The 57,671-nt window shown below is 41.5% G+C and carries 51 protein-coding genes, 3 tRNA genes, 2 rRNA genes and 2 pseudogenes (1 of these 58 only partly in view); 16 read left to right on the top strand and 42 right to left on the bottom strand.

Annotation, left to right across the window (positions count from 1 at the left end; all coding sequences use genetic code 11):
* Together FAI41_07800 and FAI41_07795 are read left to right on the top strand one after the other, a co-directional pair.
* Positions 1 to 851 carry the 3' portion of a hypothetical protein gene (locus FAI41_07800; protein ID QCE33483.1) on the top strand. 535 nt of this gene lie to the left of the window's left edge, so only the last 851 of its 1,386 coding nucleotides appear in the window; the start codon falls outside the window, past its left edge; it ends in the stop codon at positions 849 to 851.
* Between the two features lie 188 nt (positions 852 to 1,039).
* Positions 1,040 to 1,885 carry a hypothetical protein gene (locus tag FAI41_07795; GenBank protein ID QCE33482.1) on the top strand — a complete coding sequence of 282 codons (846 nt, stop codon included), beginning with the start codon at positions 1,040 to 1,042 and terminating at the stop codon, positions 1,883 to 1,885.
* A 287-nt stretch (positions 1,886 to 2,172) separates the two neighbouring features.
* Here the strand turns inward: FAI41_07795 and FAI41_07790 are convergent, their stop codons facing one another.
* Together FAI41_07790 and FAI41_07785 are read right to left on the bottom strand one after the other, a co-directional pair.
* Complete coding sequence (locus FAI41_07790; protein ID QCE33481.1) at positions 2,173 to 3,201, bottom strand: hypothetical protein; 1,029 nt, start codon at positions 3,199 to 3,201, stop codon at positions 2,173 to 2,175.
* Positions 3,202 to 3,317: 116 nt separating this feature from the next.
* Positions 3,318 to 3,995: a hypothetical protein gene (locus FAI41_07785; GenBank protein ID QCE33480.1), complete on the bottom strand. Its 678-nt coding sequence runs from the start codon at positions 3,993 to 3,995 to the stop codon at positions 3,318 to 3,320.
* 120 nt (positions 3,996 to 4,115) lie between these two features.
* Here FAI41_07785 and FAI41_07780 point away from each other — a divergent pair, with 120 nt between their 5' ends.
* The gene (locus tag FAI41_07780) at positions 4,116 to 7,817 is read left to right on the top strand and encodes a hypothetical protein (protein QCE33479.1); all 3,702 of its coding nucleotides are present in this window, start codon (positions 4,116 to 4,118) and stop codon (positions 7,815 to 7,817) included.
* Between the two features lie 49 nt (positions 7,818 to 7,866).
* Here the strand turns inward: FAI41_07780 and FAI41_07775 are convergent, their stop codons facing one another.
* The 3 genes and pseudogenes from FAI41_07775 to FAI41_07765 all read right to left on the bottom strand — a co-directional run bounded on the left by FAI41_07775 (position 7,867) and on the right by FAI41_07765 (position 10,433).
* A complete protein-coding gene (locus FAI41_07775) occupies positions 7,867 to 8,823 on the bottom strand; it encodes a hypothetical protein (protein ID QCE33478.1) in 957 nt (318 codons plus the stop codon).
* Between the two features lie 189 nt (positions 8,824 to 9,012).
* Positions 9,013 to 9,201: pseudogene (locus FAI41_07770) on the bottom strand (hypothetical protein).
* 806 nt (positions 9,202 to 10,007) lie between these two features.
* Positions 10,008 to 10,433 carry a hypothetical protein gene (locus FAI41_07765; protein QCE33477.1) on the bottom strand — a complete coding sequence of 142 codons (426 nt, stop codon included), beginning with the start codon at positions 10,431 to 10,433 and terminating at the stop codon, positions 10,008 to 10,010.
* Between the two features lie 153 nt (positions 10,434 to 10,586).
* Between FAI41_07765 and FAI41_07760 the strand changes: the two genes are divergently transcribed.
* Positions 10,587 to 10,982 (top strand): conjugal transfer protein TraJ, encoded by a 396-nt coding sequence (locus FAI41_07760; GenBank protein ID QCE33476.1) that lies wholly within the window; start codon positions 10,587 to 10,589, stop codon positions 10,980 to 10,982.
* Between the two features lies 1 nt (position 10,983).
* Positions 10,984 to 11,856, top strand: a complete 873-nt coding sequence (locus FAI41_07755) for a hypothetical protein (protein ID QCE33475.1) — start codon at positions 10,984 to 10,986, stop codon at positions 11,854 to 11,856.
* Positions 11,857 to 12,001: 145 nt separating this feature from the next.
* On the opposite strand, the gene FAI41_07750 is transcribed toward FAI41_07755, so the two are convergent.
* Positions 12,002 to 12,076: transfer RNA gene (locus FAI41_07750), tRNA-Val, on the bottom strand.
* A gap of 195 nt (positions 12,077 to 12,271) precedes the next feature.
* Here FAI41_07750 and FAI41_07745 point away from each other — a divergent pair.
* Together FAI41_07745 and cysE are read left to right on the top strand one after the other, a co-directional pair.
* Positions 12,272 to 12,928 carry a hypothetical protein gene (locus FAI41_07745; protein ID QCE33474.1) on the top strand — a complete coding sequence of 219 codons (657 nt, stop codon included), beginning with the start codon at positions 12,272 to 12,274 and terminating at the stop codon, positions 12,926 to 12,928.
* A gap of 151 nt (positions 12,929 to 13,079) precedes the next feature.
* Positions 13,080 to 13,844 (top strand): serine O-acetyltransferase, encoded by a 765-nt coding sequence (gene cysE / locus FAI41_07740; protein QCE33473.1) that lies wholly within the window; start codon positions 13,080 to 13,082, stop codon positions 13,842 to 13,844.
* A 12-nt stretch (positions 13,845 to 13,856) separates the two neighbouring features.
* Here the strand turns inward: cysE and cysK are convergent, their stop codons facing one another.
* The 10 genes from cysK to ispH form a co-directional block, all read right to left on the bottom strand.
* Positions 13,857 to 14,852, bottom strand: a complete 996-nt coding sequence (gene cysK / locus FAI41_07735; protein QCE33472.1) for a cysteine synthase A — start codon at positions 14,850 to 14,852, stop codon at positions 13,857 to 13,859.
* Positions 14,853 to 15,027: 175 nt separating this feature from the next.
* Positions 15,028 to 16,467 (bottom strand): amino acid permease, encoded by a 1,440-nt coding sequence (locus FAI41_07730; protein QCE33471.1) that lies wholly within the window; start codon positions 16,465 to 16,467, stop codon positions 15,028 to 15,030.
* 132 nt (positions 16,468 to 16,599) lie between these two features.
* Positions 16,600 to 17,292: a DUF805 domain-containing protein gene (locus tag FAI41_07725; GenBank protein QCE33470.1), complete on the bottom strand. Its 693-nt coding sequence runs from the start codon at positions 17,290 to 17,292 to the stop codon at positions 16,600 to 16,602.
* 3 nt (positions 17,293 to 17,295) lie between these two features.
* Positions 17,296 to 17,829 (bottom strand): hypothetical protein, encoded by a 534-nt coding sequence (locus FAI41_07720; GenBank protein QCE33469.1) that lies wholly within the window; start codon positions 17,827 to 17,829, stop codon positions 17,296 to 17,298.
* A 128-nt stretch (positions 17,830 to 17,957) separates the two neighbouring features.
* Complete coding sequence (locus FAI41_07715; protein ID QCE33468.1) at positions 17,958 to 18,368, bottom strand: hypothetical protein; 411 nt, start codon at positions 18,366 to 18,368, stop codon at positions 17,958 to 17,960.
* A gap of 24 nt (positions 18,369 to 18,392) precedes the next feature.
* Entirely contained in the window at positions 18,393 to 18,929 is a 537-nt protein-coding gene (locus FAI41_07710; protein ID QCE33467.1) for a DUF805 domain-containing protein, read from the bottom strand.
* Positions 18,930 to 19,232: 303 nt separating this feature from the next.
* Positions 19,233 to 19,763, bottom strand: coding sequence for a hypothetical protein (locus FAI41_07705; protein ID QCE33466.1), 531 nt, complete (start codon positions 19,761 to 19,763; stop codon positions 19,233 to 19,235).
* A gap of 486 nt (positions 19,764 to 20,249) precedes the next feature.
* Positions 20,250 to 20,325 (bottom strand) — tRNA-Asn (locus FAI41_07700).
* 98 nt (positions 20,326 to 20,423) lie between these two features.
* Positions 20,424 to 20,882, bottom strand: a complete 459-nt coding sequence (gene rnhA / locus FAI41_07695) for a ribonuclease HI (protein QCE33465.1) — start codon at positions 20,880 to 20,882, stop codon at positions 20,424 to 20,426.
* Positions 20,883 to 20,887: 5 nt separating this feature from the next.
* On the bottom strand, positions 20,888 to 21,922 hold the full coding sequence (gene ispH / locus FAI41_07690) for a 4-hydroxy-3-methylbut-2-enyl diphosphate reductase (protein QCE33464.1): 1,035 nt from the start codon (positions 21,920 to 21,922) through the stop codon (positions 20,888 to 20,890).
* A 170-nt stretch (positions 21,923 to 22,092) separates the two neighbouring features.
* Here ispH and FAI41_07685 point away from each other — a divergent pair, with 170 nt between their 5' ends.
* Positions 22,093 to 22,701, top strand: coding sequence for a hypothetical protein (locus FAI41_07685; protein ID QCE33463.1), 609 nt, complete (start codon positions 22,093 to 22,095; stop codon positions 22,699 to 22,701).
* Here FAI41_07685 and FAI41_07680 read toward each other — a convergent pair.
* Positions 22,666 to 23,892 (bottom strand): O-antigen ligase family protein, encoded by a 1,227-nt coding sequence (locus FAI41_07680; protein ID QCE33462.1) that lies wholly within the window; start codon positions 23,890 to 23,892, stop codon positions 22,666 to 22,668. The genes FAI41_07685 and FAI41_07680 overlap by 36 nt on opposite strands.
* A complete protein-coding gene (locus tag FAI41_07675) occupies positions 23,874 to 24,992 on the bottom strand; it encodes a glycosyltransferase family 1 protein (protein ID QCE33461.1) in 1,119 nt (372 codons plus the stop codon). Before FAI41_07675 ends, FAI41_07680 begins: the two co-directional genes overlap by 19 nt.
* A gap of 125 nt (positions 24,993 to 25,117) precedes the next feature.
* On the opposite strand from FAI41_07675, the gene FAI41_07670 reads away from it, so the two are divergent.
* A complete protein-coding gene (locus FAI41_07670; protein QCE33460.1) occupies positions 25,118 to 27,046 on the top strand; it encodes an oligopeptide transporter, OPT family in 1,929 nt (642 codons plus the stop codon).
* A 46-nt stretch (positions 27,047 to 27,092) separates the two neighbouring features.
* On the opposite strand, the gene FAI41_07665 is transcribed toward FAI41_07670, so the two are convergent.
* On the bottom strand, positions 27,093 to 27,728 hold the full coding sequence (locus FAI41_07665; GenBank protein ID QCE33459.1) for a hypothetical protein: 636 nt from the start codon (positions 27,726 to 27,728) through the stop codon (positions 27,093 to 27,095).
* 412 nt (positions 27,729 to 28,140) lie between these two features.
* Here FAI41_07665 and FAI41_07660 point away from each other — a divergent pair, with 412 nt between their 5' ends.
* Positions 28,141 to 28,566 carry a DUF423 domain-containing protein gene (locus FAI41_07660; GenBank protein ID QCE33458.1) on the top strand — a complete coding sequence of 142 codons (426 nt, stop codon included), beginning with the start codon at positions 28,141 to 28,143 and terminating at the stop codon, positions 28,564 to 28,566.
* A 34-nt stretch (positions 28,567 to 28,600) separates the two neighbouring features.
* Positions 28,601 to 29,356 carry a thioredoxin family protein gene (locus tag FAI41_07655; protein QCE33457.1) on the top strand — a complete coding sequence of 252 codons (756 nt, stop codon included), beginning with the start codon at positions 28,601 to 28,603 and terminating at the stop codon, positions 29,354 to 29,356.
* Between the two features lie 79 nt (positions 29,357 to 29,435).
* Here the strand turns inward: FAI41_07655 and FAI41_07650 are convergent, their stop codons facing one another.
* From FAI41_07650 to FAI41_07615, 8 genes are all read right to left on the bottom strand, one after another.
* Positions 29,436 to 30,635, bottom strand: a complete 1,200-nt coding sequence (locus FAI41_07650; protein ID QCE33456.1) for a pyridoxal phosphate-dependent aminotransferase — start codon at positions 30,633 to 30,635, stop codon at positions 29,436 to 29,438.
* Between the two features lie 20 nt (positions 30,636 to 30,655).
* Positions 30,656 to 31,090 carry a 50S ribosomal protein L19 gene (locus FAI41_07645; GenBank protein QCE33455.1) on the bottom strand — a complete coding sequence of 145 codons (435 nt, stop codon included), beginning with the start codon at positions 31,088 to 31,090 and terminating at the stop codon, positions 30,656 to 30,658.
* 94 nt (positions 31,091 to 31,184) lie between these two features.
* Positions 31,185 to 31,895, bottom strand: coding sequence for a tRNA (guanosine(37)-N1)-methyltransferase TrmD (trmD, locus tag FAI41_07640; GenBank protein QCE33454.1), 711 nt, complete (start codon positions 31,893 to 31,895; stop codon positions 31,185 to 31,187).
* The gene (gene rimM / locus FAI41_07635; GenBank protein ID QCE33453.1) at positions 31,892 to 32,434 is read right to left on the bottom strand and encodes a 16S rRNA processing protein RimM; all 543 of its coding nucleotides are present in this window, start codon (positions 32,432 to 32,434) and stop codon (positions 31,892 to 31,894) included. The genes trmD and rimM overlap by 4 nt, the downstream gene beginning before the upstream one ends.
* 41 nt (positions 32,435 to 32,475) lie before the next feature.
* Positions 32,476 to 32,901: a 30S ribosomal protein S16 gene (gene rpsP / locus FAI41_07630; protein ID QCE33452.1), complete on the bottom strand. Its 426-nt coding sequence runs from the start codon at positions 32,899 to 32,901 to the stop codon at positions 32,476 to 32,478.
* A 67-nt stretch (positions 32,902 to 32,968) separates the two neighbouring features.
* Positions 32,969 to 34,399: a signal recognition particle protein gene (locus tag FAI41_07625; protein ID QCE33451.1), complete on the bottom strand. Its 1,431-nt coding sequence runs from the start codon at positions 34,397 to 34,399 to the stop codon at positions 32,969 to 32,971.
* 155 nt (positions 34,400 to 34,554) lie between these two features.
* Positions 34,555 to 35,841: an ammonium transporter gene (locus FAI41_07620; GenBank protein QCE33450.1), complete on the bottom strand. Its 1,287-nt coding sequence runs from the start codon at positions 35,839 to 35,841 to the stop codon at positions 34,555 to 34,557.
* Between the two features lie 51 nt (positions 35,842 to 35,892).
* Positions 35,893 to 36,198, bottom strand: coding sequence for a P-II family nitrogen regulator (locus FAI41_07615; GenBank protein QCE33449.1), 306 nt, complete (start codon positions 36,196 to 36,198; stop codon positions 35,893 to 35,895).
* Between the two features lie 124 nt (positions 36,199 to 36,322).
* Here FAI41_07615 and FAI41_07610 point away from each other — a divergent pair.
* A tRNA-Ser gene (locus FAI41_07610) sits at positions 36,323 to 36,412 on the top strand.
* A 433-nt stretch (positions 36,413 to 36,845) separates the two neighbouring features.
* On the opposite strand, the gene FAI41_07605 is transcribed toward FAI41_07610, so the two are convergent.
* From FAI41_07605 to FAI41_07595, 3 genes are all read right to left on the bottom strand, one after another.
* Positions 36,846 to 37,334 (bottom strand): hypothetical protein, encoded by a 489-nt coding sequence (locus FAI41_07605; GenBank protein QCE33448.1) that lies wholly within the window; start codon positions 37,332 to 37,334, stop codon positions 36,846 to 36,848.
* A 1-nt stretch (position 37,335) separates the two neighbouring features.
* A complete protein-coding gene (locus tag FAI41_07600; GenBank protein ID QCE33447.1) occupies positions 37,336 to 37,674 on the bottom strand; it encodes a hypothetical protein in 339 nt (112 codons plus the stop codon).
* 131 nt (positions 37,675 to 37,805) lie between these two features.
* The gene (locus tag FAI41_07595; GenBank protein QCE33446.1) at positions 37,806 to 38,762 is read right to left on the bottom strand and encodes a hypothetical protein; all 957 of its coding nucleotides are present in this window, start codon (positions 38,760 to 38,762) and stop codon (positions 37,806 to 37,808) included.
* A gap of 56 nt (positions 38,763 to 38,818) precedes the next feature.
* On the opposite strand from FAI41_07595, the gene FAI41_07590 reads away from it, so the two are divergent.
* Entirely contained in the window at positions 38,819 to 39,409 is a 591-nt protein-coding gene (locus FAI41_07590) for a hypothetical protein (GenBank protein QCE33445.1), read from the top strand.
* Between the two features lie 77 nt (positions 39,410 to 39,486).
* Here the strand turns inward: FAI41_07590 and FAI41_07585 are convergent, their stop codons facing one another.
* The 4 genes from FAI41_07585 to FAI41_07570 form a co-directional block, all read right to left on the bottom strand.
* The gene (locus FAI41_07585) at positions 39,487 to 41,052 is read right to left on the bottom strand and encodes a hypothetical protein (GenBank protein ID QCE33444.1); all 1,566 of its coding nucleotides are present in this window, start codon (positions 41,050 to 41,052) and stop codon (positions 39,487 to 39,489) included.
* Between the two features lie 341 nt (positions 41,053 to 41,393).
* Positions 41,394 to 43,079 (bottom strand): D-lactate dehydrogenase, encoded by a 1,686-nt coding sequence (locus FAI41_07580; GenBank protein ID QCE33443.1) that lies wholly within the window; start codon positions 43,077 to 43,079, stop codon positions 41,394 to 41,396.
* Between the two features lie 13 nt (positions 43,080 to 43,092).
* Positions 43,093 to 43,692 carry an NAD(P)H:quinone oxidoreductase gene (gene wrbA, locus FAI41_07575; protein QCE33827.1) on the bottom strand — a complete coding sequence of 200 codons (600 nt, stop codon included), beginning with the start codon at positions 43,690 to 43,692 and terminating at the stop codon, positions 43,093 to 43,095.
* A gap of 149 nt (positions 43,693 to 43,841) precedes the next feature.
* Positions 43,842 to 44,969, bottom strand: a complete 1,128-nt coding sequence (locus FAI41_07570) for an S-(hydroxymethyl)glutathione dehydrogenase/class III alcohol dehydrogenase (protein QCE33826.1) — start codon at positions 44,967 to 44,969, stop codon at positions 43,842 to 43,844.
* A 269-nt stretch (positions 44,970 to 45,238) separates the two neighbouring features.
* On the opposite strand from FAI41_07570, the gene FAI41_07565 reads away from it, so the two are divergent.
* Together FAI41_07565 and fghA are read left to right on the top strand one after the other, a co-directional pair.
* Positions 45,239 to 45,898, top strand: coding sequence for a LysE family translocator (locus FAI41_07565; GenBank protein ID QCE33442.1), 660 nt, complete (start codon positions 45,239 to 45,241; stop codon positions 45,896 to 45,898).
* 89 nt (positions 45,899 to 45,987) lie between these two features.
* Positions 45,988 to 46,893 carry an S-formylglutathione hydrolase gene (fghA, locus tag FAI41_07560; GenBank protein ID QCE33441.1) on the top strand — a complete coding sequence of 302 codons (906 nt, stop codon included), beginning with the start codon at positions 45,988 to 45,990 and terminating at the stop codon, positions 46,891 to 46,893.
* A gap of 59 nt (positions 46,894 to 46,952) precedes the next feature.
* Here the strand turns inward: fghA and FAI41_07555 are convergent, their stop codons facing one another.
* Entirely contained in the window at positions 46,953 to 48,332 is a 1,380-nt protein-coding gene (locus tag FAI41_07555) for an FAD-dependent oxidoreductase (protein QCE33440.1), read from the bottom strand.
* A 40-nt stretch (positions 48,333 to 48,372) separates the two neighbouring features.
* Positions 48,373 to 48,825 carry a carboxymuconolactone decarboxylase family protein gene (locus FAI41_07550; GenBank protein ID QCE33439.1) on the bottom strand — a complete coding sequence of 151 codons (453 nt, stop codon included), beginning with the start codon at positions 48,823 to 48,825 and terminating at the stop codon, positions 48,373 to 48,375.
* 137 nt (positions 48,826 to 48,962) lie between these two features.
* Between FAI41_07550 and FAI41_07545 the strand changes: the two genes are divergently transcribed.
* Positions 48,963 to 50,003: a GMP reductase gene (locus FAI41_07545; GenBank protein QCE33438.1), complete on the top strand. Its 1,041-nt coding sequence runs from the start codon at positions 48,963 to 48,965 to the stop codon at positions 50,001 to 50,003.
* Positions 50,004 to 50,070: 67 nt separating this feature from the next.
* On the opposite strand, the gene FAI41_07540 is transcribed toward FAI41_07545, so the two are convergent.
* The 6 genes and pseudogenes from FAI41_07540 to FAI41_07515 form a co-directional block, all read right to left on the bottom strand.
* Positions 50,071 to 51,078, bottom strand: a complete 1,008-nt coding sequence (locus FAI41_07540) for a hypothetical protein (GenBank protein QCE33437.1) — start codon at positions 51,076 to 51,078, stop codon at positions 50,071 to 50,073.
* Positions 51,071 to 51,967 (bottom strand): AAA family ATPase, encoded by an 897-nt coding sequence (locus tag FAI41_07535; GenBank protein ID QCE33436.1) that lies wholly within the window; start codon positions 51,965 to 51,967, stop codon positions 51,071 to 51,073. Before FAI41_07535 ends, FAI41_07540 begins: the two co-directional genes overlap by 8 nt.
* Before the next feature lie 170 nt (positions 51,968 to 52,137).
* Positions 52,138 to 52,849, bottom strand: a pseudogene (locus FAI41_07530) (DUF1275 domain-containing protein).
* Between the two features lie 205 nt (positions 52,850 to 53,054).
* On the bottom strand, positions 53,055 to 54,368 hold the full coding sequence (locus tag FAI41_07525) for a Gfo/Idh/MocA family oxidoreductase (protein QCE33435.1): 1,314 nt from the start codon (positions 54,366 to 54,368) through the stop codon (positions 53,055 to 53,057).
* Positions 54,369 to 54,669: 301 nt separating this feature from the next.
* A 5S ribosomal RNA gene (gene rrf / locus FAI41_07520) occupies positions 54,670 to 54,784 on the bottom strand.
* A gap of 96 nt (positions 54,785 to 54,880) precedes the next feature.
* Positions 54,881 to 57,612, bottom strand: a 23S ribosomal RNA gene (locus FAI41_07515).
* Positions 57,613 to 57,671: the final 59 nt, after the last annotated feature.

Raw genomic sequence — 57,671 nt, 5'->3', positions numbered from 1 at the left:
CAGCTTGGCAATTACCTCCCTCTGAATATCTAAAAGAAATCGGCTCTCGTTTTATGATAGCGGCCGTTGCTAGAGCTTTAGTTACTCATGCCCCCTATAAATTCGACTGGATGCCTGTTTTTAGTGGTTTCCAAGGCATGGGGAAAAGCCGATTTGTTCGTATCCTCTTTGGCAAATGGGCAAAAGAAGATCTTTCCGCCAATATTCGGGATAAAGATGCCGCCCAAGAGCTTCAAGGTATCTGGGGGGTAGAAATATCTGAACTAGCCAGCCTCAGAAGAACCTCCCACGAAACGGCAAAAAGCTTTCTAAGCCGAGAAGTCGATAATTACCGCCCATCTTACGCAAGAGAAGCCGAGAACTTCCCAAGGCGTTGTGTTTTCATTGGCACAAGCAACGAAGAAAGATTTTTAACTGATCCAACAGGCAACAGAAGATTTATGCCTATTTTTGTTAATAAATCTTTAAATACCGAATGGCTTATAGACAATAGAGATCAGCTTTGGGCAGAAGCTTATGCACGCTACGAAAGAAATCCAGAACAACGAACTGACCCACCGGAGCATTTAAAAGAACAAATTGCGGCCATTCACGAAAGAGCCACAGAGAGCGACATTTTAGAAGAAAGAATTCAAGATATTCTTTCTAAAAATCTCATTGGCTATCGAGAGGGCACAAGATGGGAAGGCAGAAAAGACTTTCCACTTTCTCTCTTAGCTGAAGCTTTGGGAAACAAAATGCCTGACATGCGTCTAAATCGACGCCTCGGTTCCATCTTAAATAAGCTGGGCTATCAGAAAACAAGGAAAATGATTCAGGACAAACAATCTACTGTCTGGGAGAAAATTTAAAAAAAACAAATCTCTGAAATGAAACGGTGCAAACAATGCAAGAATATAGATAAAGGAGAAAAAAACCAGAAATCATGCATTTTTGAATTGCATCACTCCCTTTATACGGTACAAATTTTGCACCGTATTTACACCTTACAGCACAGAGAAAAAACCCACAGGAATTAACAGATCAAGGAATATTTAGAATGGAAAAATCTTCTCAACAGATCCAAGAACTCAGCGAGATTTTTAAGGAAATCATTCATGTTATTTCAGACAAAATAGAAGAAGAGAAAAACAATTTCAGTCATCTTCCGCTCCTATTAGAGGTATTCAACGATTATCAAAAAAATCTTTCTACCTATACCTATGAAGAGAAAGGGCAGCTCATAGGCAAATGGAGACCTCTTCTTGAGAAGAAAGATAAGCACCAAAGCCTTTGGCAAGCCCTCTCACAAATTAAAGGGGATTATGATGATTTTTCTTGGGAAACGGTCTCTTATGATGTTGCCAAAGGGATCTTACTTGATGTGAGAGCCTATATTTCCGTACATTTTTGTGAACTTGAAAAAGAACCAAAAGCGAACGCTGAAAAAATCAAATCTCTGCACGATAGTTCCTCTAAACTTACACAATTAGAAGATACGCTTCAGGTAGATAATCCTTATTTAAGCTATCGTGTAACGAAAGAATGGGGTGGCCTTTTCAAACTTAAAGATAATGACAAAACACTTTGGGAAAAATTAGAAAGCGGAAATATTTCTATTCCCTACCCCAAGGAACAAATCCTCGCAGAAACTGCAAATAACATTCTAAGTAATATTTCCAAAAAAATTAGACGGAAAGCCTATCTTCTCTCTCGTAAAAACAGAGGAAAAGAAGATGAAGTAAAATATCTACAAGAAGCTCATGTTTATATTGATGATCTCAGACATGGCATCCGCACTTACAATCCAGAATATAGCAAAGACATTCTCAATGAATGGGAGCCTCTTCTTGAAGAAGGGAAAGAAGAGGCCTTCTGGGAAAAGATTTATAAATTGATAGAATAAAAATTCTAAGGAAATAAGGGGAAACCTATGTAGAGCGCAAGCCTACACGCCTATTCATTTAAGATAAGTGGCTTCCCCCAAAAAAGTCTGACGATTGCTCTCTATTCAATCCTGTTTTTTAGCTAACTTTATTCGGCTCTCATTGCACGGGCAGCAATCTTGCTGGCATGTAATACTGCAGAGAAATCATCAGAACCGCCACCATTGAGAAGACTACTCTCAGGCAGGAAGACTTTAATCTCCTCCTCAGAGTTTAAAGGAACGAAACTATAAAAAAGACATTCCAATTATTGAAATTTTATCTCTTCTGCTAGTCCTTTGGAACGGTAATATAACCAATGACGGACTTTTAAGTTTTCAGAAAGAAAAATAGGAGCATAATCAAGGCTAATCCTTTCTTTTGCACGTTCTACTTGGACAGGATACTTCAACTGCTTTTTAAAGTCTTCAGATGTCGAGCTCTCTTCTTTCCAAAGTACATACTCCGTTTCTTTAGAAATTTTGGTATTGGCCTCTCCCTTAAAAGCCAACGAATGTCCAGTGATACAACGAGGACCTGTAAAAAATCTAGATAATAGAGAAAAATCATACGTATAGACACCACTATCTGGATAATACCACATCGGCATTGAATACAAGATAACTGGTATAATTTCCTTAATTTTCTCTCTATTTTCTTTAAGGAACGCAACAAGAGGATTACCAGATAAATTATTATATTTATCTGCTTTCTCAGAACCGATTATCTTTTCTACTTCTACCTTTAATCGATTAGCTTGCTGCACATGACCACGAGTTTTACTATTATTGCCACAGGGATTTGTATGTCTTACTTTTTCCCCCTTCATCCCCTCTAATGCATATAAACTAAATAGTTCTGCCTTACACTCAAAAATAAAGAGTATTTCATCCCATAAAACAAGAGCATCATACTCACATTGCTGCCTTGTCTCTGGAGATTTGAAGGTTCCTTTGATGACTTCAAAATGATCATGTTTACTCTCTTGCTCTTTCAAAACATTATAAACATTCTCTTCAAACATTTTTCCCTTATCAAAAAACTCTAAAGCGTGTATTCGCTCTTTTAAATTTTTAAAAGGCTTTTGATATTTTATATTTTTAGCAATCCTTGAAAAATTTGATCTAATTGCCTGAAAAATATCTGTGTATTTTACGGCAAAAAGAAAAATAAAATTGATTTCATCTGTTATCGAAAGAATGGGCGTATCGAATAAATCTTTAGAGGTCTTATCATACAAAACATTTTTGTAAAAAATATCCGCCTCTATTTGACTGAAATCCGAATATTCAGTCAAAAAATAGATAATATCTTCCTTCTTAACTTGACAAAAACCATCTTCCTTTTCGCTCTTTAAGAAGAAGCATTTAAGACAAATATATCCTTCTCCCCACTTATAGAATGAGAGACCTTCTATCTCTTTTCCAATAACTCTTTAAATTTTTTATTAGAAGGAAATCCATAAAATCTTTTGACGGATGAAAGAAATTGATGTCTTTCCCCTGTAATAAATAAGGAGATATCTTTATCAAGATTTTTGACCTGATCTCTGGTTATCCCTTCCGCAAAAGCTATTTTAGACTGTTCCTGCCAGTCTTGCATACGACAACAACGAATGAATGGTAATAATAATTCATTTTTTTGTTCTTCTGTTAAGTTATTTTCATCCTGATAAAAATCTCCATTCAAGGAAAAAGAAATCCCCTCACCCCCTACATAATCATACTTATTTCTTATGGACTTAAATTTATTTTTTACTAAACTTTTTCCTAATTTCTTTTCCCACAACTCTAATTCTTTTTTTTCTTTTTCCTTATCGCCGAATTTAATCTTAGAAGGATTTCCTTTAAAAAGAGCATCGAAATCCGCACCCAAAATGGTTGGAAGGTTCCTTGAAATAATTTCACATACAACTGACCAACGCTCCTCATTTTGACATGACTTATAAAGTTTATCCAACATATCCATCAATGCATATATAAATACACTAAATGAGGCTATTGATGCCTCTTTCTGTTTAAAAAAAGGATACGTAGAGAGTACCCTTTCTTCCATTTCATCTATCGAAAATTTTTTAATATCTTCTGTCATATTGTAACTTCAGAGCCCCTTTAATTATCCTATAATTTCAAAAAATTATGTTAAACTTATTGCTACGAGATAAGAAAAAATTAGCGTTATCTATATTAGCTCATTTTAGGAGAATATTTTATGCCTTTTGATAAAAAACTCATTACAAATGTGTTAAATCAATCTAATAATTTTCAAAAAGAATTTGCTCCGACCTCTCTCTCAAAGCGCTTAGAGAAATTTAGTAAAATAGAAGCCTTAAAGGCCGTTGGGGGACTTTTTACTCGTCCTGAGTTCCATGCAAACACACTTCGCTTAGAACATCTTGTCCATCTGATAATGATCTATTGCAACGGAACGGCAAAAGTTACCCATAAAAACGTGAAAGATTGGCTAGAATTTTTAGCCAACACTTCTCCATGCATCTCACAAGAAGACCCTATTGAAGATGTCTTTGTTTCTAATCTTGAATCCTATCATGGAAATCTCATGGTTTTTGAAGGCATCTGGACAAATAACAATTATTTTTTATCGGCTATTATTAACGCCTTATCCCAATGTACCAATGATAAAATTACAGAGGCTAGAGAGAACCTTTATTCAATATTTTCATTATTACGATTGGGAAATGAAGTCGCTAAGCGTGCTAAATTATATAGAAATATCGCTAATCTAAAATCATCTCCAAATACGACTAAACTTCCTTTACCTCCCGAAGAATTTAAAAAATGGGGGGATTATCTTATTTTTACTCAAGAAGATTTAAATAGTCTTCAAATACCTTTTACTAGCTTGTCAGCATTTTTTATTTCAGAAAATCAAATTAACAAGCTCAAAGAAGAGAAATCAGGCAACTCCTCTCTACTTTCTCATCCACTCATAAAAATTGAGGATGATACGTTTATCATCTCTCTTTTACCAGCTATTGGCGTTGCAGCTCGCCGCTTTGCCTTATCCTCAGCGCTACGTTCTGGATTTATAGATTCATTTCAAAAATATATTGATGAATATCATTTTCAAATTTTTCTAAATACCTCACACTTATTATCCTTAAAACCAATTAGCCAAGATATCCTAACGGAAAATCCTTATGAAAGGATCGCCTCCTTTGATGAAGGAAGCTATGCCCATATCATACTATCATCCGTAAATTTAAAGAACAATGAAGCAGGAATTATGGATGTTCCTTCTCCTCCGCCCGCACTTATTACTAACCGCATCATTGAAGTTTCTAAAAACTTAAGTGAACAATCTAATTTTAGAAAAGGTATCACTATTATTTTACATGGGGGACTTGGGAGTGGCTTATATACCTCTTTAAATGCAAATACTTTTGATAAAAATTGGCATATCATACCACTTACTTCAGGTGATTTAGAATTATTAGCTTATGATTCTGATTTTTTTCTTTTACGCCTCTACCGCCTTTTAGAACGTCAAAGAGACCCAAAAAATCCACTCATGCCAACAGAACCTCTAAACCTTTATGGTTTTTTTAAAGAGCGAAATTTTGACTTATACTTTGATAATGAACCTTCTGGGATGCCTGTTTTATTCTCTCCTTGCCAAGATCAGGGAGTGTTTCGTGTCAAAATGCGTCAGCTTTTAAATAAACACCTTTTAAGAGATCCATCATTACCTCAATGGCTCCCTGTTCAGCGAAAAAATCTTTTTCCTTACTTCTCAGATATGAAAGAAGGAAAATTTTATGTCTCATTGTTAGATATAAGCCAACAACGGCTACGAGGTTGTTATGAAAATAATGAATATAAATGGTGGGTTGAAATAAATAATACCTTGAATGACTTTCAGCCTTCTAGCCAAATACAACTGTCATGGCTTCTCTTTGAAGCTTTTGAGTTTTGGATTGGGCGCATTGCCGAAGCCATTAAAAGTGAATTTCACCTACCAAAATGGATTTTCTTTAATATTACCTATTCAAATACCGAAAAAAAAGAAATTATCCTCAACCCAAAAAGCCCCCAACAAATTAATATTGAATTTTCAAAACAATTTTTTGAAAAATGCCAACAGCCCAAAAATGAAGGCGAGCGTCTGCTAGTTGAGACCCTTATCAAGGGTTTGCTTATACCAAGTAATTCAAAAATAAATGAAGATCTTATTGGCAATCTGGTTAACCCTATTATACCAGAAGGACATGCAAGACATATACACATGTTTCAGGCACAGTCTCTAAGTGATTTTATTTTTAATAGCGCGCCATTAAAAAAGCCTCGTTTATGCACTGCTGAAATAACAAGTTTAATTGATAATGGTTTTGCATTTAATTTAGGCATTCCTAATATATCTGAAGGTCAACCAAGTAATGAAACTGCACTGAAACTATTGTATAAAGGGATGGATGTTTTATGGGAAACAATCCAAAAAAGACTCAATGAATTAGATCGTAAAAGTGTCATTATAAAAGCTCTTAAGAACCATGACGCTATTCTAAAAGAAAGAACTCAGTGGGAACGTACCGCCTCTTCTTTGCAGGCATGTCACACATCAGAGAAAGATGAAGTCCTCAATATCTCTGCCAATCAGGAAGCTTTACGAGCAACTTCTGCTGTATCCTCTAGAGTTATAGTCGAAATGGCCATTTGTGAATCTCGTACCCAAAATGGCAGAATCTGTGGGGATGATGATTTAGATTTTTTACTCACTTACATTGCAAAATTTATTGATTTGTCTGCACATTATAGCGAAATAAAAAGCGGTATATTAGGAACCAACTTATTTGTGTTGCCTAGTGGAAAAATGAACTTCAAAACAGATTTTCTAGAGAACGTTAAGACACCCTATATTCAACAGCTCTACAGCAGAAATTTCGATAGCCACGTTGAAGAATATCCAAGCTTATATACTGACAAAAACCTTAATAAGGAAAAGCAAAAAGTACAATCAACAAGAGAAGAGCATGCCAACTTTTTTAAAGCTATGGAAATTGAATATAGCGTCTCCTTCGAAACTCTCGGAGCATTGGCAGGTTTACTAAGTGAAGAAGTAATTAAACAGAAGAAAACAATCCTTGAAATCTCTGAAAAAGAATTGCTTAAAATATGTGTTTCATTGGGAATGACAGAGACACAATCCCATCAAACCCTTAAAAGGCTTTCTCTCGAACCAAGAGAACAATGGAAAAAGCCTCCTTCAGAGCATAAAGAAGGGGATATCCTCCCTTGGAGGAATCAACGTAAATACTCCCTTATCTCACGTCCTTTTATTCGTCTTGAGGACGCTAATCATCCAATTTACTTAATCTCAATACCTGGGTTCGAGCAATCTTTAAAATATTTGTGCCAAGCTATAGCTGGTACTCTAGCAGCAGATCTGTTTTACAGTGATGATATGAAAAAATGGATTGGATCTAAGATTGGTGAATTAGGTCTTGCATTTAACGCTGAAGTCTCAGAACGCCTAAAAGAATTGGATTTTCATACACAAGTAGAAGTTCCAATGACAAATTTAGGAGGAAAGAAAAAGAATGGCGATATTGATGTCCTAGCATCGAAAAAAGAGACGAATACTGTTTACCTCATTGAATGTAAACGCTTAATAACGTCTAAAAACACTGAAGAAATCGTACGACGTCTAACAGAATATGCCCCCGACCAAAATCCACAAGGGAAACGTAGCCCAACCCAAAAACATTTGGATAGAATAGCGGTTATTAAAAATAACTTAGATCAAATATCTCAAACGACAGGCATTCCTAAACATAAGCTTCAGATAAAATCTTGCTTAGTAACTAGTGGCGTTACACCTATACCTTTCCAAAAAACGATTAAAGATTGCTTTGATTTTATTCTGAATTTTGATTCGTTGGAAAAGCTAATGTAAGGGAACTTTTGCTCTACAAGTTAACGGTACTCAATATGAAAGATAGAAACTACTCTGCCTTCATTTTTTCCCATGCATGAGCATGGTAGCTACACATGTCTGAACAGTAGTCAAAATCATCGGGACTGAAACGATCTTCACATACTGAACAAATGGGCGGCGTGTCACCACAAAAAACGCACCCTTCCCCCATCACCCAACCTTCTTTAAAACATTCGGGACAAGTTATAACAAGAATTTCTGCCCCCTTAGTTCTATGGGCATGCATTCCAGCTATCTCTTCAAGAGCGACTTCAAATATGCTTTCATAATTGAGTTTTTCACCGCACTCAGAGCATTCTAAGTTTATATTTTCAAACAATGCATTCTTTGGATCAATCTGCTTAACGAGAGATGATCCACATGTTGGGCAACTTAACCACTCTATGGCCTCTCCTAATATATCAAACTTCCAATTTATTTCATCAAAAGATTCTAAGCAGTGCTTCTTATGCTGCTCAAAAACAGCTTTATTGTCTAAAAGAGCTTTCCAAATATTTGCCTGAAACAAATCCGCAGGTTTTTTAGCAAGATGCGTCACCAGTAATTCCTCAATGAGAGGCATCGCAGAGGCTAATGCTTCTTTAGTCGCAGCTGGTGTTGCTTGCATAAACAGATGCTCAATTTCATTACGAATTTTAGCTAATTTTTCGAGACTTTTCCAATTAAGAGGAAGCTTCAATGTTGTGAAACGCTCTTCAATCTCACGTCTATCTATTGTATTTACATGTATTTTTTGTGGAACCATAAGCACTTTGCCATCAATTTCTTTCGGCACAAGCTTTTTATAGATTAAAGAGCCATCCGTTTTAGGAGGTGACTTCTCAAAAAGCACTTGCTTACATAGCAAAAGTACACCTGCATATAGGTTGCGAAGTGAGGAGATAATACGACGGTCTTCATCTGTTTGATAATCCTCAACGCCAAGTTCTATAGATAAAATAGCATTGTCTAAAAGGTCTTTCATATCTTAACTTTCACCTATTTGTTGTTAATTAATATTAAAATTGAAGATTTCTACTTATTTTATAAGTTATTGTTTTTAAAAAGAGAAAACCCCCACCCCTTAATACCCTTGATCCAAACGGTACTGAACCATTCTTATTCTGGCTTTTGAACAATGACGATCCTTCTCTCGTTCATAGCTAACGCCTTCTTTTACGTATTCCTCTAGATTAATTTCTCCACTGATAAAGCGCTCATCCAAAGCTTTATCTCTTTCCATCATCTTAAAGCCTTCCAGCGCCATTGAAGCCGTTGCGTCTTCAACAACCTCTTTACGCCTTTGTCGCTCCTCCTCGTCTATATCGCCCTTATCGTTATGTTTAAGTTCACCAAAGCTTATTTCCCCTCGCGCATACCGTTCAAACTCTTCTTTCTCTTCTGGCGGTAATTCAATCCCCTCTTCTGCCATGCTTTTCAGAACATTATCTGTCCATTCACGTCTTATTTTTTTCTCTTCTTCAGAAACTTCCAGCGCCATCTTTTCTGCCCTTTTTTAAGAAAATTGATGAGATCATTATATATTGTGCAGCAACCTGCTGCACAATTACAAAATCATTCAGATGGTAATCTGACGCCTCGCAGAGCAGGATAATATGTTGAGCCCAAAGGGCGAATAAATAAGCGTGTGAAGTGGCAAAACAAAGTGTAGGCCTACTTCACCTGTCCTGCCCCGACTTTTTGTATTTTATAAAGCGATTTTTAGAGGAAAAAAGGCGATTTCAGTACGTATTTTTCATTATAAAAGACGATACGCTTAACATAAAAAGCGATTATATTGTTATCAAAGGCGAATATTCCTTACCAAAAGAAGATTTTAAGAAAACTAAAGGGAGACAATGGCGATATTTTTGTTCTAAAATTTGAATAATTTTGCAAAAAGAAGACTTTTTAGAAGTCTTAAAGATATTCAGAATGAGGATTTCTGATCTTAAAAGGTAAAAAAAGAGGAGACATAAAAGCCTCCCTTCTGCGAGTTTTTACTCGCCATCCTCGATAGAAAAGACGGTGCAAAACTTGCCCCCTATAAAAAGAGCATAAAAGTCTAAAAATCCCTGATTTCTGTATTTTCTAGATTTCTATTTTCACCCTTGCAGTGTTTGCACCGTAATTTTTAAAAGTTTTTCTATTTTTTCCCCTCTTTCTTCCTTAACTGGATGGGGAAAGCTCTCTTTTAGAACGCATCTCTGAAATCTCTTTAGGAACAAAATAAGGCCATGTCGTACCTTCTGGCAGATTTTCTACAATAGCTCTAAAGAGCGTCATATAACTCCCTGAAATCTTTCTCTGCTTAGCGCTTAAATCATAACAACCTCTTTCAAACAGCACAGAAACACCAAAGCGTTTTAACTGTTTACAAAAAGCCTGATAGCTATAATCGAGCTGATGGAAAGCATTTAAAAAATTATACACAGATCTTCGACTACAACCGATCTCAGCTAAAAGCTTGATTGGCTCAATAGATCTAATGAACATTTCCCGACAAAGATCATTTGGCGTTCTTTTACCATCCGTTCGGTATCTTCTGATCTTTTTCTCAAAAACTTCTTTTTGCGCCCAACTCTGCATTTCCATAATACCCCCTTTAGACATTTCTTACTTCAGATTTTAAGTAACTAAAATTATATATAAATATATATTTTATAAATTTAAAGTAAAATTATGATATTTATTTGTTTTTTATTTATATTAAATATAATATTATGATTTTATATTAGAAGAATATTTATGAATGATATTTCTCAAACGAAATCTCGTAGGCATTTTACCCCTATCAAAGTATATGTTTTGCCTGAAGAAAAAGCAGAAATTTCAGAGAATGCAAAAAAGGCTCATTACACAGATTCCTCCTATTTACGCCTACTCGGCATGAATTATCTGCTCAAAGCACCTGTTGATTTAGAGAGAGTAAAAGATCTTGTTGGCCTAAAGGGAGATTTTAATCGTATGGGAGGTCTATTGAGGCTTTGGCTTACGAAAAAAGACGATCAAAGAAAAATAACAGCGCAACATCTACAAGCCCTCCTCTCTAAAATTGAAGAAAGCTCAGAGGAAATTTCTCTTATGCTAAAGGAAATTCGCCGCAAGCATACAAAACCTAGAAAAAGCAAAAGGTACGAATGACATGCCAGAAGAACTGAAAGAACAGATTTTTGAGAATGGATGGGATGCTCTGGGAAGTACCCCTATCTCTGAGGCAGAAATTCAAAAACGCCGTCAAGCCGTTGCCAATGCCGTAGCCTCTTTTGCATTGGAAGGGTTTTTCCAAACAGAGGAGCAAATGAATTGGAATGAATGTTTTATCAATGGCAAAATGAGCCGAGAAAAATGGCTCAGAGATAATCACCATGACAATTATAATAATTTAGCAATCCGAAAAGCTGCCGATCTCGGAATCAATCCCATTAAGGGCAAGTTTGATGTTGCCCATCTTAAAGCCCTCCACGGATATATTTTTCAAGACAACCCAAAAATTCAAGCTGGGAAATTCCGTGCCTCTGCCAGAGGGGATTGGCATAAAGAGCGGAAATTAAAAAGCCTTAATGGTTTCATCTCTCTTGCGGTTTATTCGCCTATGGATGAAGTGAGCAAAGAAAAGCTTTTGAACCTGCTTAAAAATATTGTTCCCTCTTCCCTCTCTGAATTGCCTAGAGAAAGGTTTGTAAAAGGATTGGCGTATTTATATATGCACCTTGATTACATCCATCCTTTTCAAGATGGTAATAGCCGTACCCTTAGAGCTTTTATGCAGCAAATTTCAAATGAGGCTGGCTATGTGCTGGATTGGGAAGAATTCACCCAAAACCCCTTAGCACGTGAACAGCTTTATACTGCCCGTGATCTAAGCGTTAATAAAATAGCCATTTCAAACGGTAACTTTAGAGATCCTCGTATTCAAACAAGGGCTTTAGAAACAATGATGGAACTTGAAGATGCCGAGGTTCAGGATTTAGAAGATTTTTTTGAAAACTGGATAAGCAGAAGAGCTAAAGGCTGAGAATTAACCAAGAAGAAAACGTAATTTTTAGCTTTTCTTGAGAGTATCTAAGTATGCAGAAAAAAACTCATTGTATACTACTCTGCATACCAAATATTTTATTTTAAGGAAAAGTAGCAGAAATCTGGTATTTCTTAAAGCAGAATGGTGGGTGTAACAGGGATTGAACCTGTGACCCCTACCATGTCAAGGTAGTGCTCTCCCGCTGAGCTATACACCCATTCTGTGCTTCAGTGTATAGCCAAGTTTCTAGGATGAGTGCAAGCACTAATTTTCAAAAAATTACAAAAAAAGAGAGATTTTTATGAGAAAAAGGATCTTTTAATTTTTTTCGGGCTTTTTTCTTTAAACTCTCTACAAAGAATAATGGACTCTCAGAGATAGAATCACGCAATAATCTCATTAAGGTAACATCATGGATTTAAATTTAAGCGACAAGGCCATTCTCCTTCTCGATTTTACAGGGAAAACCTCCCCTTCTCTTTTAGAGGCGATCTCTAAAAATATTTTTATTGAAGGCGGCAATCTTGTGATTGCAAGCGCAAAAGAAAATCTTGCCGAGGAAATTAGTGAAAAATTACAAGGAAATATCCGTCCGCTTTCCGCCAATCCAGCGACTGAAGAAGGGCGGCAGGAAATCTTAAAAACCGTCCCGGAATGTGATGTTTTTATTGATGCCAGCCTGCCAAAAGTCGGTCTGAAAATGTCTGATGCGCTATGGCAGGATGAGTTTACGGCTTCCACTCGTGCCTCTCAAATGCTTTCTTTCCCCTATTTGCGCCTTATGAAAGAAAAAAATTGGGGTCGTGTCATTACCCTCACCCTTCATTCTAATGCGATGCGGGATACATCAGAGCGTGAAATCCATGCCATTCAAAAAGCACGTGCGGCCTTCTCCGGTTCGCTTTCTAACACGGTAAAAGGTACTCTTGTCTCTGCTAATCTTTGCCAGCTTCATCTCACAGGGTATCCAGCGCCTGATTCTGAGCAGCATATTGCAAAAACATTGAGTTTTCTTTCCAGCCCTGCCGCTGACGGACTTAATGGTAGTATTTTCTCGGTTGAATGTTAAAAATTTGGCTGTTTGTTTTAAAAATAGAGATAAAAATACAAAAAAGTCTCTATTCCGACACAATATCACCAAGCTTGTGCTTCTTTGACTTGAAGAAGTCTCTGTCTGCTTTATAGATAAGGACAATCTTTTTTAGGCTGCGTATGTGAAAATGTCTGATCATTCCTCTTTTTTAAAAACATTCTGGGACGATATGAAGGCGCAATCCTGTGCCTGCACCGATCCGCTCATTAAAAAGCTTTTTTCTGTTAGTATTTGCCACTTAGCAGATTTTCCTTCTGCTTTGGCATCTCTCTTAACGGAAAAACTGGCAGACCGTATGGTGCCTGCCGAAGATATGCTGCCCCTGATTGAAAATATTTTGAAAGAAGATCCAGAGCTTTCTTATACTGCAGCCATTGATCTTATGGCCGTGCAGGAAAGAGACCCAGCCTGTCCTAATCTACCGACCGCCTTTCTCTTTTTTAAAGGATGGCAAGCCCTTCAGGCCTATCGCATTGCGCATCAGCTTTGGCTTCAAAAACGTACACCGCTTGCCTATCAATTCCAGTCTCGCATGAATGAATGTTTTTCAATCGACATCCATCCTGCGGCACGCCTCGGCAAAGCCATTACCATTGACCATGGTACGGGGGTTGTTATTGGGGAAACCGCCATTATCGAAGATAATGTCTCTCTTTTCCACAATATCACGATTGGCGGCACAGGCCGGGAAATCGGTGAGCGCCACCCTATTCTCAAAGAGGGCGCAATGGTTGGGTCCGGAGCGATCCTCTTGGGACGGATTACGATTGGACGCTATGCGAAAATTGGCGCTGCCTCTGTCGTTCTTAATAATATTCCCGATTACGCAACAGCTGTTGGCAACCCTGCCCGTGTTATTCGTTTAAGCCCTCCGCAAAAAGCAGAGGGCTAAAAACATACTCTTTTAAGATTTTTGTTCAAACAAAGCTGTTGAAAGATAACGGCCTGCAAAATCAGGAATAATCACGGCAATGGTTTTTCCTTCAAATTCAGGCTGTTTTGCCAATTCAATGGCTACAGCAACTGACGCACCGCCGGAAATACCAGAGGCAATTCCCTCTGTACGTGCAATCAAACGTGCTGTTTTGAGTGCATCTTCTGTTTTGACAGGAATAACTTTTTCTATCGCCGGCAGATCCAAAATCTCAGGTTTAAAACCGGCACCGATCCCCTGAATACCATGTGGCCCCGGCTCTCCACCCGTTAAAACATGGCTTTCCTGTGGCTCAACGCCAAAAACTTTAATTTCTGGATTATGCTGATGCAAAATTTTCGCAATTCCGCTGATCGTACCGCCTGTTCCAATGCCGGCAACGACGGCATCCAACTTACCCTCTGTATCTACCCAGAGTTCATTCCCTGTCGTTTCGACATGCACTAAAGGATTCACTGGATTGACAAACTGCCCTGGAATCCAAGCATTTTTGTCTTTTTCAGCTAAAGACTCAGCCTTTTTAATTGCCCCAGACATCCCTTCAGCGGCTGGCGTCAGTACAAGCTCTGCCCCAAGATGGCCCATCATGGCTCGGCGCTCAACAGAAGCACTTTCCGGCATCACTAAAGTAATGTGATAGCCTTTGGAAGCGGCAACTAACGCTAATCCAAGCCCTGTATTGCCCGAAGTTGGCTCAATAATATGGGTTTTCTCTGGTGAAATAAGGCCTCTTGCCTCAGCATCTTCAATCATGGCTTTTGCAAGACGATCTTTAACGGAGGCCATTGGGTTAAAAAATTCTAATTTAAGAAGAAGTCTGGCCTTGAGAGATTCTTTTTTTTGTAAGTTTGGCACGGCCACCAAAGGGGTTCCCCCAATGGTTTCAACGGCAGAATCATAAATACGACCACGTGGTTTTGCATAATGATTCGCATTCACAATGGGTTTATCGAATTTCTGTGTCATGCTTGTTTCCAATTTCTCTGATAAATTTAATGTGGTTCGTAACGGCTCCTATACGAGAATAACCGTCCCAATAGATTTACAAAGAATAGCACAAATCCCAACCCATTGCAGAAAGGGTAAAATCTCTTTGCTCTATGTTCAAATGATCGTTTTTTGCCTCACTGCTCAAAAAAAATCAGTGTGGTAACTGTTTCCGACCATAAAAAACATAGACCATGATCCCGAGAAAAATCCATATACTGAGATAAAGCCAGCAGGTCGGTGCAACAGTCATAAGACCACCAAAACAAACCAAAATAGCACTTCCCGGTACAAGATATGTTCCAGCAAAAACTTTAAAGGGACGTTCTGCATCCGGTCTTTTAATTCTCAAAGCAATCACAGAAGCACAGACAAGTAAAAAGGCTAAAATAATCCCAACCGAAGTCATGCTTCCCAAAAAAGGCACCGGCAGGGAAACAGCTAAAATCGTAATTAATATTGTTAAAAATAAAAGTGCAGGTGCAGGTACGTGCTTGGGATTTAATTTTGCAAAAATCTGAGGAATTAAACCATCTTCGGCAACATGCTGAACAACTCTGATCTGCCCGTAAAGCAACCCATACAGCCCTGCAATAAATCCAATTAACACACCAATTTTTACCACAGCGCCGATCAATGGCAGATGAAGAAGATTCATTGCCGTTCCGACAGGACTGGCATCATGGGAAAGAAGTTGATAATTGACGACCCCCAGTAAAGCGATCGAGAAGACAACAGAAATGAAGGTAATTGCAAATAAAGTGCCTAAAATGGCGATCGGCAAAGTTCGTTGCGGATTTTTTGTTTCTCTCGCAGCAGACGCAACAATATCAAAACCGATAAAAGAAAAGAAAACCAAAACAGCGCCACGGGCAACGCCACTCCAACCGAAATCACCAAAATTTCCTGTATTTTCAGGAATAAAAGGATGATAATTTGCAGGTTGAATGCCTTTAAAACAGCAGATCACAACAATCGCAATAATTCCAACCTTTAAACTAACAATCAAACTGTTAATCCAAGCGGATTCCTGAGAGCCACGCAACAGCAAAAAACTGACCAGAAACATACCGATCATCGCCGGAAAATTTCCAAAAGCACGGACCGAATGTCCATCTGCAAGGGGAATGAGCGTGCCAGTTGATTTCCAAAAACGAAGATCAAGGTTAATCCCCCACTCCCCCAAAAGAGAGGCTAAATAACTGCTCCAGCTTGAGGCTACTGTTGCAATACAGCAAAGATAGCTTGCAACCAGGCACCAGACGAGAACCCAAGCAACAAATTTTCCCAACCCTTCGGAGGCATAGGCATAAGCAGAGCCAGATGCGTTTGGAAACATTGAGGCCAGTTCAGCGTAGCAAAGTCCAATCAAGGAACAGGCAAAAGCTGCAAAAATAAAAGAAAGCGAAACAGCCGCCCCACTACACTGCCCGGCGGCAATCCCCGTAATAGAAAAGAGTCCTGCGCCTAAAGTTGCCCCAACGCCAAGAGTAATGAGCTGACGCACCCCAAGAATAGGACGCACGGCAACGGCTGCTCCCGCTTCCTTTTCAAAAGGTGCAGATAATTCTTCACAAGCAGACGGTGACGGCATTTCATCTTATCCTAGAAATTTCAGAAAATGGGATGAGACTTCTTAAAAGCTTCATCGCTCCCCTGTATTTCACAAAAGAAGGGAAAAAGGAAAGAATGAAAGAAAAATAAGTCTCAAAAGAAGGATGATCTCTTATTTTAAAACTCTCATTTTGGCATCTTGAAATTCTTCTTCTGTCAAAATGCCTTTTTCTCGCAAATCTAGCATTTTCTCTAAGATAGAAATTTCTTCTGCCGTTATCGGCACTGACAATGCTGCAGGCGCTAAAGGAGCCTCTGCATTTTCAAGGGATTCTTTTCCAAAACGGTTATCACCCAATGTTCCCTTTTGAGAGTAAAAGGCCAACCCGCTTAAAGTCGATGCAAGCGTTGCAAAAAAATCATTAAAAAATAGCGTACCAATTTCTTGCTGTTGCGCATCAGCACTGAGTGTCTCATAAAAAATGGAGACAAAACTCATGGCAAATAACAGGCTGAAAAACAGGCTTAACATTATTTCTAAAATCTGAAACCAGCCCGATAAGTTTCGATCATGCAACCGGCGGCAGGCAATCGCAATGCTTGGGACAAGAAGGAAGAACATTAGAAACAAATCCAGCATTTCAGGGATCTGCAAAATAACTGAATTTAGATGAAAAGAAGCACTATTCAGATTTTTAAGGGCAAAACCCAACAGATTAATGACCAGATCAATCAATATCGAAAAAACATAAAAGTACCAATATTCAGAACGTGTTGCCCGTCCTGAAAATTGTGCATAGTTTTTTAGAGCCAAGAGAAAATAATTAAAACTTTTTTTAAGCTCAATCATAGGATTTTGAAGCATATCTTAAAAATTCTCCGAAAGGATTTCTGATTTTTTCCGATCGAACTCTTCCTGCGTCAAAATGCCCTTTTCCTTCATTTCAAAAAGACGTTCGATTTGTTTCAAATCATCTACCCGTGGCGCATAGGATGTTTTTCCTGCTGCGAATGATCCTGTAGCGAGAGTTTCCGAAAAAATCTGCCCCTCTCCATCGAATAAATTTCGATTTGAAAGAATTTGATCCCGCACATAAAGATCAAAAGCGACGAAAACAAGCCCAATAGCTCCACCAAAAATGAAGTTAACTAAACCAATGATAATATAACCAGAAAGCCCCTCGAAAGCGGCTGGGACATTCTTATTTCGGGATAAAATTTCAGGAATAAATTTAAGACGTGCCAAACCTGCAAAAATATTCCAAATCCCTGCAATAAAAGTCACTAAACAAAGGATTTGAATAATGCCTAAAACAATCCAGAAAATGGCGGAAAAACGCTCATAATCCGATAACCTGCGGATTTGATTTTCTGAATCTGAATTTCGGACAAAGTGAGACAAAATAATATTCCTGTTTTTGCGTACAACGCTTATATTTCTATGCCGAAAGGCTTCTCCCCTCAGAATAGTCCATCTTTTGCCTTTAAAGCAATCACCGCCGGAAAAGGCACCGGCTTTTTATATGCTGTTTAAGAAAAAAGGTACGTAATCTGCCAATAAAAGCAGCTTCCAAGAAAAATTAGCGCCATAATCGGCACAATAAGAGGTCCATCCTTTTTGGTCAAAAGCCTTACAGCAGTCCCCATCACAAGAACGCCAATTGCCAATAAGAACCATATTTCATATCGCACAAAGGGGAAATATTCCATCAGTCGGGTTCCAAAGGAAGTAACCGTTAAAAATACCAAGCAAAAAACATTAACAAGCAAGCGCATATTTTCTCCAAAAAAATCCTGCTTATTTTCTATCTTTCCTTGCTCTACCCGATGGAAACTTTTCAAAATTTTTTCTTTGGCAGTCTGATATTCTGTCTTAGATAAAATATTTTTCTGCTTGAGGGTGTAAAGATTTTTTAAATTTTTAAAATCTACCTCATTCACTTTCCACCCTCCTTCTATTCTTTCTTAAAGCAATTCTAACTTTTTACGCTGAAACTCTTCTTCTGTTAAAATGCCTTTGTCTCTCAATGCTGCAAGTTTTTCGATCTTTTCAAAATTATCTTCATTTATAACAACCACCGGCTCCAGCTCTTCCAAATCTCTATCCGGCACTACTCCAAAACGTTTTTCTCCCAGATCGCTCCTTTGGCAATAGAAAATGATCAGCGGGATAAGACCGATAATCGTACATCCCAGTAGAAACCACCATCCGGAGCGGTTTGTATCATGTAAGCGGCGAACGGAAACGGCAATAGCGGGAATTAAAACGCCCAAAGTATAAACCCAGTTTAAAACCAAAACGAACAGCGTACAGATTGAAGACTGCTCGAAAAGCAGATGGTCTGCCACACCGGCAAGCACAGCCAGTGGATAAAAAGCAAAGGCAAAAAGAAAATTAAATAAATGAAAATACCAATATTGAGATCGGGAGGCACGCCCGCTAAATCGGGCATAATTCTTTAAAGCCAAAAGAAAATAATCAAAGCTGTTTAATTGTTTCATATCACTGCCTACACAAATAAAATCTCTGCCGCCATCCCATCTCGAAAGGCGCATTTTTAAATATTTTTAATCACATATAAAGCATTAAAATATTCCATATTCTTTTAAGATTTTTCGTGAATATGAGATAGCTTAAAATGAAGTTAGAAGAAGAGTCTAAAGATATCAAATTGAAATCAAGAGGACAGAATATCATCTACTGCTCTGCGCTGAGTGTATATAAAAACTGGACATACATAAGAAAAGAGCCAGCCCTCCTAATAGCTTGCTGGCTTCTTTTTGTTTGTTGGTACCCTTTGAAATTTAATCATTATCCCCATACATGGTGCCCTCTGGCCAATCAGGTTCTGGAAAGTTCTTATCTTTTAAACGTCCATTTATAAAAATCATCGTCATTCGGCCAACTTTTGACTCTGGCTCATAAGCATAGGCCCGGGCGGCGTTGCTGCTTTGGGCATTGCAAAGGCCTGTTTCATCTTCTAAGAAAGCTTCAGCCTTTTGATATTTTATTTCTTTTTGGTTTTCTGGCGTATCATCCAAAACAATATCAGCCTCTATCTTCCCGTTCTTACTCGTTTTTTCTACATGGCAATTTAAAAGTTTTACTTTATCGGCTGGCCATACATATCCGCCATGCTGAGCGTATGTAATAGGATTACCTTTCTTATCAAATGTATCTCCGTGGAAGCGCTCTATAGGGTCACCTTTATGAACAATATTGCCGCCTTCATCTTTAAATTGCGTAATGGCAACGCCCTCACAAATATCCGCAAAAACCAAAGAAGGAGATAAAAAGAAAATAACTGCGAGGACACTAAAACTGGAAATCTTCATTTATATCTCCTTGGGGCGATTTAAAGCGTACCCCCTCACTCTATTATCATTCAGCAAGAGTTTTATAGCGACGATTTCTAAGGCAGATTGTATGGCATCTAAGCTACTTTAACTTGCTATAGTCTGCTCTTTTTCAATTCTGATAATAGATATTTTAGAAATACCCGTCTTATCAGAAGTGTTTGCTGATTTATCCCAAGCAATGCACAGGCATTCAAAATGCTCTAAATAATCTTCGCAAACATTAAAGGGATTGCTCCAAATGACGTTCTTTTTTTCTATCTAATGCCGAAGGGCGTCAATATGCGCACGCATATTCGGACTCATGATTATATTTTTTAATCCGGCGTCGAATATCTAAAATCAAACAGATAGTTTCTCTGCCCCAAGAAAAACGAAAATATTTCTTATCAAGAAAACTATGGCCTATTTAATTTTTAGGAATTGGATTCAACAGGTAGAAAACTAAGATTTCTTAAAAGAAAATGGCTCCCGAAGTAGGACTCGAACCTACGACCCAGCGATTAACAGTCGCTTGCTCTACCAACTGAGCTATTCGGGAACATGCCGTGTTGTTGAGTTTCTTTTAGCCAATTCTTTTTACGGAGAAAAGGGGGAAAATATGATTCTTTGCATTTTTTTTAATTTTTTCCCTTTTTTTTAATTTTTTTGCGTTATTTCCTCGATCCCACGGGTGGCGAGAACATCTGCACGCTCATTTCCTTCGTCTCCTGCATGGCCTTTCACCCATTTCCATTGAATCCGGTGGCGGAAAACTTCTTCATTGAGCTTCTCCCAAAGGTCTTGATTTAAAACAGGTTTTTTACTGGCCGTTTTCCAACCTTTGGCAATCCAACCTTTTAACCATTTGGTAATACCGTTTTTAACATAGCTACTATCGGTATGAAGCGTAATTTCACAAGGACGTTTCAAAGCTTCCAAAGCCTTAATCGCAGCGGTCAATTCCATACGGTTATTGGTTGTCTCCGATTCCCCTCCCCAAAGTTCCTTCTCTGTTTCACCATATTTTAAAAGAACCCCCCAGCCGCCGGGGCCGGGATTTGGACGGCATCCCCCGTCCGTCCAAATTTCAACCTTTTGTATTTTTTTTTCAGACAAAATGATTAAGCCTCTTCGTCCTGCTCTTCATGCGTTGCTTCTTCTGATTCAGACAGCGGATAAGGCAGACGGAATTTCACCCGCTCTTTTTTCACAATACGTTCCTCAATATCGAGCGTATAGCGTTTTGCCAAAGCCTCTAAAATTTCCTGCACTAAAATTTCCGGAGCCGAAGCACCGGCAGTAATGCCCAGCGTCTTAACCCCTGCCATCGCATCCCACTGCATATCTGCTAATTTCGGCACTAAAATGGCTTTCTGTGCACCTTTGCGTTCCGCAACTTCTCTCAAACGTTGCGAGTTCGAAGAATTTGGTGCCCCAATCACAATGACCAGATCACAATCTTTTGCAATTTCCTGCACGGCTTGCTGGCGGTTGGTTGTGGCATAGCAAATATCCTCACGTTTCGGCCCTTCAATTTGTGGGAAACGCTCTCTTAAAATAGCAACAATATCTGCCGTATCATCTACAGAAAGAGTCGTTTGCGTAATAAAGGCTAAACGTGAGGAGTCTTTAGGCTGATACGTTCTTGCCTCATCGACATTATTAATAAGCGTCACTGCCCCCTGTGGAAGCTGTCCCATCGTTCCGACAACTTCAGGATGTCCCTCATGTCCAATCAAAAGAATATGACGCCTCTCCTCTCCACCGCCTGCGAAATGGCGCTCCGCCTCACGGTGAACCTTAGAGACCAGAGGGCAAGTCGCATCCAAATAAATCAAATTGCGTGTTTCCGCCTCGGCCGGTACGGATTTTGGTACGCCGTGGGCAGAGAAAACCACATGCGCATTACGGGGAACTTCATCGAGCTCCTCAACAAAAATAGCGCCTTTTTCCTCCAGCGCCTCAACGACTGTGCGGTTATGGACAATTTCATGGCGAACATAAACAGGGGCGCCATAACGCCGCAGAGCCTCTTCGACAACCCGAATAGCCCGATCGACACCGGCACAGAACCCTCTTGGGCCTGCCAATAAAACTTTTAATCGCGGAAAATCTTTATTCGCACTTTGAGGAGCAAAATGAGATGTTGTGGTCATAAAATAACGACTCCGAATTCTTTACGGCAGAAAAATAAGTTCTTTGTTCTTACGCAAAAATCTTAAAATAGTCGTGCCCTTTTCTGAAAGACACGTAAAATGTTATCTAAGCAAATAGGATTTCTTATGGATAGAAGATTTTTCTTTCTCTTACGGTTATGATTTTTCACATGCACGGCTCTTTTTTAACAACCCCTCCTAAATTTTTTCAGCGTCTTGGACTTACCACCCTTTTTGCAAGCTTGGCGTTGCTTTCAGCCTGTGCTGATCCCGATGACAGTACAGGCTTTGCGCCGGCATGTCCTGAAGTCGAAGTTCCTTTGGGAACGGGTGACATTTACACATGGGAGCCTGGAAAAGACCAAGACCTTTCTCATCTCATTCAGCAGGCGCAGATTATTGAGGTTAATGGCGTTTGCCGTGAGAGCAAACCGGATGAAAAAAAACGTCCCATGACACGTGTTGATGTTAGCATCAGTTTTCGGGTAGACCGTGGGCCTGCCTCCCAATCAGACCAAATCAACCTGCCTTATTTTATTGCGGCTGTGAAAGATGGAAAAATCATCAATAAAAAGGTTTTTCCCAGCGAAGGTACGCTCTCCAATCGGAATGAAAATATCGTCTTCAAAGCCCCTGTGCGCTATATTGATTTACCTACCGGCAGTGACCTTCAGGTCAATGATTATACGTTAATGATTGGTTTCCAGCTCACAGAAGCACAGCTAAAATATAATCGGGAACATTTAGAGCGGGAAAAATTCACCCGCCACGGTTTCTAAAAAAACCTCTCCGTGGCCTCTTTCAAAACTGGAAAAGGCCATAAGAAGCGGAAGCCAAATTAAAATCCACTCTTCCGAGGGGCCTTTAAAAACAAAGGAAAGATCCGTTACACCGCATAAAAGCGGGTAAAGCGCAAAAGCTAACATTTTCACATTTTTAGCAGATTTTATTCTAAAAAAGAAAAAAGTGACACAAGCCAGCACAAAAAATGCCGTTCCGACAGCTCCCCCCTGGATCAAAAGAGAGAGATAAAAACTATGGGGATGCACGAAAAAACCCCCATTCCCATTAGGAATCAGCATATGCATTTGCACCCCTTGGCCGAAGAGCGTGCTTGGCGATAAATACGTCAATGTTTTCTGCCAAATTTCAAAATGTCCGCTATCTGTCCGCCCTAAAAAAGAATGAAAAATTTTAGGATTCCCAAAACAGATCACGCTTAAAAATGCTGCGCCACCTAAAATCATGGCTTGTTTTTGCCATTTTAAAAACATCAAAAGAGAAAGAAAAAGTGCTCCCCACGCCATACGACACCCTGTTAAAACAAGAAAAAATCCGTTGAAACAAAATAAAAAAACATAGAACAAATCCTGTTTTTGAAAATTCTGTTTTGCTTGCCGGCGGTAACAAAACATAAAAATAAGGCACAGCAAGCCGAGACCCGTAAAATCACCGGCGAAAACAACAGGATGAAAAATGCCAAAACCAGCCATTCTTTGCGGCGCATAATGGTCAATATTACGCCCCAACAGACGTAAAAACAGTGAAAGAAAAATATTTAAGCTTCCACCTATGAGCAAAACAGACATCATTTTTTGAGGAAATTCAGGCATTTGCCGTATCGCCACCCAAGCCCCCAAAAGAAACAGCGAGGTACAGCTAAAATCAATCCCCCATTGCCAGCCTTGATACCCGGAAACACTCCAAAAGAAAGAGGTTAAGCCAACAGAAAGAAAACAAAGTGCTAGAAAAAAGAAAGGAAAAGAAAAGGCCTTTATTCGCTGGAAATTTTTCTCTTGAAAAAGTTCAAATAAAAATCTCGGCACGAAAAAAATATAAAAAAACAAAGCCCAAAAAGGCAATGAGGGTGCAACCAATCCGGCACCCACAAAGAAAAGAAAACAACGGGGCCAGTCTTTTAAAAGGGCTAAAGATTTTTTTAGCGCAAAATTTACGGCAAAAGATGCCATGAATGCTCTTCCGGTCTTAATATCCCCAATATTGCCCGTACCATATAATCTGCAAGCGCCGATTCATTGAAAAGAGAATAATATTTCTCCCAACCTCTTTGGGCCGTTTTCTGCCTTTTTTTAGGATGTTGTACAAAATAAGTCAGCTTTTCGATCAGCTCTTCTTTTGAAGAGAAAAAAAGCATTTCCTCCTCTAAAAAGATTTCATCAAAGCCGCTTTCCCGCTCCTGTGCGCACAAAAGCCCATTGCCCACAATATGGCTCATACGATCTGAACTATATAAACGCTCATTTCCTTTACGGCTAAGATTTAAACCGATCCCCGCAGCCTGTATAATTTTGGCATATTCATGCCCACTGGCATAAGATTTCCCCCCAAGCCCTGCAAGGGAAAAACCAATATTTTCAGGTAAATTCTCTAACAAAAAATAAAGAAAATGATCCATCTCCCATGCCTGCCCACAAATTTCTCTTTTATCTTTTGGGTGACCGCAGGAGAGAAAAATATCTTTACTTAAAACGGGATACTTAAAATTACGGACCGTTTCGACCGAGGAATCTACCGGATTGGGTAAAAAATAGATTGCCTTTTTCAACCCTAAAAATTCTTTTGTCACAGAGGAAGACGTTGAAACGAAAGTTGCCTCGCAAAACGGATAATGTGCTTTGAGCCTTTGGGCGGATTTCCCTTCAAAAAGCGCATCGCCGCTCCATTGCGCCACTTTAAGATTTTTATGCTTTAATCTCATTTCCTGTAATGTTGGTGCAGAAATTTCAACGCCATTAGCCAAAAGCAAAATATCTGGACAGGCGGAATCTATAAATTCCCTTAAAAATTTTTCAGTCTGGAAAGATTTTATTTTTGAAAAATATTTGCCCAATCCACGCCGGCCAATTTCCCGATAAGGAAACGGGATGAGCTGGTGCCCATTTCGAATCAAACCATTATTGATTTTACCCGATGTTTGAAATTGCGAAGGGGATTTTCTTTTTGAATCAAAAAAGAAATCGCCTAAATGAAGAATTTTCAAAGGCGTTTTAGACCATTTAAAACTCTTCTCTTTCGAAGAATCATGAGGAAAGCCAGAGACGGATGGCATTAGCAATAATCGTTTTCCTTGATTTTTTCAGTCTTTTTTTTAGACTGGTTCTTTTTCCATTCTATAATGGGATTTCGAAAACAACAATTTTCAAAATAAAACTGCTTTAACCGAAAGATCTTACCTTGTCCCGTGAGCTTACCCTGCGGGGGCTTTTACTTGGCGCCCTGATTACCGTCATATTTACTGTCGCCAATCTCTATATGGGCATGCGCCTTGGAATGACCGTTGCCTCTTCTATCCCTGCTGCGATCATTTCCATGGCTGTTTTAAGGCGTGGCGGACGTGGAAGTTTACTTGAAAATAACCTTGTCCAAACCCAAGCCTCCGCCGCGGGGTGCCTTTCAGCCGTCTTTATGACCTTACCCGCTCTGGTAATGATTGGCTGGTGGCAGCATTTTCCGTATTGGCAAACCGCTCTCATTACTTTTGCCGGCGGTATCGCCGGGGTTTTGTTTACCGTCCCTCTAAGACGCTGTCTCGTTCTGGAAAGCGACCTACCTTACCCTGAAGGCACCGCTTGCGCTGTTATTTTAGAAAGTGGCGAGCAAGACGGCCAAAAAAGCAAAGCAGAAACGATTACTTTATTGATTGGGACAATCATTTCCATTGCTGTCAGCTTTTTTACCTCTGCCCTCCAGCTTGCCAGCGATGGCTTTATCCGTGCTTGGAAAATGGGCCATGCGGCCTTTCGGATTGAAGGCGGATTTTCTCTTGCCCTGCTCGGTATTGGTTATTTTGTTGGCCCATGGGGGGCGGCAGCCTGTCTTTTAGGTTCCTTTTTAGCTTGGGATGTCATTATCCCACTGCTCTTGACGCTCCACCCCGTTGCAGATCCTATTCATATGGCCCCCTTACTCTGGAAAAATGAGGTGAAATATATTGCGGCCGGCATTATTGCGACAGCCTCTTTTTGGATTATTCTCCGTCTCACCCTCCCCCTTATCCAAAGCATTCGGCACGTTCTTTCCGCCACAGCGCATCTTTCTGCCCCTCCTCGGGAACGAGACCTTGCCCCCTTAACCTTAATCCTACTGGGGACATTTGCACTTTCCCTTTTTAGTTTCCTCTGCTTTTCCTTTTTAGGAACAAGCCTAACACTTATCCAAAGCCTGCTCTTGGTTGCGATTGGTGCCATTATCTGGATAGGTATCGGTTTTATTGTTTCCAGCGCCTGTGGCTATATGGCGGGGCTTTTAGGCTCTTCTTCTTCACCGATTTCCGGTGCAGCGATTTTGGCGATTATTTTTCTGGCTTTTGCCATGGCGAGCCTCCAAGCCACCGGCTTACTTTCCGTTACGGATTCTCCTGTAGCGCTTGCCTATGCTTTATTTTTACTAACAGCCATTATTGCGGCTTCGGCAATGGCCAATGATAATTTACAGGATTTAAAAACAGGCGCTTTGGTTGGCGCAAGCCCCAAAGCACAGCAAATTTCCTTATTGATTGGCTGTGCTGTCGGAGCAGCTACAGTCGCACCCGTGCTAAATCTTCTCTACCAAGCTTATGGTTTTGAAGATCATTTCCCCCGCCCTGATATGGATCAATCTGCGGCATTGACACCGCCCCAGCCGCTCCTCATGGCTTCATTAGCAAAGAAAATCATCCATCATAATATGGACTGGACGATGTTAGGGATTGGCGCAATCATAGGGATAATCCTTATTGTTTGCGATTATTGCCTCAAGAAATTTTCAGAACGCCATCTTTCCCATCTCAAAGAAAAACCTTCTCTGCCGCCTTTGGCTGTCGGCATGGGGCTTTATTTTCCTGCCAGTGTTTCTTTTGGCATGGCGCTTGGGGCATTGATTGCTATTTTTACAGGACGAAAAGTAACACGACGTGGCACAATGGCTGCGGCAGGATTTATTGTTGGTGAAAGTTTCGCCGGTATCGGTCTCGCCATTATTACCCTTGTTTCCGGCTCTCCTAATAGCCTTGCCCTCCCCTTACCGCTCAATCCTCAGCTCTTGCAACTCCTTATCGGAAGCGGTTTTTTTATTCTTTCCGCCATCTGGTTTATCCATCAGGCCAGAAAATCAGACGGTTCCTAAATTCACGCATAAAAAAAGACTGCTTTTAAAGCAGTCTTTTTTGTTCTTAATTTTTCCACCATTCAATGGGATCAGCATCTTCTTTGAGCTTCACCGGAATAGGATCGTTTGAATGTCTTTCCTGTACCGGAGCAAAATTCTCGATTTCCTCTTTTTCTAAAATCGGCTTTTCTGTCTCTTCTGAAGGGGCATGCAGAAAAGTGACAAGCTCTTTAAGCTTCGTCAGTGCCTGCCCCTGCTTCTCAAGCAGATTTTCTATTTCTGCCAAGCGATTTTCGACAATCTTCTGCTGCTCTTCCGCATTCTTCTGCGCCTGCTTCAAGAAGGCCACATCCTGCTTTAAACTTTGTAAATGATCTGAGGAAGATGAAGCCGCCTTTTCTTCATAAGGCGAACGTACCCGCTCAACAGCACCGACAACACGGGAAACAGAATTGGAAAGACGGGGAGAGAGTTTTTCAACAACAACGGAATCCTCTCTTGCAAATTTCCGGCGTGTCGGCGTATTGGCAGACCTCGAATTTCCAGAAGCAAACGGATTACCCGACTTACTGGAAGAGGGACGTTTACGATCACTTTTCGAGCCAAGCTTTGCGAGTGCCAAACGCAGAGAATCTTCTGTTAAAGCTGAATTCTCAAAATTATCAGCTTCATTATTTTCTTTTAAACCACCGAAAGTCAAACAACTTTCCCTTTCTTTACATCACAAACATCTTTCGTCTCTCACAGGGAAAAATGTCATATCCATTTTCAAGATATCCAATAGCGAAATTTAATTCCTATTGCTGCCTATCATTCTTTCTAGAAGAGAATCTTTCACAATGAAGAATTTACGATACATAACCGCTTTTTACGGATTGAAAGTTTCTTACTTCCTCAGCTTCATTGCCTAATTTCTAAGAAGAATAGTCATTCTCTCTCTCGAAATCAATTCCATTATTCCATATTTCTTCATTTTTTAAAAATGACTCTATAAAAAATATAGACTATTATAAATACTTAAAGTATCCACCTTTCTTTATTTTATGCTTTACTCATATTTTTAAAGTCTAAGGAAATCGATTTCTTCCCACAGCAAATGGATCATCTTTTACATGCAAGATAAAAAAATTTCCTATATCCGTACCACGATTGCCCTTTCAGGGATTTTCATGGCCTCAGGATTGATTTTTCAAACCTTATCTGCCCATTTGCCTGAAAATTTTCTTGAGGGTGTCCGCTACCGGGAATATTTAAAACTTGCCGGCAATATGCTCCTTATCGAATCCATTGGGGCAAGTTTACTCAGTCTCACAGCACTAGCACCGATTTGCCGCCCCCATGAAACAAAAATATGGCTTTTTGCCTCCTCCCTTATCCTTTTGGGAACATTCCTTTTTTCGGGCAGTCTGGCTTTATTATCTTTTAAAATCATCTCGCCCATTTTTATTACCCCATTAGGAGCAATCCTTCAGATGCTGGGCTGGATTCTACCTGCTTTTATCTGTATCTCTGGAATGTTACGAAAAAATTCTCTTTGAGATTCCTGCCTTTTTTGTTGAAAGTTTCATAAAGATGACTCTTTTTCCTTCTCGCGCCTTACGTATTTCTCTTGCTTTCGGACTGAGTGCTTTTGCGCTTTCAGCATTTAAAGCAGAAGCAACGGCTGTGCCAGAGCAAGTCTATGTTGCGGATGCGCCTAAAAAAGTAGCCGCCTTTCCAAGCTTTATTCGCCCGCATGCCCTGCCTGTTGAAAATGCCTACCCTTCTGAGGGGCATGCCGAACGTGATCTTAAACATGCATTTGAGGCGGCGGCAAAAGAACATAAATTGGTCTTGGCCTCTTTTGGCGCAAACTGGTCTCAGGATTGTAAAACCTTAGAAGGCGTTTTGAATCTTGAAGAGTTAAAACCATGGATCAATCAAAATTTCATCCTTGTGAACATTAATGTGAGCCGCAAAGAAGGCAAATTCAACCGGAATATGGAAATTGCCAAGCGCTACGGAATTGTTGTGAAATCCCTCCCAAGCGTTTTGGCCTTTACCCCACGCGCAACAGTCTTAAATGCTGATGGCACAGAGGCATTTGGCAATGCGCATATAATGCGTCCGCAAGAAATTGCCGATTTACTTAATCTCTGGCATTCTCGTGCCCCTGCCGCAGAACGGATTGAAGTCCAAAATATCGAAAAAACAATGCGTGCAGAAGCCATTGCAAAAAAAGCCAAACAAATAGAGGAAGATCAGAAAAAAAATCTTAAAAAAGGCCAGACATTAGGAACAAACTACTACCAAAATGGCCAAATTGTACGAACCCCTCCTGCAAAATAAAATTACAGAATGCAAAAGACAAAAAAGCCGAGAGAAAAATCTCTCGGCTTTTTCTTTATTTCTCTTTTTTAGAAAAAATTTAACGAAGTCCCTCGGCAAAGACTTTCAAGCGCCTTGCCCCTTCGATTAAATCAGCATCAGAGGCCGCAAAAGAAAGGCGTAAATAGCCTGGCTTGCCAAAAGGTGTTCCGTGCACAACGGCTAAGCCTTCCTCTTCCAGCAAGGCATTCACAATATCAGAATCATCGTTAAGACGTACCCCTGCCTTTGTCGTTTTGCCAATCCATTTTTCGATATTTGGAAAAGCATAAAAGGCCCCTTCTGGGCGGCGACAGGACAAATCTTTAACCTCTGATAAATGCGACATAAAAAGATCACGGCGCTTTTCATAGGTAGCCCGCATCTTTTCTACCCCATCCAGCCCCTCTTCCAAAACAGCGAGAGCGGCCCCCTGCGCCGGAGCGCAAATACCGGAAGTACTATTTCCCTGCAAAACCATCATGGCAGAAATAAGCTGTTCCGGCCCATGCGCAAAACCAATCCGCCATCCGGTCATGGAATAGGCTTTGCTCATACCATTCAACGTCAGGATGCGGTCTACTAAATCAGGCGCAATAGCGGCAATAGAATGCGACTTTTGACCGTCAAAAGTCAGATGCTCATACATTTCATCGCTAAAAATCCAAACTTCCGGATATTTACGCATAACTTGCGCAATCTCCGCCAGCTCCTCTTTTGAAAGAACAGCACCTGTTGGATTAGAAGGGGAATTTAAAATAAAAACTTTTGTTTTTGAGGTGATCGCCGCCTCAATCTGTGCGGCTGTCGGATGAAATTTATTTTCTTCCAATGCCTCTACAATAACGGATTTTCCGCCGGCGAACTGAACGCTAAGCGGATAGCTCACCCAATAAGGTGCTGGGATAATGACTTCATCCTCAGGATTAATCACCGCTAAACAGGCATTAAACAATAATTGTTTGCCGCCGTTACCAACCATTAACTGATTGGTTTCAACCTTAATACCATTTTGCGTGCGGAATTTTTCTGCAATGGCGTTAAGGAGGTCTGACATTCCCCGCAAAGGCGGGTATCCCGTCCGACCTTCTGAAATGATTTTTTCCACCCCACGCAATGCGGATGCAGGAGAAGGAAAATCCGGCTCCCCCAAAGCAAGGGAGAGAATGTCTCTCCCTTGGGCACGTAATGCTCTCGCACGTGCCGCCGCTTTGAGGGTTGCAGATTCAGGAAGCTCTAAAAGACGGGAAGCCAGTTTCATCCAAAGAACCTATATGCCAATTAAGATGCAGAAGATTCTTTAGCTGCTGCACGTGCCGCAGCTGCTTCTGCCTTACGGACAGCTTTGCTTTTAACGCCACGTGTACGTTCTGCAATACGTGCAGATTTACCGGAACGCTCACGCAGATAGTAAAGTTTCGCACGGCGAACTTTACCACGACGGACGACTTCGATGGAATCAATAGAAGGCGCATAAAGTGGAAAAACACGTTCCACACCTTCACCGTTAGAAATTTTACGAACGGTAAAATTGCTGTTTAGCGCTTTGTTTGAACGTGCAATAACAACACCTTCAAAAATCTGAACACGCTCACGGGTGCCCTCGATAACACGCACACCAACACGCACAGTGTCACCCGGTGTGAAAACAGGAATGGCACGCTTAGTGGTAAGGCGCTCTACTTCGCGCGCTTCAAATGCTTCTACAATATTCATTACAATGATCCTTTTTTTGAACGCTTAAATATACCCAATCTTTAACGTGTTTTCCAGAATGCCTCTCAAAACAGTTCTAAAACACACGAAACCTTTACTTTTCCTCAAGAACGCCGCTTTTTTCCAAAAGATCTGGACGCCGCTGTTTGGTCGCCTCTAAGGCTTTTTCTGCCCGCCATGCTTTAATTGCGGCATGATGACCGGACAATAAAATCTCCGGCACTTCAAGCCCATCCCAATTTGCCGGACGTGTATATTGAGGATATTCCAAAAGACCATTGGAGAAGCTTTCCTCCTCTAAACTTTCTTTTGATCCCATTACACCCGGTAAGAGACGGATACAACTATCTAACAAAGCAAGCGCTGGTATTTCTCCGCCGGACAAAACAAAATCACCTAAGCTCACTTCGATAATTTCATTTTTTTCCAAGAAACGCTCATCAACACCTTCAAAGCGTCCACAAAGCAGAATAACCCCATTGCCCTTTGATAATTTTCCAGCCATCGCCTGATCAAGACGCCTACCCCGTGGGGTAAAATAAATAGCAGGTCGATTATCCTCTTTTTTCTTTACACAACTCAATGCCTGATCGAGAACGTCCGGACGAATCACCATGCCACTTCCGCCGCCGAAAGGTTGGTCATCAACATTACGATGTATCCCGATCCCATGTTCACGCAAATCATGCGCTTTACAAGACCACAACCCTTTTTTCAAAGCTGTTCCCGCAAGAGAACATCCCAAAGGCCCCGGAAACATTTCAGGAAACAAGGTAATAATGTCTGCCTGCCATGTTTTGGTCATTCACGCACCTCAACTGTACCATCCAGAGAACCCGTCACCTCAATTTCCGCTGGGGGAATAATGGTTACTCTCCCCTCTGAAATCGAGACATCGGGAACGCAAGCCGGTGTGAAAGGCACCAATGAGCCACTTGACAATTCCAGACTAACCCCTGCCCCATAATCGTGGACAAGTTTGACTTTTCCGAGCTTTTTCCCTTCTGCGTCAAAGGCGGTTAGACCGACCAAATCCGCATGATAAAATTCATCTTTTGGAAGATCATCAAAGAACTCCCGCAAAATATAGAATTTTGTCCCAATCAAAGCCTGCGCTTCATCCCGATCTTTTGGGGAAATACCCGCCTCATTTTTAAGGCTTGCAATATTTTTCCCCTCCCAAACGAGATGCCACTTCACCCCTTTTTCATCTTCAAGATAAGGAGCGGCCTCTAACAGCTCGAGATCCTCGAGCAAAGACTGCACCTGTACACGACCTGAAAGTCCATGTGCCCGACGAATAAAAGCAGCTTCGATTTTAGAAGAATTGCGCATATGAGTCATAAGCCCGTTCTAAATGACAGTTAAAAGCCATTGAGAAATATTTAGGCTTCTTCCTTACCTTCTTCAGCTGGCGCTTCTGCGGCGGCTTTAGCTTCTTCTTCAGCTTTTTTAGCTTCAGCAGCAGCTTTTTCTTCTTTTGCCTTAATCGCATCAAGACGGTCTTGCGCTTTTTTCTTTGGCGCAGATTTTTTTGGCTGCTCGTTATAAGCTGGCTTTTCGATAATGCCAGCATTTCCGAGGAAACGTGCAACACGGTCTGTTGGCAATGCACCAACGGAAAGCCAATGTTTCACACGCTCTTCAGCGATTCCAACACGATCTGCATGATCAGAAGGCAGCATTGGGTTATAATGACCAACTTTCTCGATAAAGCGGCCGTCACGTGGGGAACGGCTGTCCGCAATAACGATGTGGTAATATGGACGATGCTTGGAACCACCACGGGCCAAACGAATTTTAACACTCATTCAGACTACTCCTATTTTTGTCTGCTACATTAAAACGCTTACGAAAACGTTCCTTTAAACTTTACTTCTATTTTTGCGGAAAATGAGGCATTTGAGGTAAACCCTCGCCACCCTTTCCTGCAAGCATTTTGCCCATGGCCGCCATATCTCTACCGCCGCCACCAAACAAACCTGCCATGCCCATTTTCCGGACACGTTTCATCATTTTAGACATTTCCGCAAATTGTTTGAGCAAACGGTTAACAGCGGCCACATCGACCCCCGCACCTTTTGCAATACGTTTTTTACGTGATGCCTTAATAATGTCGGGATTTTTACGCTCCTGCCGTGTCATCGAAGAAATAATAACTTCATGCTTTTTTAAGAAAGACGTATCCATACCCTTATCGCCGATAAGATCTTTAATTTTCCCCATTCCGGGCAACATGCCCAAAATACCGGAAATAGATCCCAATCGTGATATTTGCTTAATCTGTGAAAGATAATCCTCTAGGTCAAACTCGCCTGCCGCCATACGTTTAGCGACACGTTCGCCCTCTTCCTGGTCCAGTCTTTCCTCGACTGTTTCGACCAAGCCGGCCACATCCCCAAGACCAAGAATCCGGCCCGCCATACGATCCGCATGGAAAACCTCCAAGGCCTCAAGCTTTTCCCCCATTCCGAGGAATTTAATCGGCGCACCGGAAACTTCCTTCATGGAAAGTGCCGCTCCACCTCGAGCATCCCCATCCATACGGCTGAGAACAACACCGGTCAGATGAATCGCCTCATGGAAAGCTTTGGCCGTATTTGCCGCGTCCTGCCCTGTCATCGCATCAACAACCAACAAGGTTTCCTGCGGTGAGGAGATCTCTGAAATCTCTTTGATCTCCGCCATCAGCGCCTCGTCAATCGATAAGCGCCCTGCGGTATCTAAAATGAGAATATCAAAGCCTTCACGCTTGGCTTTATCCAATGCACGCTTAGCAATCTGTGCAGGTTTTTCACCCTCAACGATCGGAAGCGCCTCAACCTTACCGCCATTTTTCAAAGCGGCCTGCTCTGCCAAACGGGTAAGCTGAAGCTGTGCCGCCGGACGGTAAACGTCCAAACTGGCCAGCAATGTGCGCTTATTTTCTTTTTGCGCCAAACGATGCGCAATTTTCCCGGCAGTTGTGGTCTTACCCGCCCCCTGTAAGCCTGCCATCAAAATAATAGAAGGCGGCGAACCAATATTTAAAGCATGGGCATCTGCCCCACCAAGAATCTCAACCAGCGTATCATTGATGATTTTTGCAACGGTTTGCCCAGCGGAAACACCCTCAGCAACCTCTTCGCCAACAGCACGTTCCCGAACTTTGGCAACAAAATCACGCACAACGGGAAGCGCAACATCTGCCTCCAACATGGCAAGACGTGCCTCACGCATTGCCTGCTTAACATCTGCCTCTGAAAGTTTTCCACCACGGGAAACCCCTTCAAAAACACCGCTCATCCGTTGCGATAGCCGATCGAACAAACTTTTATTCCTTAAATGCAGGTTTTATATATTACAAACCAAAAACGTCACTGTGCGAGCCTTCGCAGAGTGACGGGACCAGATAATTAGTTAAGACTTTTCTAAGCCTTCCTACCGTTCCCGTCAAGTCCTGACATTTAGTGTCAAAAAAGTCTTTAATTTAAACGCTCTCCATGTTGCGTAATATCCATCCCTAAATGCTCATCTTGCAAATCAATCCGCAATTTAAAGAAGAAATCAACAATTTTATAAAGAATATAGGTAACAATCACCGACCAAATAATCGCCGCCCCTGAGGCAATCGCCTGTTTTCCAACCAATGAAAAACTTCCCCAAATACCTACGGGATCTTCCGGCATCGCTGTAAGCTTTCCGCAGGCTAAGGCTCCCGTTAATAATCCGCCTAAAATACCGCCAACGCCATGAATACCAAAAGCATCTAAACTATCATCATAGCCTAAAACGGGTTTTAATCTGGTAACAGACCACCAGCAAACAAGCGAGGTTAAGGCCCCGATCAGAATTGCGGCATAAGGCAAAACAAAACCTGCCGCCGGCGTAATCCCAACCAGCCCTGCCAAAGCCCCCGAAACAATTCCTAACGCCGTTGGTTTACCGACGGTTCGCCATTCTAAAATTCCCCATATCAGCGCACCACTCGCGCAGGCAGATTGCGTTGCCAGCATCGCCATCCCGGCACGTCCATTTGCGCCCAGCGCCGAACCGGCATTAAAACCAAACCAGCCAACAGTTAAAAAGGCCGCCCCCATCAAGGTATAAGAAAGATTCCAAGGGGAAAAATCCTCTTTTCCCAGCCCTTTCCGTGGCCCCATTAGGCATGCTGCAACCAAACCGGAAATGCCGGAAGTGACATGAACGACCGTTCCGCCGGCATAATCAATTGCTCCGAGTTTAGCGATCCAGCCTTCCGGCGCCCAAACCCAATGGGCAACGGGGATATAAACAAACAAAGACCATAAAATCAAAAAAACACATAAGGCGGAAAAGCGGGCACGCCCAGCCAATGCCCCAACCAGCAACGCCGGCGCAATAATCGCAAAATCCATCTGAAACAAAACAAAAACGGATTCTGGAATCTGCGTTTGAATGGCACCAGCCTGCCCTGCACCCAGTGTAAAGGCCTCATTAAAATGATTTAGCAGATTAGAAAGTCCAATATCACCAAGCCCTCCAATCCAAGGGGAAAGGAAATCCGGGCTTTTGGAAAAGGTTAAGGAATAGCCAATAAAAATCCACAGAATAGAAATCATACCGCAAACGGCAAATGGCTGTACCAACGTTGTTAAAACATTTTTACGCCGCACCATTCCCGAATAAAAAAGCCCAATTCCCGGCAAACTCATCAGCAATACCAAAATGGCGGAGAGCATTACCCAAGCCGTATCCCCCGTATTGATAGGATGTAAAATTGCAGTGTCCATGATCTGATCCTATCTTCTTTCTCAAACTTTTAAGGAATTTACGTTACTTTATCATTTATTAAACTGAATAAAATATTCTAATGCCTGCACCCAAAGCACCCCATTTTCTGCCCCAATGGAATCTTTGACGGTATTGATAGCTATTTTTACCTTCTCTGACGCAATCGCAAACTCGATTTTTGTGCAATCACTGAATTCATCCTCATAAACAACGCCCCGATACATGGCTGTTGTGCCCTTATGCACTCCGGAACCCCGAACAGAGGTAATGGTCATGGCGTTAAAGCCTGCACCGATCAACGCAGCCCGAACCTGATCGAGCTGATGGGATTGAATAATGGCGGTAACAAGTTTCATAAAACACGCTTTTCAAGGGGAAATAGAGAAGAAATAGGACATCAAATAATATTTATCTTTATAATATTCTAAATTTCTCTTTACCTTTCAAGCAAATAGTCTTTATAAGGGGGACATATTTTACGGAGAGGTGGTCGAGCGGTTTAAGGCACCGGTCTTGAAAACCGGCGTAGGTGCAAGCCTACCGTGGGTTCGAATCCCACCCTCTCCGCCATATATTCCCCTAAAATTTGTTGATTTTTCAATACTTTTCTTAGTTTTGTATTTTTCAGTCCTACATCCAGTCCTACATTTTAATTTTCCTTATAGAAATTGTCGCTTGAATGACAAATTTTACATGTTGCGAGACAAAAAAATACCGAACCTCACCTCTCTCTTCCTAAATATTTAAAGCGAAACAAAAATCCCCTTAGAAATTTCTAAGGGGATTTTCATTTCGCTGATCTTTGTTTTGATATAAAATTGACGCTTAAACTATCAAAAGATAGGCTAAAAATATCTGCTAAAGCACCCTTAAAAAACAAAATATGAAAAGAACCTAAAAAGTAAACAAGGCTATCTAAGCAACAAAAATGCTCTTATTTCTATCTTGTAAGCACGCCACAACGGGGGAAACTTTTTAAAGTATTCCCCGTTATATTTTCTCTTTAAGATTTCGAATGCACCTCTTCTGAAGCTTGTTTATGAATACTCTCTAAATTAGGAGCATGCTCAATTATTTTAGACGCTATATACGGTTGACCACAAATATGATTAGGGGTGATCTCTACAGAAGAATACTTATAACGAGCAGAATGACAGCCTTGTCGCCCTTCCCAACTGCTTGGGTCGCATCCAATTTCATTAGCATCAAGCGTTCGTATAATATGCGCTAAACCTCTTTGATATTCGCAGGGCTGTTTTACGGCTTTAATTTCAATTATAACGCCATTGTCCTCGTATGTAATATTTGCTCCTCTACCACTTGATGTATCTTCGACATTTATAATCTTTACAATTCGTCCTTGCTGAATTTGGTTACTCGGGGCAGGATCTAGAGCAATATTTGATGGCGTTGTCGTTGTTTCTGCACACCCATTTAAAAGAACTATAGAAAAACAAAACAACAATTTAATTTTATTTCTTATACAATGCATTTTATGATCCAGATGAAAGATTCTCACTTAGCGTTTGTTGTTGAGCGATAGACTGCTTATATGCCTCTTCTTGTTCAGACATCGAAGCATTATATTGCTCAAATAAATCACGTTGATTATCTGTGTCTTTCCTTAAATATATTTGGCTAGCTTGTTCATTAACTGCCGTTGTTTCTTTAAAATAATACAATCCTTCAGCACCAAAAATAGCTAGCACTGTTAGCATAAGTGTCCATTTGGCAGAGCGTATAAACAAGACTAGATAAAATAAGGCTATCAACAGCGCTGAAGCTGGATGCCCTTCAATCCAATGATAAAGAGTTGCTATCCCATATGACATAATATTTTAATCCCTAAACTTTAATTTTAAATAAAAAACTCTATTTTACAGCAAAAAAACCATTATATACCATTCTTACCGCCCCCCCTCGGAAGAGCTATAAAAAGTAGTACAACTCCCTATGTAAAAGATTACTTAGTCTTATAGTGATGCTTTCCACCAGGCGCAAAATCAGGGTCAAAACCTACCAATTCTGCGTCAATATCACTGCTCATACGCTCATAAGAAGCAAGCTCCATGTCCAGAGAGTAGATTGCACCATTAGGTGCAGCATCTATTACCTGATGAAAAAAAGCATCTTGCTCAATATAAGTTACGATGCCCTCGACAGAAATATCAACTTCTGGTGAATATTTGGAACCACCATATTCAAGAAAAGTCTCAATTGCAGAGAGATACCTATCTGCCCAATATTCATATTGATTATTGATGTACTTTCTAAGTTCTTCACTATACGACGCTGTCCTAAGCAGAATTATCATCTCTTCTTTCAACAAAGATGCGCTTTCACGAAATCTTTGAAGCTCAAGAACCTGTGACATCTCTGGATCAGTTTCTATATAATTAAAAATCCCATTGATCGTCAGCGGATTATCTGGGTAATTTTTTATAAACTCATCATAAGCACCCGTTTCTATAAAATTTTTTATATTTGAGAGATACTTATCGGCCCAATATTCATACTGCCCCTCAATACATTCTCTTAGCACTTTGTCACAGGGGTATTTTTCAAGAAAATTTATCGTTTTTTCTTTTAAAGAAGAGTAATTTTCCCCTAGATCCTCTCCTTGAATAAAAATCATCTCTTCTCGCATTTTCTGATGCATCTCAGTAAGATCTATGAGACTTTTATCTGAAACAAGCTCATCAAGAGAAATACTGTCCACATTCCGAAAGTAATCCGTTGCAATAAGCGCATCAATATAACTTAAATATCTAGATGCCCATTTTTCGTAATTACTTTCCACCTCCTTTTTTAACTCCTCCTCAAAAGGATATTCTCTAAGAAAATGAATTAATTTTTCTTTTAGAAGTTGGTCTTCTTTATCAAATTTTTGCAGATCAATTTTAACATCAGAATCAGCCATATATTTACCTAAAATAACAATTTAAAAATCCCTTTTTTTAACAAAAAAAACGACAAATGTCTTTCAAATTTTTAATTTTAGAAGCTAGAGTAAAGCAACAGATTATTTCTCACCTTACACCAAGGCTATGTATTACAATGGGCTTATCTCCCCATCCCTTTTCAACCGGTCCAAGTGCTTTTTCGCAAAATGGGACACAATCTTTAAATGATCGTAATGGCATTATTACGGCGATCTATGTTCTTTATGCCATTGGGTTCTTTTTCCATATAACCGCTTTAATCGGTTTTATCATGGCCTGCGTTTACGGACAGACAGAAAGTGGCAAAAACAAGCTTCATTTTGAATTCCAAAAAGGCATTTTTAAAGTTGGGGTTTGGTTATTTATTGTCATTGCAATTTTGGGGCTAATAGCGACGATTGCTGTGGTCTTTATGGGATATGAAGATTCTGCCGTCAGTGCCATTTCTGTGATTGTTAGCTATGTTTTAGCAGGACTATTTTTACTTTACTGGTTTATTTGGACAATTATTGCCATCCTTTTTGGCTTTAAAGCGATCCGCAATAACAAAGCGCCCACAACGGATAAAATCCTCTTCATTTCCCCATTGCCAAAAAGATACCGAACCACACCCCTCTCTTCCTAAATATTTAACGTCAAACAAAAATCCCCTTAGAAATTTCCAAGGGGATTTTCATTTTGCTAATCTTTATTTTTAAATGATTACTTTGAAATAAAGGCGACGCTTTTACTTAAGTTAAGTGTAATAGCGCCTTTATCATCGACAGGATGTTGAAAAAGAGAAACGGCTCTTGTGCCTTTTGTCACATTGGTGACATAGCAAACGCCATTATCTAGGATCATTGTAATACGATCCCCGATCTCCCATGGCATTGGCAGGTCAGAGCAGCCAATCGGATTATCCGTTCCTGTACCGTCACAAGAAATCACAAAAGGTGCGCTTGGCTCCTCTTCGTTTTCCACGACGATAGCAAATCCGGCAGGCGCTTTACCCTTTGAAGGGATAGCGCCAACAATACCGGAGATGCAGATGGCTTTGCCAGGAATGGCCTCCTCAAGCTGATTATTATCAATGACCTGATAGGCATTTTCACTGAAAAGGGCTTTGAAATCAGGATCTTCGATCACATTTGGCACACCATTATCAACAACAATTTTCATTGGAACGCCGAAACCGCCAAACTGCCCAACTTCGTTGGTTGTCTGGTCGTCATTATATCTGTTCCAGTTAAAAATCCCTGTGGTTAAGGTCAAAATATGCGGATTATCCGTCTTGCTGAGATTACCTGCATATTGGTCATACCCATAGCTCATACGTTTATTGCTGGTGCTATTGGGAGTCCAGTTTTTGCCGTCCCATTCCCCAACGGAAATTTCAAACCAGTTATCCCATGAATTGGTTTTCCCAAGATTTTGGTTTTGAACGCAATAGGAAAGCACCCAGACTGTTTTGCCTGTGACCCGATCCACAACTTGCGTTGGAACAGACTGGCATTCAATCCGATATTTGTACCCGTATGGCTGATAAGAAGACTGGAAACGCATTTCCGTGCCTTTATAGCCTGTCCAAAAATTGATTTTTCCTTGATAATCGTCATTCGTCTGCCCTGTTAGGATATAGACATCATGTTTTTCATCATAACCAATCGTGCAATCTGAACCGCCCTGCCCATAAGTCAGTGCATTTTCAGCCTGCTTATATTCAACGGAAAGACCAAATTCCAAATCTTCAAGCTTTGTCTGTGGCCCATTTTTGAAACGGACAACGCAAGGATCTCTTGGTTTATCGTTATCGTAAACAGCGTACCAATCACCAGTTTTGCCCTGCGCCATAAAGCGGCCTTTGGGATCAATAAAGTAATTTCTAATGATATTGATCTCTGCCGGCAATTCACGGAAACTATACCATTTAATGCCGTCAAAGCTGTAAATCTGCATCATCCCATCAACGACCCATCCACCGGGACCGCCGTTTTTTGGAACTTTCGCAGCCGCATCTTTTGAATAAGCGGCAAGAGACCACAAAACGCCATTTTCATCTTTGGTGATTCCGGCAGCATCTGTGAAAACAGGCCAAGGGCCGATTTCATGCGGTGTATCACTTTTTAAATTATCCGTTGAAAAGGAAAGTTTTTCATTTGGGGTTGGCAAAATAACAGGCTGCCCACCGGAAATAGGCCGAAAGCGAGAAGGGATTTTTGCATCTGCTTCGATATTTTCGCCAAAAATTCTTAATTCTTCTGGCGTAAATTGTTTATTCTTTTTCACTTTAAATTAACTCCTTATATTTTAAATTTAATCCGCTGCGCTTGCTTAGAATGAGAAGCGCAGTAGATCTGCTAAAGTGCCTCTTGAAAATAACACGCAAAGAGAATCTGAAAAGTAAAAACAAAATGTACTATATTTGTCTTTATTTAAAAAAAATGAAATAACATACAGAAAACAGGAATTTTTACTTTAAAATAAAAAAATAAAGTTAAATTAAGACTTAAATAACGGAGTGAATCCCTTTCCCCGACTCACTTTTGGTTCATAAAAGGAGCAATGTTCTTTGATTTGGAAGCTCCAGAAAAAAGAAAGCTGTGTTGCTTCCCTTTCACCTTATAAAATCATTCCCAATTCTTCTGCTTGCTGGTTTTGCCGATACCGGGGTTGAGGCAGTTGCAGGGATCAAGCTTTTTATAATGTTTTTTGAGTTCTTCGGGGGCTTGGTAGAGATGGCCGAAATTATGTTCTGCCGGGTATTGCGCCCCACTTTCCTTTAATCTTTCTAAAAGCTGTTTTTTCAGTGCCGTAACATCATAGCCTTTTTTAACAATATAATATTGATGAAAAACATGGCAGAGGAAATGGCCGCAATAGATATTTGCCAAAATTTGCTTTTCTAATTCCGGTGGAAGCGTTTCCAGCCAGTCCCGCTCATTTCGAGGCAGTGCCACATCCAATGAAATCAAACCGGCAGATTCTTTTAAATGGATTGCAAAAAAACGCTCTGCGGCTCCCACAGCGGCAAAGCGCTGTAAGAAAGCCAGCTCGCCCTCTTTCTTTGTGCATTTAAAGAAATTACCGTCTCTTTCTTCAAAAAACGTTTCGAGCCAAGGTTTAACTTCTTTTGACAAAGAACCAGAAAGTTTAAGGATTAAATGATGCTGATATTTCCGCTGAAAAACCTTCATTCTTTTCGGCATTTGAGAGGGAATAAAGTAAGAAGCCACCTGCATCAGCCTATCACTCAAATAAGAGGGGAAAAACCGATATTGCTCACCTAAAGCATTGATCCGTGCCTTAATGTCAAACAAAAAGGGCAAAAATTTCGTCCCTAAAAGGCGGATAACAATCACCGTATCGCGCCCGTATTTGTCGCCTAAAGCCAAAGTTTGTGTATGGATATACTCTCCGGAAATTGGCAGTTCCTCAAATTTTGTTAAAAGACCACGCCGCAAATCCTCTAATGCATAAGGGTCATTACTCCCGACATAAAGAATTTCTGTTGCCTTCTCTGATAGAAATGTATCCATCCGCACGGCAAACACAACCAGCTTACCCGCATTGCCGGAGGCTTCATAAAGCTGGCTCGGTTCTGCGTTATAGCGTGCCGGTGTCGGGGCATCGACATCCCGAACTTTTTTTAAATAATCTTTATTATGCCCTGCGCCAATGTCCCAATGGACTTCACTGGATTTAATCTCGCCTTTATCCAATTTTGCCAATGCTTTTTCTGGATCATCAGGCAGATCAATTCCCAAATGATTCACCAGATGAAGTTTGCCATCCTCACCGATACGGGCAAATAAAGCCATCTCAGTATAGGCTGGGCCACGCTGTACCAAGGCACCGCCGGAATTATTACTGACCCCACCCATGATGGAAGCACCAATACAGGAAGATCCAATAAGAGAATGCGGCTCCCTGCCGATTGGACGAAGCAAATCTTCCAGCTCATAGAGGCTTGCACCGGGATGGCACAGCACCTGCCTGCCATTCCCTAAAAGCTGTAAACCTTTAAGACGGCGTGTGCTGATGAGGATAACAGGACGGTCATAATCACCATCCGGCGTAGAGCCCCCTGTAAGCCCCGTATTAGCTGCCTGCATAATAATGATGCGGTCAGCCTCATATGCTAAAGAAACAATTTTCCACAGCTCAACCAAAGAACCGGGTAAGACAACGGCTTCAACAGCCCCCTCGCCAAAAGAAAACCCCTTTCTGTAACGGTAAGTCTCCTGATCTGAGGAAAGGAGATAAGCATTACCGACAGTTTGAGAAATTTTTTTAAGGAGACTGTTCTCAAGCATAAAAAACCTTTTATTATTTTATAAGTTTGGCGGTCACTTCCGCAACATGCTTGCCCAGCGCCTGAGCACCTGCAAGTTCATTTTCTGTTGGCTTGCGAGAACCGTTTGATCCTGCAATCGTGGATGCCGCAAAAGGTGATCCGCCGCTAATTTCGGTCATTTCAGAGAGGCCTTTAAAAGCATATGGCAAGCCAAGAACAACCATGCCATGTGCCAGAAGATTTGGAATGAGGCTCAAAGGCGTTGTTTCTTGTCCGCCATGCTGTGTGCCTGTAGAGGTGAAAATCGCCGCACTTTTGCCAATTAACACCCCTTTCGCCCATAATCCGCCAGTCCGATCGAGAAAAGAAGCCAATTCAGAACTTAAACGGCCGAAACGTGTTGGACATCCAAAAATAATCCCGTCATATTCGGCAAGCTCTTCAGGCGTTGCAATCAAAGCTTTCTGATCCACTTTCATGCCGTGACTCTTTGCGACATCATCGGAAATGAGAAAAGGAACACGCTTAACGCTGACAGATGCGCCGCCCTCTTTTGCCCCTTTTTCGATTGCATATGCGAGGGTCTCCACATGGCCATAAGTAGAATGGTAAAGCACTAAAATTTTTGGCAAAGACATCACATTATTCCTTTGTTTATTATCACCTTTACCTCATGATAATACGCTCTTTTCTTATCTTATTTGCAATGAGAATCTTTATATAAAATTTTATATAAAAAAAGAGGCCGAAGCCCCTTTTTTCTTCTTTGAGAAAAGGTGGATTAATCTTCTAAAGAATAATCAATCACGGTGCGGATACTGTCACCTTTTCCCATATTTTCAAAAGCTTCGTTAATTTTAGAAAGCGGAATAACTTTTGTAATCAAACGGTCAATTTCAATCTGACCCTCCATATACATATCCACAATTTTCGGCGTATCCGTACGACCTCTTGCCCCACCGAAAGCCGTACCGACCCACTTACGCCCTGTGACGAGCTGGAATGGTCTTGTGCTAATTTCCTCACCGGCACCGGCAACCCCAATGATGCAAGAAGTTCCCCAACCACGGTGCGTGCATTCCAAAGCCTGACGCATCAGATCAACAGATCCAACACATTCAAAACTATAATCTGCCCCGCCATTGGTTAATTTAATGATTTCCTGCACCAAATCTTTGTCTTTTGGCAGCGTTTTGGAATTGATAAAATCGCTCATCCCGAATTCCTTGGCCAAGGGCACTCGTCCCTCAGCAATATCAATCCCGATAATTTGCGAAGCCCCTGCTAATCTTGCCCCCTGAATCACATTCAGACCAATACCGCCAAGTCCAAAAACAACAACACGTGCCCCGGCCTCGACATCAACGCCCCAAATGACAGATCCAACTCCTGTTGTCACACCGCAAGCGACATAGCAGGCCTTTTCAAAAGGTGCATCCTCACGGATTTTGGCAACGGCAATTTCCGGTACGACTGTATATTGGGCAAAAGTAGACGTCCCCATATAATTATGGATCGGCTTGCCTTTATAGGAAAAACGGGAAGTGCCATCCGGCATCAAACCTTTACCTTGCGTCTCTCGAATAGCGGTACAAAGATTTGTTTTCTGGGAAAGACAGGCAGGACATTCACGGCATTCTGGAATATAGACGGGAATAACATGATCTCCGGGTTTTACGCTGGTGACGTTTTTACCGACTTTTTTGACAATACCAGCCCCTTCATGTCCTAGAATGGCCGGAAAAACGCCTTCAGGGTCTTTGCCAGAAAGTGTGTATTTATCTGTATGACAAATACCGCTGGCCTTAATTTCAATTAAAACCTCATCATCGTGGGGCATTTCCAGTTGAACAGTATCAATCACCAAGGGCTTGCCGGGTTCCAGAGCAATTGCCGCCCGGACATCCATTGTTTCAACCATATTGATTTTCCCCTATGTATAAAAAAAAATCGAAAATAAACACCCCTTTTAGGGCTAGGATGCCATAACAAAATCATCATCTATTTTTTTAATAAATGTCAGAGCATCTCAAAGAATTAGATGCCGTAACAATACATTATTTGTCTTTTCTTGACCAGAAAACCTCTTTTATCCTCAAAAAGACTTGCCCAAAGATAAAAGCTTCCCCTAGCATTTTAGAAGATATTATTTGACCTTAAGGACTTAGATTTACACTTATGATTTCGCCACTTATCTCTTCTTTATCTACTTTTATCGTAACGGCGACACTTCTCAGCATTGCTCCCGGTCCTGAAATTATTTTAACCCTGACCGTTGCCACCTCGCCTGTCCGAAAAATGGGAAAATGGATTGTTGCTGGCGTTGCTTCCGGGATGACACTTTGGGCTTTAGCGACCCCTCTTGGATTAAGTGCGATTTTCACAACAAATCCCAAAGCCTTCCAAATTTTAAAATGGCTCGGTGTTGGCTATCTCCTTTATCTCAGCGTCCGCCTTCTCCTTGAATCCTGTAAAAAACCGCATACATTTGAAAATGGTGCCGCGCCATTACATGCTGTCCAATCTGCAAAAGAGGCCTTTCAGCAGGGAATTTTAAGTGCGCTTTTAAATCCAAATGTGGCTGTTTTCTTTGTCTTGATGTTCCCTACCTTTATTCCTTCAGGCTTTTCTGCTGCGCAGATCAAGGGGATTTTACTGCTACAAGGGGGCATTGAAGTCATCATTATGACGCTTTACCTCACGATTGTTGTTTTAGCGGCTGTTCCCCTAAAAAAATTGTTAGATAAAGGCATTGCCCTACGTTTTTTCTATGGGATTTCCGGGCTTTTACTCTTACTTTGCGCCGCTAAACTTTTTATGGCGCAACCGCCTGTTTAAAATTTACCTCAACAGACCTCTTGAAGCCTACGTCTACAGGAATCATTTAAGAAAGAGGCATTTGCCTTTATGTTCAGGAGAAAACAACGATGACACATTCTTTAGAGCTTCTCAGCGCACATCCGGCCTTTGATGGTGAAGTGCGATTTTACAAACATCATGCAGAAACTTTAAAGGCTGAAGCAAATTTTGCCATTTTTCTTCCTCGCCGTGCCTTAAAAGATATGTATGCCAGAAAAAACGGTAAGGAATGCAAAGGGAAAACGCCTTATATTATGGCCTTGGCAGGTCTTACCTGTGACCATCAAACCTTTATCACCAAATCCAATGCAGTTCGTTTTGCCAGCCAGCACAATATTGCTTTGGTCTGCCCCGATACATCTCCACGTGGCTGCGATCCAAAATCAACAGAAAAAGAAAAATGCTGGTGGCTTGGTGAAGGTGCCGGCTATTATCTCAAAGCGACCAAAGAACCTTGGGCAAAACATTATAACATGCGTGATTATGTTGCCGAAGAGCTAACGGCGCTTGTTGCCGAGAATTTCTGGCTTGATGATGATAAAAAAAGTATCATGGGACATTCCATGGGCGGCATGGGAGCCTTAGTCTTCGGGATCAAAGAGTCTGACAAATGGAAATCCATTTCCGCCTTTGCACCCGTTGCGAACCCTTCAAAATCCCATTGGGGACAGGAAGCCGCCGAAGTCTATTTTAACAATCCAGAAGAGGCGAAAGCCTATGATCCCACCCTTTTGCTTCAATCCGGTAAAAATCACCCGACTCCTATCTTGATCGATCAGGGCAGAGAGGATGAGTTTCTCCATGATGGAAAATTACTGCCTAAAAACTTCTTAAATGTTGCGGATCGTGTTGGTCAGCAGGTCATTTTCCGTGCGCATAAGAAATTCGATCATTCTTACTGGTTCGTTCAGAGCTTTATTCAATCACATATTGAATATCATGCACTCTATCTTCAGAACGACAATCACGGCTGATTTTTCTATCTTTCTTTTTCTAAAACCCCGTCAATCATGAAAGAAAGAGGGGGTTTTTCTTAGTTTCCTAAAATTTCATTGGCGGCTCGCAAACCTGATTGCAAAGCTCCCTCAAAATAACCCGTCCATTCTGTTGCCGTTTCCGTACCGGCAAAATGAATATGCCCCTCTTTCCGTCCGAGGGCTTCGCCATAAAGGCTCAAAACCCCTGTTGCCATACAGCCGGCATATCCTCCCTCTGCCCATTCCTCTTTTGCCCAATCGCAATCAACATATTCAATCGGATTTTTGGCCTGCTCACCAAAATAATGCACCAAATCTTTAACCACGATTTGACGGCGCTCTTCCTGAGACATTTGGCTCATTTTGACCGCATATTTTCCCTCAATGACACCAACCAAAATACCGATTTCTTCATCTTTTGGCGTTTGATCGTAAACTGTCGCAAAATGTAAACCGAGACCGATTGCCTCACCGCTAAGGCCCTTTTCACGCCAAAAAGGCCGCTCATATGCTACATGAACTTTAATCACATTCCCCATAGGCATCCGCCTCAAAAGCCCCTGCTTTTGAGAGGGTAATTTCGGTTCAAAAATCAATTTGGCTGCTAAAACGGGTGGAATGGCCAAAATAAGTTTTTTTGCCCCGTAAATTTCTCCTGCTTTTGTCGTTACCTGAATCCCACTCTCATCCTGCATTATTTTAACCACAGGCTGCTGAAAACGAATTTTATTCCCCAAACGATCTGCCATTGCTTTCGCAACAGACCATGCGCCACCTCGAGCTTTATCCTGCTGTGCGCCGCCGCTTGCCGCCATCATCACCTTCATACCTCTGCCTTGGCGCATACATTCCAAGAAATAAAGATAAGACATTTCTGAAGCCTCAACACAGAACAAGCCATTCACAACCGCTCTGGCAAATTCTCTCGCCCCCTTGGTTCTTAGATGGGACATCACCCAGCTTTCGAAAGAGATAGAATCCCATTTTTCAGCTTTTTTGGCTTTCCAAGGCTGATTTTTAGGAATTTGTTTGAGGTCACGTCCCCAAAGATAGATAAAAAGCGCAATTTCACATAAAGCAAAAGGATTAAAAGGCGGGATCAAACCAAATTTTTTGACCTTGCCTTTAAAACTTAAAAGCGATTTTCCTTCTTCATATTGCGGGTAGAGTTCAATCCCGGCTTTGGCGGCCTCTTCCCTAAAAAGCGGATGATGGGCACCAATCCATTGACCACCGAAATCAACGACATTTCCGGCAATTTTTCCGGCTTTACACCGACCGCCAACACGATCTTGCGCTTCTAAAAGCAGAATTTTTTGACCTTTTTCCTTTAAAGTCTCTGCCGCCTTTAAGCCCGCAAAACCAGCCCCAACAATAATGGTATCAACAAAACATCTTTCTTGATTTTTTTTATTTTCTTGCCTCATCTCTACCATTCTCTTTTTCCTATTGATGTTTCATTTTGTGCTGATTTCTTTACGACGCTTTTGAGGCCGCTTCTGGCAAACGGCGCATGCCAACGGCAATACGGTTGTAAGCATTTGTCAAAGCAATAGCGACAGTGAAATTTGCAATTTCCTTTTCGCTGAAGTGCATTTTCATCTTGTTAAAATCCGAATCAGGAGCATGTGTTTTCGCCAGAGATGTTAGGCTTTCGCTCCACAAAAGAACGGCTTGCTCTTTTTCGTTAAAAACAGAACCCGCTTCACGCCATGCCGAAACAAGGAGAAGCTTTTCAAAAGAAACGCCCTGATGACGTAAAATTTTTGAATGAAGCTCAATGCAAAAGGCACACCCATTTATCTGAGATGTCCTTAACGATGCGAGCTCTGCCAAAACAGGATCAACCCCTGATTTTTGGATATGCTCGTGCACTTTATAAAGTAACGCAACAGACTCTGGAACGAGCTTTTCATAATCAATACGCATCAAATTTTTCTTTCCTTAAAGGAGATCACGTAACTTCTCTTTCCCCTTATCCTCTTTTCCTTTAGATTAGATAGGAAAAAGACTTTATTTGCTTTTTCCACTTTTTTTAAACATATTATGAGGAAAAAAGCTAAACCATGCGTATCGAACAAGACCTGAAACTCGGTTTTAAAGACGTTCTTATCCGCCCGAAACGCTCTACCCTTAAAAGCCGCTCTGAAGTGGACTTAAATCGCAAATTTTCATTCAAACATTCCGATAATCATTGGGAAGGTATTCCAATTATCGCTGCCAATATGGATACGGTTGGTACGTTTGAAATGGCAGAAGCTCTGAGCAAATTTAAGATCCTTACAGCGATCCATAAACATTACAGCCTTGAGGCGTGGGAAAAATTTGTCAAAGGGTCAACGCCACAAAATTTAAAAAATATTCTTGTCTCCTGCGGCACCTCTGATGAGGATTTTAACCGTCTTGTAAAGATCCTTGGCCTTTCTTCAGACCTTAAAATGATCTGCATCGATATCGCAAATGGTTATTCTGAACATTTCGTAAAATTCATTGAAAAGACACGCCAGAAATTTCCGCATCATATCATTATTGCAGGAAATGTTGTCACAGGAGAAATGGTCGAGGAGCTTGTCCTTTCCGGTGCGGATATCGTTAAAGTTGGTATCGGCCCTGGATCAGTCTGCACCACACGTGTGAAAACCGGCGTTGGCTATCCACAGCTTTCCGCAATTATTGAATGCGCTGATGCCGCACATGGTCTAGGCGCACAGATTATTGGTGATGGCGGTTGCACAATCCCAGGCGATATTGCCAAAGCTTTTGGCGGCGGTGCTGATTTTGTCATGCTTGGCGGTATGTTAGCCGGCCATGAGGAATCCGGCGGAGAGCTTCTTGAAGAGAATGGTCAAAAATTCCGCCTTTTTTATGGTATGAGCTCTGAAAGTGCGATGGATAAACATTCCGGCGGCGTTGCGAAATATAGAGCCCCTGAAGGCAAAACGGTCAAAATCCCCTTTAAAGGAAAAGTGGAACATACTGTCCAAGATTTCTTAGGCGGCCTGCGCTCCTCCTGTACCTATGTCGGGGCAGAAAAACTCAAAGAACTTACCAAACGCACCACTTTTATCCGTGTTGCGGAACAGGAAAACAAAGTTTTTAGCGCTTAAATAAAATCGAGAGGGAAGGTTTTTCACTTTCCCTCTTTGCCCTCTTTCAAAAGAATATCCTTCTTTCTCAAGCAGCCTCCTGAAAAAAACAAAGGGCGGGATTAGTACTTTTATTGAGCATTTCTGCCGCACCGTCTTTCCCAGCATATGTATTATAAATTAACACGGTTTTTTCGCTGAAACGACTTTGACAATGTCGATCCTCAAAATCTGAAATAACAATATTAAGAATATCATCTTGCGTTTCAATATGCGCTATCAAGACATCAAGATCTGTTCCACCGCCAGATTCTTCCTCTTCTCCTTTTTCTTTCACAGACGTATTGAAAATATATTCCTGAAACGTTGCTGCGGGATAAATCATTTTAAATTTCTTAATGATATTCTTTGTAAGCAGTCTTTTCGGCTCTGTCACGGACCCTGAAACATCCTCATAAATACGAACTCTCGTAATTTCTGCACGAAAATCAGGCGTTTCGGTGGAAGAGTCAAAAATACTTTTTTCCACTTCAAGATAGCAATCGCTCAAACGTCTATAACGTTGTTTCAGACTATTAAGATGCGAGGCAGATTTATCTGCTCCAACAATTTCTTGAATTTTATAAAAATCAATAAAGGCAATATTGGAACGAAGAATGTCTTTTGTCACCTCAATCCCATTCTGTCCCTCCTTTCGGGAAGAGATAAGAATTTTGAGCTCTTCGCTGTAAGAGGAGCGGTTAAACGCTTCTTTAGAAGTGGGCGAATTCTTCCGGTTTATCTCTGTCATAACATCTACAGCCGTCTTTTTCTGGAAAGGATCTGCCGTCTGAAGTGAGAAAGAGGAAGATTTAAGTTCTTTTGTCTCAGGTAAATGCTTTTTAATTTCGAGAATACTCACCTGATAATCAATTAAAATCGTTAGAATCTCTCGTTGTGTCTGCGCATCCATTAACGTATGAAAAACGATTTTTTCTTTAATTGTCTGGGGGAAATCCTTAAAAGTAATAAAAATTTTTTCATAGTGAAATTTTTCATAACGCCGAAGTAGATCAATGATGAAATTTGTAATGACCTGTTTTTGTACTTCACGCATGAGGTCTTGCTTCTACCTTTTCAACAATTTTCTTTAGAAGAAAATCCGTAAGCTCAATTTTACATTTCTTGCAAAATTCAGAAAGATTGACGTAAGAAACATCTTTGCCATATATTTTTTTGAATTTTTCACTTAATTCATCAAAATTAAGCTGTTCTGAAACCGTTTTTTCAAGAATTTTTTTACAAAATCTCTTATCCCCGATAATCCCCTCCATCACCTCAAGATTGGGAGGATCAACATTGTTAAGATATTTACTCAAGGCACTTAAAGAACGATTGGAAACAAAAGCTTCGTCATTTTCCTTAAAACCAAAAAGTAAATCATTTTCAGTTTCTAAGGCCTGCAATAAAATGGGATTATAGGTAGGGTCTCTTTTGCAAAAAGTAATATAATCCTCAATGTCATAATCCACATCGAGAACAATCATCCGATTGATAATCGCGTGCGGAAGATGGCGTCCGATAAATCCGGGCCTTTTTTTATTGCCGGCAGCAACAAAACGACAATTTGGATGAATTTTATGCTCCCCTAATTCACGTTCGCACAAAATTCTTAATGCAATTTTTAAAACATCATTATCCGCCAGTGTCAGCTCGTCCAAAAGAATAAGAAATCCGTCTTTTCCCTCTTGGCATGGGGTCTCTTCAAAGGGAAAAATCTTTGGGAAATATGCATATTCACCAATACCATTTTTTACATAAGGAAAACCGCCTAAATCAATGCCGCTATATTGGGTCAAGCGAATATCTCGTAGTTCAAGATTTAATTCATCGGCAATTTGGCGGATGATTGTTGTTTTTCCAAGACCTGGCTCGCCGAAAACCATTGGGATCATATTCAGTCCAATAAGGGTCTTACATTCGGCTTTTAAAGCATTCATCAGCATATTTTTTTTCCATTCCTAGCCCCATAGAAAAATAAAGAAGTTAAAAGGAAAAATAACGGTTTCTTTAAAGGCTAAGATTTTTCCTCTCTCCCTATAGAGAAAAATGGCATTAAAAGTGATGAAGAGACAAGCCCTGAAATAACTTAATCCAAATACCGCACCACTCAGAATCACAAATGATGAGGATTATTGTGTTGTTGGGATGCGTGCCGTCCACCGATAATGGCCACAGCACCTGTTAAAAAAGCGGCGAGTAACAATCCAAGTCCTAGATGCCATTTTAAGATGACTGCACCTGTAAAAGCTCCCAATAAAAGTGTACCAATCGTCACTAACCGTCTTGCCGTGCCGTTGCCTCGCCATTTGGCTTTGCCCGTGCCTAACATGCAATCCGAGGCCAAACCGACAATCGTCATTGTAACGACAACCGTTGTAATCCCCTGCACCCCGATTTGTAATGCAACCGCGGCCTGAATTCCCATTGCAAAAGCTGCTGAAGAGGTCGCAATAACATTCAGCCAATGTGGCGGATGATTTCCGACAAAAAATAAGACTGTGCCAAGCGTAAGTAAGATAAAAGACACAAGAGAAATTAAAGAAGTACTCATCCTCGTCCAAGGGGCCTCTGCATGTTTAAGCGCATGTCCGCCAAAAATCCCCCCACCCATAAAGGTAAAAAGTGCAATAATCGGCCCTAAGATCGGCAACCCTGTTCTGCCACCGCCAAGTGCCATACCAAGGACAACGACATTGCCTGTCATATTTCCGGTAAACACTTTAATCTAGGCCAAGATAGCCAACGGCATCATTAATGCCCGTTGTAAAAGTCAAAACCAGCATCAACCAGAGATGCATTCTGTCTGATTGTATCCGTTTCATCATTGCTCCATTCAATTTGTTGAGTACTTCAACTGCGAGGCAATCATCCACGCCATGAAGCTGGTGAACATCTAAGAAATTTTATGAAGATTATTCTTTTAACAAAATTTTCAATGCATAAAAGTAATTCGTCATAGTGTAAGCATATCATCATCAAAAAAAGCCCGCTCTTTTCAGATACGGGCTTTTTTTTACAAAAAGTTACAACTTATTTTGACAGCTCTGTAACCAATGGCTGGGTCAAGGCTGTCCAAAGGCCATTTTTGCCATAGACCTCTTTTGCCCAGTTTGCGCCTTTGGAAACATCCACCATTTTTCCACCATTCTTGGCAGATTCATAAATGGCCATAATGATTTGGACGTCTCTACGGCCTTCTTCACCTGTACCTGCTGTTGGCTGTTTGTTGTAAATAGCCAAAGGCAAGGCATCGAGCTGGCTGGAAAATTGATCCAATGCAGATTTTGTAAACATTGGCTGTTCCCATGTATGCGTGTCCCCTGAAAGACATAGGTTGACATGGTTATTCCAATAGCTGGTTGCGGGATCAACCAAAACAGTTGCCTTTTCCCCTGCAAGGGAGAAACGTGAGGTTGTAAAGGTTGAGAAAGAAGACCCCCCCTGTGCAACCAAGCCAGAAGCGTAGTGCATTGTCCAAGATATCGTGTCTTCAACCTGTGAAAAGACTTTACTTGGATTTGGTGTGATATAAGCGGAAACCGCAATTGGATCTTCATTAGAAAGATAACGGGCGCCATTCACCCCATAAATACCAAGATCCATCAAAGAACCGCCGCCGGCAAGTTTCTTTGTAAAACGCCACTGCTGCGCAACATCATCTGGACGGGCAATGTCATTATTTTGGGTTGCAATCATACGAGGCTTACCAAGAATGCCCTGATCCAACATCCCAACCATATGACGTGTTAAAGCATCATAGTGGCAACGATAACCAATTGTGAGATACTTCCCTGCTTTTTTAGAAGCGGCAATCATTTTATCACATTCTGCAACACTGACAGCCATTGGCTTTTCACACATAACATGCTTACCGGCACGGAAAGCCCGCAATGTCATTTCACAATGTAAAGAGTTTGGCAGGATAATATAAACAGCATCAACATCTGGATTGTTTTTGATTTCGTCAAAATTATCGTAATTATAGATATTTTTTTGATCAATCCCGTAAGTATCTGCAACACGAGAAGCTTTCTTTGGGTCACCACTGACAAGTGCTGTAACACGGCAGTAACGTGATTCTGCAAAAGCCGGTAAAATCTGATTAATCGCATATTTACCAAGGCCAATAATCGCATAACCGAATTTACGGTTTCCTGTGATTTTTCCCTCAGGAAGCGGACGTAATAATTCTGGATATGGGCGTGATGCCAAATTTGGAGAAAGATCCGGCCAAAGAGGATGAAGTGCAGATTTTGTCGCCGCCTGCGCTTTCGAAGCAATCAGACCTGCGGCTCCAACGCCACCCATCATCATAAATGCCTTACGGCGATTCATCTCAGTCATATATTATCCTATATTCTATCATATTAGGTGGAACGACAGAGAAGGAGTAACTCCCCTACGGGATGACGCATTCTTCACGTTCCTGTTAGAAATCTTTTAATCTTCTGAGGCGCAAGAGACAATATAGAAAGGAGATGAAAGATAAGGTTAATTCCCCTTTTCCTATTTCCATGCTCTCCTCTTGAAGAATAAATTGAGTTGGTTATTGTTTTTTTGAGTTTGATTGTTTTTATTGTGCTTGGAAAGCAAAAAGCCCTTAAGGTGAGTACCTTAAGGGCTTTTTTAAATGATGTGACTGAGTAGCGGGGGGCGACCTACTTTTCCGCGTCTTGAGACGAAGTATCATTGGCGCTGAGGGGTTTAACCATCGAGTTCGGGATGGGATCGGGTTTGGGACCCTCGCCATAACCCCCCGCTGCTGCGTCACATCAGGTGAATGGGATAGAAGAGATAAGAGAGATTGAGAAAGTTTTGAATGATGTTTGTATGTTGAATACAAAGCTGGAGAGGTCTGGGGGATTAGTATCCGTAAGCTTCATTCATTGCTGAACTTTCACACCGGACCTATTAACGTTGTGGTCTTCAACGCCCCAAAAAGACCTTATCTTAAGGCTGGTTTCCCGCTTAGATGCTTTCAGCGGTTATCCATTCCGAACTTGGCTACCCAGCCATGCCACTGGCGTGACAACTGGTTCACTAGAGGTTCGTTCATTCCGGTCCTCTCGTACTAGGAACAAATCCTTTCAAGTCTTAACGCCCACGGCAGATAGGGACCGAACTGTCTCACGACGTTCTAAACCCAGCTCACGTACCACTTTAATCGGCGAACAGCCGAACCCTTGGGACCTGCTTCAGCCCCGGGATGTGATGAGCCGACATCGAGGTGCCAAACCTCCCCGTCGATGTGAACTCTTGGGGGAGATCAGCCTGTTATCCCTAGAGTACCTTTTATCCGTTGAGCGATGGCCCTTCCACAAGGAACCACCGGATCACTATGGCCGACTTTCGTCTCTGCTCGAGCTGTCACTCTCACAGTCAGGCAGGCTTATGCCATTGCACTCAAAATCCGATTTCCAACCGGACTGAGCCTACCATCGCGCGCCTCCGTTACATTTTAGGAGGCGACCGCCCCAGTCAAACTGTCCACCATGCAGGGTCCTGGCCCATGCTAAATAGGCTCAGTTAGACAACAGAAACATTCAGGGTGGTATTTCAACAATGACTCCCTTAAAGCTGGCGCCTTAAGTTCATAGTCTCCCACCTATCCTACACAAAATATTTCTGGTGCCACTGCAAAGCTACAGTAAAGGTTCATAGGGTCTTTCCGTCTGACCGCGGGTACCCCGCATCTTCACGGGGAATTCAATTTCGCTGAGTCGATGCTGGAGACAGCGGGGAAGTCGTTACGCCATTCGTGCAGGTCGGAACTTACCCGACAAGGAATTTCGCTACCTTAGGACCGTTATAGTTACGGCCGCCGTTTACCGGGGCTTCAATTCAATGCGCTAACATCTCCTCTTAACCTTCCGGCACCGGGCAGGCGTCAGGCCCTATACGTCATTTCTCAATTTCGCAGAGCCCTGTGTTTTTACTAAACAGTCGCTACCCCCTGGTCTGTGCCACCATAATAAGGTTGCCCTCATTATGGCCTTGCTTCTTCCGAAGTTACGCAAGCATTTTGCCTAGTTCCTTCAGCATCGTTCTCTCAAGCGCCTTGGTATGCTCTACCTGTCCACCTGTGTCGGTTTAGAGTACGGTCTATACGCTAGGGCTATTTCCTGGAACACTCCAAAAGCCTATTCAATCCATTAAGAATAAACAACATATCGTGTCCGTCACCACTAGCAGGCTCAGGAATATTAACCTGATTCCCATCGATTACGGCTTTCGCCCTCACCTTAGGGGCCGGCTCACCCTGCGCGGATTAACCTGGCGCAGGAAACCTTGGACTTTCGGCGAAAGTGTCTCTCACACTTTTTATCGCTACTCATGTCAGCATTCGCACTTCCAATACCTCCAGCTAACCTCACGGTTAACCTTCATCAGCCTATGGAACGCTCCGCTACCACGTACATTCCCATGATAAAGAATGCACATCCGCGTCTTCGGTAGACAACTTTAGCCCCGTTACATTTTCGGCGCAGAAACTCTTAAGTTTAGACCAGTGAGCTATTACGCTTTCTTTAAAGGATGGCTGCTTCTAAGCCAACCTCCTGGCTGTCCTGGAGTTTCCACTTCCTTTCACACTTAGTTGTCATTTGGGGACCTTAGACGGCGGTCAGGGCTGTTTCCCTCTCCACAATGGACCTTAGCACCCACTGTGTGTCTGCTATGCTCTACTCATCGGCATTCGAAGTTTGATTGAGGTTGGTAAGACGGTGAGTCCCCCTAGCTCATTCAGTGCTCTACCTCCAATGGTAATACATAACGCTCTACCTCAATAGATTTCGCGGAGAACCAGCTATCTCCGGGTTTGATTGGCCTTTCACCCCTAGCCACAGCTCATCCCCGTCTTTTTCAACAGACGTGGGTTCGGTCCTCCAGAATATTTTACTATCCCTTCAACCTGGCCATGGCTAGATCACCCGGTTTCGGGTCTTCTATCCGTAACTATGTCGCCCTATTCAGACTCGCTTTCGCTGCGCCTACACCTATCGGCTTAAGCTCGCTACGATCAGAAACTCGCTGACCCATTATACAAAAGGTACGCCGTCACAGCATAAAGCCGCTCCGACTGCTTGTAAGCAACCAGTTTCAGGTCTCTTTCACTCCCCTCATCGGGGTGCTTTTCACCTTTCCCTCACGGTACTTGTTCACTATCGGTCATCAGGTAGTATTTAGGCTTGGAAGGCGGTCCTCCCATATTCAACCAGAATTACACGTGTTCCGGCCTACTCAAATCCTCGTCATAACTTAACATATACAGGGCTTTCACCTTCTACGGCAGACCTTCCCAGATCTTTCTATTTCACTATAACAAGGCATTGGCCTGCTCCACTTTCGCTCGCCACTACTCGCAGAATCTCTTTTGATGTCTTTTCCTCCGGGTACTTAGATGTTTCAGTTCCCCGGGTTCGCCTCACATATCTATGAATTCAATATGTGATCCTCTTATCGAGGGGGTTGCCCCATTCGGATATTTACGGATCAATGTTTGCTCACAACTCCCCGTAACTTTTCGCAGCGTGCCACGTCCTTCATCGCCTCCTGATGCCAAGGCATCCACCGATTGCTCTTAGCCTCTCCAGCTTTGTGTTCAACTCCACCGCGCTCGCTTCACTAAGGATCAATCTTTCCTATTCC

It is taken from the genome of Acetobacteraceae bacterium (assembly GCA_004843165.1).
GTDB lineage: Bacteria > Pseudomonadota > Alphaproteobacteria > Acetobacterales > Acetobacteraceae.
This window is presented reverse-complemented; position numbering and strand designations above follow the sequence as displayed.

Coding starts and splice junctions, on each gene's coding strand:
- FAI41_07795 (QCE33482.1), top strand. CDS start 1,040: ATGGAAAAATCTTCTCAACAGATCCAAGAACTCAGCGAGATTTTTAAG.
- FAI41_07785 (QCE33480.1), bottom strand. CDS start 3,995: ATGACAGAAGATATTAAAAAATTTTCGATAGATGAAATGGAAGAAAGG.
- FAI41_07780 (QCE33479.1), top strand. CDS start 4,116: ATGCCTTTTGATAAAAAACTCATTACAAATGTGTTAAATCAATCTAAT.
- FAI41_07775 (QCE33478.1), bottom strand. CDS start 8,823: ATGAAAGACCTTTTAGACAATGCTATTTTATCTATAGAACTTGGCGTT.
- FAI41_07765 (QCE33477.1), bottom strand. CDS start 10,433: ATGGAAATGCAGAGTTGGGCGCAAAAAGAAGTTTTTGAGAAAAAGATC.
- FAI41_07760 (QCE33476.1), top strand. CDS start 10,587: ATGAATGATATTTCTCAAACGAAATCTCGTAGGCATTTTACCCCTATC.
- FAI41_07755 (QCE33475.1), top strand. CDS start 10,984: ATGCCAGAAGAACTGAAAGAACAGATTTTTGAGAATGGATGGGATGCT.
- FAI41_07745 (QCE33474.1), top strand. CDS start 12,272: ATGGATTTAAATTTAAGCGACAAGGCCATTCTCCTTCTCGATTTTACA.
- cysE (QCE33473.1), top strand. CDS start 13,080: ATGTCTGATCATTCCTCTTTTTTAAAAACATTCTGGGACGATATGAAG.
- cysK (QCE33472.1), bottom strand. CDS start 14,852: ATGACACAGAAATTCGATAAACCCATTGTGAATGCGAATCATTATGCA.
- FAI41_07730 (QCE33471.1), bottom strand. CDS start 16,467: ATGCCGTCACCGTCTGCTTGTGAAGAATTATCTGCACCTTTTGAAAAG.
- FAI41_07725 (QCE33470.1), bottom strand. CDS start 17,292: ATGCTTCAAAATCCTATGATTGAGCTTAAAAAAAGTTTTAATTATTTT.
- FAI41_07710 (QCE33467.1), bottom strand. CDS start 18,929: ATGAAACAATTAAACAGCTTTGATTATTTTCTTTTGGCTTTAAAGAAT.
- FAI41_07705 (QCE33466.1), bottom strand. CDS start 19,763: ATGAAGATTTCCAGTTTTAGTGTCCTCGCAGTTATTTTCTTTTTATCT.
- ispH (QCE33464.1), bottom strand. CDS start 21,922: ATGACCACAACATCTCATTTTGCTCCTCAAAGTGCGAATAAAGATTTT.
- FAI41_07685 (QCE33463.1), top strand. CDS start 22,093: ATGCACGGCTCTTTTTTAACAACCCCTCCTAAATTTTTTCAGCGTCTT.
- FAI41_07680 (QCE33462.1), bottom strand. CDS start 23,892: ATGGCATCTTTTGCCGTAAATTTTGCGCTAAAAAAATCTTTAGCCCTT.
- FAI41_07675 (QCE33461.1), bottom strand. CDS start 24,992: ATGCCATCCGTCTCTGGCTTTCCTCATGATTCTTCGAAAGAGAAGAGT.
- FAI41_07660 (QCE33458.1), top strand. CDS start 28,141: ATGCAAGATAAAAAAATTTCCTATATCCGTACCACGATTGCCCTTTCA.
- FAI41_07655 (QCE33457.1), top strand. CDS start 28,601: ATGACTCTTTTTCCTTCTCGCGCCTTACGTATTTCTCTTGCTTTCGGA.
- FAI41_07650 (QCE33456.1), bottom strand. CDS start 30,635: ATGAAACTGGCTTCCCGTCTTTTAGAGCTTCCTGAATCTGCAACCCTC.
- FAI41_07645 (QCE33455.1), bottom strand. CDS start 31,090: ATGAATATTGTAGAAGCATTTGAAGCGCGCGAAGTAGAGCGCCTTACC.
- trmD (QCE33454.1), bottom strand. CDS start 31,895: ATGACCAAAACATGGCAGGCAGACATTATTACCTTGTTTCCTGAAATG.
- rimM (QCE33453.1), bottom strand. CDS start 32,434: ATGACTCATATGCGCAATTCTTCTAAAATCGAAGCTGCTTTTATTCGT.
- rpsP (QCE33452.1), bottom strand. CDS start 32,901: ATGAGTGTTAAAATTCGTTTGGCCCGTGGTGGTTCCAAGCATCGTCCA.
- FAI41_07620 (QCE33450.1), bottom strand. CDS start 35,841: ATGGACACTGCAATTTTACATCCTATCAATACGGGGGATACGGCTTGG.
- FAI41_07615 (QCE33449.1), bottom strand. CDS start 36,198: ATGAAACTTGTTACCGCCATTATTCAATCCCATCAGCTCGATCAGGTT.
- FAI41_07605 (QCE33448.1), bottom strand. CDS start 37,334: ATGCATTGTATAAGAAATAAAATTAAATTGTTGTTTTGTTTTTCTATA.
- FAI41_07600 (QCE33447.1), bottom strand. CDS start 37,674: ATGTCATATGGGATAGCAACTCTTTATCATTGGATTGAAGGGCATCCA.
- FAI41_07595 (QCE33446.1), bottom strand. CDS start 38,762: ATGGCTGATTCTGATGTTAAAATTGATCTGCAAAAATTTGATAAAGAA.
- FAI41_07590 (QCE33445.1), top strand. CDS start 38,819: ATGTCTTTCAAATTTTTAATTTTAGAAGCTAGAGTAAAGCAACAGATT.
- FAI41_07580 (QCE33443.1), bottom strand. CDS start 43,079: ATGCTTGAGAACAGTCTCCTTAAAAAAATTTCTCAAACTGTCGGTAAT.
- FAI41_07570 (QCE33826.1), bottom strand. CDS start 44,969: ATGGATGTCCGGGCGGCAATTGCTCTGGAACCCGGCAAGCCCTTGGTG.
- FAI41_07565 (QCE33442.1), top strand. CDS start 45,239: ATGATTTCGCCACTTATCTCTTCTTTATCTACTTTTATCGTAACGGCG.
- fghA (QCE33441.1), top strand. CDS start 45,988: ATGACACATTCTTTAGAGCTTCTCAGCGCACATCCGGCCTTTGATGGT.
- FAI41_07555 (QCE33440.1), bottom strand. CDS start 48,332: ATGGTAGAGATGAGGCAAGAAAATAAAAAAAATCAAGAAAGATGTTTT.
- FAI41_07550 (QCE33439.1), bottom strand. CDS start 48,825: ATGCGTATTGATTATGAAAAGCTCGTTCCAGAGTCTGTTGCGTTACTT.
- FAI41_07545 (QCE33438.1), top strand. CDS start 48,963: ATGCGTATCGAACAAGACCTGAAACTCGGTTTTAAAGACGTTCTTATC.
- FAI41_07540 (QCE33437.1), bottom strand. CDS start 51,078: ATGCGTGAAGTACAAAAACAGGTCATTACAAATTTCATCATTGATCTA.
- FAI41_07535 (QCE33436.1), bottom strand. CDS start 51,967: ATGCTGATGAATGCTTTAAAAGCCGAATGTAAGACCCTTATTGGACTG.
- FAI41_07525 (QCE33435.1), bottom strand. CDS start 54,368: ATGACTGAGATGAATCGCCGTAAGGCATTTATGATGATGGGTGGCGTT.